This window comes from Bacteroides salyersiae WAL 10018 = DSM 18765 = JCM 12988 (genome assembly GCF_000381365.1).
Classification (GTDB): domain Bacteria; phylum Bacteroidota; class Bacteroidia; order Bacteroidales; family Bacteroidaceae; genus Bacteroides; species Bacteroides salyersiae.
Genome location: NZ_KB905467.1, coordinates 294,947 through 352,617 on the forward strand (window position 1 = coordinate 294,947; position 57,671 = coordinate 352,617).

A 57,671-nucleotide genomic window follows, 5' to 3' on the forward strand; every position below is an offset into this window, starting at 1 on the left:
TTCAGCAGGAACAGGTAAATACTAAATCTTCATTGAAGGAACTTAACAAAGAATATGATTCTGGGAAGATTTCTGAGAATGAATTCATAGAAAGGGCAGCAGCTCTGACTTCTGTTATGGATGGTCAAAAAGATGCTATAAAGAAAACTCAGACGCAAATTAAACTTCTTAATCAGTTGAATACAAGTACTGCGGGAAGTTATGAACATTTAAGTGCTCAGTACTCATTGAATAAGATACGTCTTAATGCAATGACTAAAGAAGAAAGGGAAAACACCAAAGAGGGTAGGGAATTGGTTAAAACGACTCGTGATATATACGAGGAAATGAAGAAACTACAGGAGGCTACAGGTAAGAATCAGCTTAATGTCGGTAATTACAAAGAAACTTCTGATGCTATATTGTCATATGCTGATCGATTGAAGGAAACTTTAGGATTGAATAATGCATTTGGGGAGTCTTTAGTAGCTTTAGGTCGTGGAGGTAAGGAAGGTAAGGAAGCATTAATGGCAATTGGTGATGGTGCAAAGGCATTAGGTCGCACCTTATTAGGCTTGTTATCCAATCCTGTTTTTCTTTCAATTGCGGGTTTGGCCGGTGCTGGTATGGCCTTCAAGTGGTGGTATGATTATAATACAGGCTTAATCGAAGCAACTCGGTTAACTCAACAGTTTACCGGGAAAGAAGGGAATGATTTAAAAGCATACAGAAATCAAGTACAAGCGGTTGCAGACACTTTCAATCAAGACTTTAAAGATGTACTTATATCAGCCAATGCATTGTCTAAACAATTTGGTGTTGATACAAATGAAGCCTTAAAACTGATACAGGATGGATTTATTTCCGGTGCAGACGTTACAGGCGGGTTCCTTGATAACGTAAAAGAGTATCCTACTTTTTTTAAAGAAGCTGGTGTTTCGGCTGATCAGTTTATCGCAATCGTTTCACAGACTAACAAAGCTGGTCTATTCTCAGACAAGGGCATAGATGCCATCAAAGAAGCCAATATACGGTTGCGGGAAATGACATCGGCAACTGCATCAGCACTGGAAGGGATTGGTATTTCTGCCGAACAGGTTCAAAAGGATTTGCAGAGTGGTACAATGACAACATTTCAAGTAATGCAGAAAATCTCTGCAAAACTTAATGAGTTACCGGATAGTGCTACGCAGGTGGGTACCGCAATAGCTGATATTTTCGGTGGTGCCGGTGAGGATGCGGGATTGCAGTATTTACGTACACTGAAAGATATTACCTTAAATCTTGATACTGTAAAGGAAGAAACAGGTGTACTCGGTGCATTACAAGAGGAACAATTGCGGAGTCAAGCGGAGTTAAATAATACCGTTGCTGCATTATTTGATGCTACCGGTGGTGCATTCGAAGAAATGATCACAAACGGGAAAATATTCGTGAATGATACCATTAATTCAATGATAAAGGGTATTATAAGTTTCACAAATCATGTCATTGAATTGTATAATGAAAGCATATCGATTCGTGGCTTGTGGGAATCTATCTTCTTTCTTCTGAAAACAGGATTCGACATTGTGGGTAATTCCATCCATCTGTTGACGGGGAATATCAAAGCAACGGGTAAAGTACTGAAAGCCGCTTTTACTTTGGACTGGGACGAATTCAAAGATGGGTTAAGTGAAGCTGGTAGAGCGTGGAAGGACTTTGCCGTTAACATGGGAAACGATGTTTGGGATAATTTGAAGCATGGGTACGAAAACATTAATAAGGGAATAAAACCTATTACGATACCTGTTAATGTTACTGAAGGTACTTCTACGCAGAGTGGTTCCCAAATAACAACGGATAATCCAAAACCAGATCCTAATGCCGAAAAAGAACGATTGAAACGTTTGGAAGCTGAAAAGAAACGTTTAGAAGAGGTTTATAAAACCAATCTGAACCTTAAAAGAAAGTATGAGGATGAAGAGTTGAAACTCGAAACGGATTCTTTCGCCCGTCAACGTCAACAGATCGTGTATAATTATACAAGGCAAAAGGAGGATTTAAAGCATAAATTAGCAACTGATAAGGCACTCAATGCGGAAGGTAGGAAAGCTATCAATGATACTATTGTCGTTTTGGATACACAATTAACGGCTGAATTAGTGAAGCTGGATCAGCAACGTAATCTTAGAGAATTAGAAGTTCAAAAAGAGGGTATACAGTTACGACTGGATGCTGTAAAGGAAGGGACAGAAGAAGAAATTGACTTACGTATTCAACTGATTGAGAAACAACGGAAAATTGAATTGGAAAAAAACAATCAGTTGGCTGATGATCTGCGTCAATCCGAGAAGGATATTAACGACAAGTATGACAATTTGATATTGAATCAAACTACTGCATTGACTAAACAACGGGAGTTGGAACTATTTGATCAGCAACAGAAATTGGAAGCATCAGAGTTTGATTTGCTAAAAACTTCTGAAGAACGTAAAACCCGTTTCCGGTTAGAACAGGAAAAGGAACGTTTACAGAAAATTCTTGAATTGAATGAAGCTTCTGGAATAAAGTTGTCTGATGTAGAAATGCAAACTATAAAGAACACTATAGAAAGAATTAATAAGGAAATAGGTGCCAGCGAAAAGGGAGAACGTACAAAGGATATATACAGTATGATAGGTTTAAATCTGGATGATGAACAGAAAGAGGCTATCAATACTTCCGTTCAATATGCCATTAGCTCTATAAATTCTATTATGGATGCAAAGGTTCAGGCGGCAGAAAGGGCAGTCGAAGCGGCAGACCGTGAGGTTGAAGCTGCTCAAAATGCTTTGGATGCGGAACGTGAAGCTCGTGCAAATGGGTATGCGTCAAATGTTGAGCAAGCTCAGAAAGAGTTGGATTTAGCGAAGAAGAATCAAGAAAAAGCATTGAAAGAGCAAGCCAAAGCACAGAAGCAACAGGAAGCGATCAATAGTTTAGAGCAGGCAAGCAATCTTGTTACTGCAAGTGCTGGCATATTCAAGTCCTTTTCCGGTGTTGGTATTTGGGGGATTCCTGCTGCAATCGCCATGATCGCTACCATGTGGGGTGCGTTTGCTGCTGCAAAGATAAAAGCGTCTCAACTAACAAAAGGCAGTGAAGAAAAGTATGGTGATGGTACAGTAGAATTGTTACAGGGTGGTTCTCATCAGTCGGGCAATGATGTTGATCTTGGAACAAAACCGGATGGTACCCGTAGACGTGCGGAAGGTGGTGAATTCTTTGCCGTTATCAATAAGAGAAATTCGCGTAGGTTTCGTAAGGTTATTCCTGATATTATAAAATCCTTGAACAACGGAACATTTACCGATAAGTATTTAGCTGCATATGACGGTGTAAATAACATCTCTGTCAACTTGAAAGAGAAAAATACCGATTTGAATGATATAAGAAACGATATAAGGGAGATAAAGAATAGAGAGCGTACATATCGTGATGCGAATGGTGATACTATTACTGCTTATAAGAACTTGAAAAGGAGAATTAAATCATGATGAATCCATTATACATTTTTTATTTGGTCAATCGGGATGTTTTTGATCCGGAAATGGAAGGGACTCAATACGGATACAGGTTATTCGCAACCTCCGGTTTTGTTATTAGGGATGCAAAGTACAATACAAGTCCTCTTGTTTCCGTGTCAGAATACACAAAAGTTGCATTCAATGAGAAAGAGGTTACTGTCTGCTTTTTCGACTCAAATCACAAATATATATCCGGCTATTCCGGTAGTAATCTTGATCTGGTTATACCAAATGGTGCGTCAGCAATGGTATTCTGTTATACGGTAGATGACTGGAACAGTGGTGATGTGAGTATTGATTTGCTTCATAAAGCGAAACCGATCTATAAAGACAGTCTTTCAAAGACATATACAAAAGAGTCCGAGCAGGAGTTTTTCCGTGAAGGCTTGAATGGTGAAATTACATTCATGTGTCGGGATTATTATTTTATCCTTAACCGTCCCTTTGATACGATTTACTATTTAGACGTTTATTGGAGCCAAGACGGTGGACGTACTTTCAATCTGTACGTTAAGACCAAATTCTTACGCACTGACTGTACCATTAACGTGGCTGACCTTTCTGTTCGTGTCAAACCGGATAGTAATGACGCTTATACGAAGTTATTGGACGGATGGGAACGGGAGTATGATTTGGTAAGATTGAATCCTGAACTTGAAAAAATATCCCTGTATAGACGTGGAATCTTACAAATCTATACGGCAGGAGATGATAAGGTCTCATGCGCTCTTTCTGGTGTGTTTTGGGAACAGGATTCAGATGTGGTTACAGATATTAGCGAACTTGAAAGTAAATATTATTTCAAAGAGTCAGGTACAGCTATTTTGATAAATGTTACAGGATCTGGTATTCCATCTCGCATGCAGGGATATTATACAGCTACTATACCGCCAAAAGGTTCTAATGCTGAGTACTTTAGAGCAACTTACAACAACTCTGATATGTCTGCATATATTCATGCTATTAATGGTGGAGTAGGTTATTATTATTTTGAATTAATAGATAGGACAACAGGTGAACGTGTTGGACTTTCACAACCGACTTATAACTTAGATCCAGCAGATCAAACTCTAACATTTAAAAATGCCGAAGGTTCAGAAATAGGAACAGGTATATCGAATAGAAAGGTATTTTATGCAAGATATGTTTCTGCGTCAAATTCTATAGATTCAGATATTGCAGAATGGCACAACAAACCGACTGATGATATGACATCAACACCTAATTCATACCCATATATAATATCATATGCCATTAACGGTTTCCGTGCATCCGCTATTATGAAAGCGGAACCTTCTGAATGGGGGCAAAACGGAAATGGGGAATATTATTATCCCCCTGTAGATATTGCACCTTACAAGGCATATCCTGTTAATCGTGATATGTGGACGGAAAACTATTCATATTGGTTTGTATTTGATTTTTCAAAGGATATAATAGAGCAACAATCAAGACTTGAATACACGATGTCTCATGCCATGCCTTTGCATTCTGTCTTATCCGTGCTTCTTGACAAGGTTACACCGGGTATTACTTTTGGGAATACAACAGAATACAGTCAATTCTTTTATGCATCATCCCGTCCTATCGGAGGAGGTCAACGAAAGGTGTACATGACTCCGAAAACCAATATCTTGATAAGTAACTATACCCAACCTGCACAAAAGGCTACTATCACTTTGAAAAGCGTATTAGACATGCTGAAATACGTGTATCAATGCTATTGGTATATTGAGGATAACAAGTTAAAGATTGAGCATATACAGTACTTCCGTAATGGTCGTTCATACACCAACCAGCCGGGAATTGCTATGGATTTGACAAAGTGGATATGTCCGAGCAATGGAAAATCATGGGAGACTGGTCGTAAAGAGTATAAATACGAAAAGTTGGATATGCCGGAACGCTATCAATTCTCATGGATGGATGAAGTCACAGAACCGTTTACCGGTTATCCGATCATCATGAGAAGCAACTATGTCAAGCAGGACAAGATTGAGGAGATATCGGTTAGTAATTTCTCTACTGATATCGACTATATGATATTGCGTTCTGATGAATTTTCCAAAGACGGATTTGCATTAATGGAAACGATTACGCAGGCCGGCAGAGAGCGTGTCCCTGTTTTATCTCAAACGGTAGACGGTGATATTTATCAGAATCAGAACGGGTATCTGTCCTATTTCTTTCTGCATCCTGTTTATTGGGGTTATAACCTCCCATCTAAAAAAGTGAATATCAATAATTCCGATATCACATTGAAATACATTTCCCGGTTAAAGAGCAGCGAAGCAAAATTCCCTTACGATCGTGAAATATCCCCTTTGAAATTGATACATACCTCCATCGGGGACGGTAAGATAGAGAGTATTTCAGTGAATTTGAGTAGTAGAATGCATTCAATAGATTTACGCTATGATACAGAATAACAATAACAATATTAGTGTACTTCCGTGGTACACTTCAATTAACGAACAGAATCACCGGAAAAGTTATTCATATGGGGATATATACCCTTTGTTTACTCCTTCAAGCTTTCTGTTGCCTTTTCAGTTAATGAGAGAGTATAGTGAGAATCCGATTCAAGAAGTGCTCCTATACACAAAGAATGGAGTGAAATATGCGGATATAACGTCTGACATGATTATGGCGGGATTGGAAATTGTGCATTTTAAGGATTTGGGGTATGATGTAATAGTATATCCGGGTAGGTTTCCATTGTCTTTAACAATGTATGACGGAATATATTATGCACGCATGTATGACGGTAAGCAGTATTTCTATTCAGAAATGTTTACCGTTGTTCCCGATATTTCCGCGTATTTGAAAATACAATGGTACGATGTCGAAAATCTTGTATTTGATGCCGGCCAGATAGTATATAACAATCCGGCATTTAAGAATGTACTTTATTTATGTACCGAGCTTGGGAAACCGGAATATCCGTTTGAGGAGGATGGAGAAACATTAGATGGGTATTTCTTCCCGGAAAAGCAGATCTCTGAAAAGACATATCGATGTACTTTTTTAGCACCTGAGTATTTATGTGATGTGATGAGATTAATTCGATTATCTGATTATGTCATTGTAACGGATAAATACGGTAGAGTATATAACTGTGATACATTCTTGGCAACTCCGACATGGCAAACACAAGGAAATCTTGCAAGCGTAGAAGTTGAATTCCAAACTGATACAGTTGTGAAGAAAATATGCCGGGGAACGATATACGAAAATAGGGGAGATTATAATTTCGATTTCAATTCCGATTTCAATAACGACTAATTTATTAACTATTAAATCTTAGAATAATGGCAGATTACATTAAACTAAAAGATGCGATTACTGAGGTCATAAAGACTAACGGTAATCAGGAGATAACCGGTCAGATCCTTCAAAATACATTGTTGTCTATCGTCAATGTGATTGGTGAGGATAGGACTTTTTCCGGTGTAGCAGAACCGGATACTAATCCGGGAAATCCGGATCAAAACGTTATTTGGGCGGCAACTCAAAAGGGTACATATACCGGATTCGGAAACTATGTACATGACGGTGTAGGTATTGCCTTTTTAGGTAATACAACTTCTGGATGGCAGGCTGTAAAGATGAATGTAGTGGGAGTTGATTCAGATGGGAATCCTGTAAATCCGGATAGTTATGTCACTAAAGAAGCATTTGAAAAGTTCAAAAAGGATTTGGTCGCAGAACTTACAGATACTTCTGACGCAAATAATATCCATGCCAGATTTGATAGTCATGGTAATGTTATATTTGATTATTACGCTACCAAGCAGTCTGTAGATGCTTTGATCAAAGAGATCGGTTCTGAATCTACTTCTGAATCAGAGGACGGTAGTGTATGGGGTAAATTGATTTCCTTAGTGCAAGATACCACTGTGCTTTCTAAAGAGATTTCCGATTTGAATGATGAATCTGATAATCTACAGGCGGATATGACGAAGGTAAAAAGCGATATATCTAAGTTAGATGAAGACATGGATAATGCTTATACTCAGAATGGATGTCTGTTTTGCCATCACGGTATGGTTAACATTAATTTCTATGATGATAATGTTAGTATTAATTTTCCGTCGCAGGTTGCCATTTCGTATTCTGATACTTTGAACGTAGTACATAATCAGGGAGACCTGTCAATGCCTTATGATTTTGAAGAATGGTTTTTAGTACTTGATTTAGAAGACAACAAGTTAAAACTCGTTTCTTCTATAAATCAAATGACTAAAAAAGTATTGGTAGGATGGATCAATGTGCTGTTAAAATCCGCATTATTAAGATGTAGTGATTATTCGATCAACGGTAAGCCAATGAATCCGACCAAATACCTTTCTGCATCCGAAATACTCAATGTGATAACATCTACTGCTACAGACCTACCTTTATCCGCGAATATGGGTCGGATACTTTCTACTCAGAATGCCATGATGCAATATACCGTAGCAGGGAAATATGTAGATGTCAATTTCAGCAGTACGGATACATCAGTTACCGTTACTTTACCGTCTGGTCTATTACTGTCGTATGGTAATACCCGCATCTCTGAATCTTCATCCACGGAAGGTACCGTGCTTACTGATAATATGAGTAGCGGACGTATTAAATATCTTGTGTATGATCTTGGAACCAGTGCATATAAGCTTGTGAATTTTGACGAGCAAATGAACAATTCGATACTCGTTGGATGGATTAACCAATATCTTAAGGAGGCTATATTGAAGTGTGACCGGTACAGGGTAGATGGTGTTTCTCAATCTCCCGATGATTATATCCAAAACTCCGACATCGTCCACAACTTGACAACAACTGATAAGAGTAAGGTTCTTGGTGCCGATCAGGCAGGGGTACTGGCAACTCAAAATGGATTTTTGTTTAACCGGTCTACCGATACGCTGTCTGTTGTATTTGATATTGAAAAGGTAACTATTAAAATCCCTCAGTTAGGATATGTTACATATGGCAATTCTGTTGTCGCAATAAACCTTGATGAATCATCAAGGGAAATATCTGCACAATTCAATGATTTTGCCTATAAATTCTTTGTATATGATATCAATAATAACCAGTTTGGTATTGTTGATTATCGTAATCAATTAATACCCGGTATTGTGTTGTTAGGATATATCAACAGCATTAAAAAAACGGCCGACATATTTACACAAGGGTATACCGTAGACGGTGTTTCTCGCAGTTTTGCAGACTATCTTTTAAAATCTGACGTTCTGGATTCCATTACATCAGACGATGCAAAAAAAGCTTTATCTGCGAGTAGGGGAAAACAACTTTCTACTCAGAACGGCTGGTTGTTTCCTCGTGAAAAAGGGATTATTCATTTTGAATCAACTTCTTTTAATAACATAACATTAAAAATAGATGGTCGATACTCAGTAAGCTGGGGGAATAGTGTTTTTCGTAATGAAGATACGTCCTTAAAAAACATTTCCGCTTCTGGTTTTCAATCTAACAGATTCCTTGTATATGATATCGAATCTGATTCCTTCTCTTGGGAGGAGTACGGCTTTCAAATGAAAGGAGTGTTGCTTGGATGGTACGACATCACTTCCGGAAACGTTTTTCTCAGATGTAGTGAGTATTCTGTAAACGGTATGCCGGCATCAAATGATGACCTTGCGGAAATTGCTTATAACAATATCCCTACTACGGTGATTCAGTTGAAGAAAAATTCAGATGAGGGCTTCATCAGTATGGTTATGACATCCCCGTTAATTGATTCCGAGATAAATATCACTGGGGGGTATGTATCCTTAAGTACAAATATCGGGACGGAAACCTCTGTGAAAATAAAGAAAGGAGTATCAAATAGTGTGTATTTTAAATGTATTGATCCCTTTGCAGTAATTGAAGCTAAAGGAGTATATAATATAACAAATAATACTCAAAATAATAATTGTTATGTAATAGGTAATGTACGGGATTTCGGTGAAGGGGCAACCCATATATCGTTATCTTCAAATAATAATGTTACCGGTGAAATAAAAGATTTTAATAGAAAAATGACATATATTCTTATCAATAGTGGCCCCCTTTCAAATCCTAAATTATCAGGTAAACTCGAAGACTTACCGAGACTTTTAACGTATTTACGACTTACGAGTGCTGGAATAAGTATTACCGGTAATGTTTCCGATCTTCCTCGTAAATTAACCTATATGTATCTTAATACAGGTTCCCCCATAGATATGTCCGGAGATGTGTCTGACTTACCTCGTAGTTTGGAACAAATTATATTATATGGTTTAACGGACATATTTACGGGAGACGTGTCGGATTTTCCTCGTGGATTAATAAATGTAATGTTAGTTGGTTCAAATTATATCATATCCGGAAATGTTTCAGACTTACCACCTAACTTGGATACCCTTCAAATTTCAGGAGCATCGACCGTATCGGGCAACATATTAGACTTACCGAGACGTCTGACAAATTTGTATTTAGTTGGTAAATGTAATTTGAAAGGCTCCTTGGCTGATTTACCTAAAAATATTAATTACTTGAGTTTTCAATCCACAGATTCTGCTAACCCGATAACGGGTGATATTAGTGATATACCTAATAAGAAAGTTGCATATTTGAGATTATATCAAAACTTAAATATTACGTTCAACGGGGAATTCCCTATGTCGGATCAAGTATATTATTTCCAGTTGCAACCATCCGAAGTATTCCCTATAGACTCTGCAACGGTTGATAATATACTTATAAAATTAGCGGCTATTGCGGGGGAGAGAACGGGAACGAGAACGATAAATCTAACTGGTGCATGTGCCGCACCTACGGAAGCTTCTCAATCGGCGATCGAGTCATTACAGCAGAAAGGATTTACAGTAACAACTAATAAATAATAATTATGATAGTATCAACAAAACCCTATGTCCTCATCTATAAAGACGGGACAGTACAGAATATCATTAAAGAGAATAGCGGCAAGGTATATCCTTCCGCTACCTCAGAGTATGCAGAATTCGACACCGAGTCGGAAATGAATGACTATATCGAAAAGAATTCTCTGGAAGTTCCGGAATGGGTGTTACATCCGGAAATGGCGGTACCGGAGGAATCAGACTTGCCGGAAGAAGATATATTTCCAGAGGTGGAAGAGGTTATCGATGCTTAGATGAATAAAAAAGTTGCCCTACTTTCACAAGCAGGGCAGCTAAAAAATAAATAAAAACAGATTATGCGTTATCTGTCTTTTGTAAATATAGTAATATAAGAGATATGGATCAGTTTAGTCAAGTTATAACAATGGTAGGTGGAATCGTGGCAACTATCTTGATTCCATTGATTGGAGCATTTCAGTTTTATGATTCAAAGAAACGGAAAGAAGCTGCTGTTGCAAAAAAAGCGGAAGCCGATAATATTACACAGTATGCAGCAGAATGGAAAAGGTGTTATGAAGAGGAACGTGCGGTTGAAGATGTGCTCAATAAGAAAATAGACCAACTTTACCAAGAAAAAGAAGAGGATCGTAAACGTATCCGTGAACTTTTGGATAAGAACACTCGATTGGAACTTAATAATCAAGCTTTGGAATTTCTCAAATGCAATAATGCTCTGAAATGTTTGGATCGTGATCCGCCAAATGAATTTATAAAAAAAGCAACAAGTAATCAAAAGGAGGAATAGGGATGAAGTATTTTACAATTGCAGAACTTTGTAAATCAGAAACAGCAGATCGGTTGGGTATTGATAACCGGTGCAAGAAAGAACATGTATACAATATGACCGCATTAGTGGATAATGTCCTTGATCCGCTCCGGGAGGCTTATGGAAAACCGATACAGGTAAATAGCGGATTCCGTTGTCTGGCTCTCAACAAGGCTGTGAAAGGTTCCGCCACCAGTGACCACATGACTGGAAGGGCAGCAGATATTACCGGTGGTAGCCCGAAAGAGAATAAACGGTTGTTTTATCTGATTCAGGAACTTGGCCTTCCTTTTGACCAATTGATTGATGAGAAGAATTTCTCGTGGGTACATGTATCTTACCGGAAAGAGGGGAACCGTAAGCAAATTTTAGCTTTATGAAATCATTGCCGTGGATATTAATAATTCTATTATTAATAGCTTGTGTGGCTGCTTGGTTTCGGCCACATAAGCCTTTGCCGGCAGAGATACGCACCGAGACAAAAATAAAGACCGTTGTAAGAGTTGATACGCTACTTATCCATGCGCCTATGGCTCCGCTATTGGTCGTCCGTTTGACAGATACAATACATGTAGGCGATACTGTAGTTCAGCGTGAACAGGCTTATTATGAGGATAGCCTTTACCGGGCATGGATATCCGGTTACCGGCCAAGATTGGATAGCTTACAGGTATTTCCGAGAACTACATATCAGACAGTGACGAATGATATTTACCACACCATTACCCCGAAGAAAAAGCGTTGGGGATTGGGCTTACAAGCCGGATATGGTTATCCGGGTGGATGGTATGTGGGTGTCGGGGTAAGTTGCAACTTATTTATGTGGTAATTGTTATAATAGTGTAGAAGCTTACTTGTAGCGACAAGATGCACTCCCCGGTTCTTAATGGATCGGGGATTTTTATTATATTTGCCGGAAAATTAAAATCATGGCACATAACTTCGACTACGAATCAGTACAGGAGCTACTCGCATGGGCAAAGGATATGCTTGAAAACAAAACGTATCCGGCTTCTCCGTATCAATTAAGTAAATGTATAAACATACTCGATTGTGAGTATTTTATTGAAAGCCATATCGCTACGATATCGAAGCATTGGGAGAATAACACCTTTCACCCATATATTGAGCATTTATGGGAATTTAGAGAAAAGATAGAAGGGGAAAAGGCATAAAAAGCCCCGCAACGACTCAATTGCGGGGCGGTGTCAAATAAACGCATTAGAGAATGCGAATTGAGCCTAATAACTTACTTACGTCTGAAAGAGCGTAATTTAATTTTTCTTTTTCTTCTTCGCTGAATTTACATGGCTTGCCGTTTACTATACAACCGTTAATCCGATTATTTAACCACTGGCGAGATTTACCGAAATATTTCTTTGCTATGTACGATAAAGAAATAACTTCCTTTACTTCTTCCAATTGCTGGCGTATGCTTATTTCTTTTTCTATTTCTTTTAATCCTTCGTCTATTTGTTTGTATCCATTTAAAATGAAGTCTGCTATAATATTAGCATCTTCTTTAGAAGAAAATTTGTTTTTTATTTCAATAAACTTTTTTTGATATAACATCTCATTTTCCGGAGTCGGATTATTGAGAAGTATTTGAAGTTCTTTTAATTCATCTTTTAACGTTTTCATAATTTTATGTTTTTAGAACCTCCCATTGCTGGGAGGCATTTTTTACTTTTGTTTTTCTAACTCTTTTAACGCTTTCTCAATGTTCCCGATGTTTTTTTCAACTCTTAGTTTCTCATCAAGGATTGCGTTCATTTTTTCTTCATCTGCATTGCTGTTGTTTTCGAAGATGAAATCAAGCATTTTTAGTTGTGCTTTGTTTTTCATTAGCAAGCTAATTAGATAATCTTTTTCATTACTCATTTTTATTTATGCGTTTAATTTGACAATGCAAATATAATATACATTTGTATATTATGCAAGCGTTTTATGATTTATTTTATAGGATGCTGCTTATTTTTTCAGATTATCAAGTATTTTTCTAATAGCTTGATCAGCGTGTTTTCGCATTATCTTTACATAATTAAAAATAGGACGATTCATTTTCATGCTTTGACCGATACAATATTCTAATGTTTCAAGATTTATTCCAAGCTCGAAACCGTGTTGTACAAAGCTCTTTCGTGCTGAATAGTATACTACGTGTGATTCGATACCTATTTTTTCGGCAAGGCGCCCTATTTCTTTTGTGACATACTTTCTGAAATTATCATATGTGTATTTATACCCAAAGTTAAGTTTCCCACTTTTACTGATCCATTCTTTGATAATCGGTTTTGCTTCGTCCGGTATAGTAAGACTTACTTTTTTATCACCTTTTTTAGTGTTCTTAGATTTTTCTCGTATGTATTCAATTGTATCCTTGTTTTTAAAATTAAATTGCATGAGGTCTATGAGATTAATACCTCCAAGATAATAGGATAGCATAAAGAGGTCACGAGCCATTCTTAGAGATTTTTCTTTTGGGGTTGAATCTCTAATCATTTTTACTTCTTCAACGGTGATATCAAGCTCTCGTACACTTCCTGCCGGTTTTTCGTAATATTCAAAAGGATGTGTTTCATAAGCCGCTTTTTTATCTCGTATTGCTTGATTGATTATTGCCTTTAAATGAGCCATATGTGTCCCTCTTGTGACAGGATTTAGATTTCTTTCCTTATTCATGTAGATGTCGAAATCTTTTATGGTACGTGGAGTAATACCATCTAACATAATATCATACTTTATAAACTCATTAAAATAATTACAGGTTCTACGATATAGTGCGGCTGTGCTTTTTCTGCCTTCATTTTCCATATTGATTATGAATTCGTTGGATGCAGTATTAAAACTTGTAGTACCTTGTTTAACGGTTGACAAGTATTCGATGAGTTGTTTACAAGTATATGATTGAGTATTTATTCGGTCGAGTGCTTCTTGATATGAATTAAGGATATTCCTTAATTTCATATTTATACTCGAAGCATTTGCTGTTCCTACAACTTGCCCGTCTTTGAAATAAGATAAATTGTCAATAGTGAATCGGGTAACAAGGTATCTTGTTTCTTGTTTGTGCCCAATTGCGATTCTGATTTTGTGTTTTCCGCTTTTCAGCATCTTAGCTGGAACAACGGCAATTTTGAGAGTTGTCATAATTGTTTTGGATAAGTTTTCGACAAGTTATTAATGCCAAAAGTGGCAGAATTTGTCTTTTTTTTATCCAAAACGAAATTTGGAAGAATTTAGAAAGTACGTTATAACATACTGTAGGAGCGATTTTTAATCTGTGGAGAGTATCGGACTCGAACCGATCACCTCGACACTGCCAGTGTCGCGCTCTAGCCAGATGAGCTAACCCCCCAAATGTATTATGCCAACGTTTGCAGGCTTTGTTCCATTTTCGTGGTGCAAATATAATGCATTATTCTGAAATAATTGCTATGTTTGCGGTAAATAATAACAAAAAAAAGAAATATGCTTATCTATAATACGACATTTCAAGTAGATGACGAGATTCATGATAACTTCCTGATATGGATTAAAGAGTGTTATATTCCTGAAATAAAAAAACATGGAGCGTTAAAATCACCGCGTATGTGCCGGGTGTTAAGCCATAGAGAAGATGGTACTTCTTATTCTTTGCAGTGGGAGGTGGAGAGTAGCGGGGTATTACACAGGTGGCATCTGGAACAAGGTGTGAAGTTGAATGGAGAATTATCGAAAATATTTAAAGATAAGGTAGTCGGGTTTCCGACATTGATGGAGGTTATGGAGTGATACAGCCGGTAAAAGAGAAGATAATTCTGGGGATCGATCCGGGGACTACCATTATGGGATATGGGGTGCTGCGGGTGACGGGAACAAAGCCTGAAATGATTGCCATGGGAATTATCGATTTGCGTAAATTCGGTGATCATTATTTGAAATTGAGACATATTCATGAACGGGTATTGGGTATAATCGAAAGTTATCTACCGGATGAATTGGCAATTGAGGCACCTTTTTTTGGCAAGAACGTTCAGTCCATGCTGAAATTGGGACGTGCACAGGGGGTAGCAATGGCGGTGGCGTTGAGCAGGGATATTCCGATAACCGAATATGCTCCTTTGAAAATTAAGATGGCGATTACGGGAAATGGGCAAGCATCGAAAGAGCAAGTGGCCGATATGTTGCAACGTATGTTACACTTGGCGAAAGAGGAAATGCCTGTTTTCATGGATGCTACAGATGGATTGGCGGCAGCCTATTGTCATTTTCTTCAAATGGGGCGTCCTACGATAGAGAAAGGATATCATGGTTGGAAAGATTTTATAGCCAAGAATCCGGATAAAGTGAGGTGAATAATAAAGTGAATTTGAAATAAAAAGAAATGCTATGAAGTTAAACTATCTGGCTATAATAGGAGTGACGACAGCAACAGTGATGAGTTGTACACCAGCAAGAAAAGAATATGCATCTTATGAATTATATCCCGTCCGTTCGGGAAGCCTGACAGAGATGGAGTATACGCCTGCGACTACAAAGTTTTCGCTTTGGGCACCTACGGCAGACGAAGTCCGATTAATGTTGTTCGAAACCGGAGAGGGCGGACATGCCTATGAAACGATACCGATGGTGTTGGGAGAGGAAGGTACGTGGGCAACAACGGTTGATAAGGATTTGGTAGGAAAATTCTATACTTTTAATGTAAAAGTAAACGATAAATGGCTTGGTGATACTCCGGGCATCAATGCAAAAGCAGTAGGTGTGAATGGCAAACGGGCAGCCGTTATTGACCTGAAGACTACTGATCCGGAAGGTTGGGAGACAGATGTACGTCCGGAGCTTAAATCTCCTGCTGACATTATTCTTTATGAAATGCATCATCGCGACTTTTCGATAGATTCTGCTTCGGGCATTAAAAACAAAGGAAAATTCTTGGCATTAACGGAGCACGGAACTTTAAATCCGGATAGATTATCGACAGGTATCGATCATTTGGTCGAACTGGGAGTGACACATGTACATTTGCTGCCCTCTTATGACTATGCTTCTGTGGATGAAACTAAGTTGAATGAAAATAAATACAACTGGGGATATGATCCTCAGAATTACAATGTGCCGGACGGATCTTACTCTACCGATCCCTATAATCCTGTGGCGCGTATCAAAGAGTTTAAACAGATGGTGCAAGCGTTACATAAGGCGGGTATACGGGTGGTGCTTGATGTAGTGTATAATCATACATTCAATACCACTGATAGTAATTTTGAGCGTACGGCGCCGGGATATTTCTATCGCCATAAGGAAGACGGAACATTGGCAAACGGCTCTGCTTGTGGTAATGAAACGGCGAGCGATCGTCCGATGATGCGTAAGTATATGATTGAGTCGGTGCTTTATTGGATGAATGAATATCATATTGACGGATTTCGTTTCGACTTGATGGGTATTCATGATATCGAGACAATGAATGAAATCCGTAAGGCGGTGGATAAGGTGGATCCTACTATTTATATCTACGGAGAAGGATGGGCTGCGGAAGCTCCGCAATATCCGGCTGATTCGTTGGCTATGAAAGCCAATACTCATGAGATGCCGGGGATTGCCGCATTTTCTGATGAACTGCGTGATGGTTTAAGAGGGCCTTTCAGCAACAATCATAAAGGAGCGTTTCTGGCAGGATTGCCCGGTAGTGAGGAGAGCCTTAAGTTTGGTATTGTGGGAGCGATTCAGCATCCGCAGGTTAATTACGATTCGGTGAATTATAGTAAAGCTCCTTGGGCATTGCAGCCTACACAGATGATAAGTTATGTGTCTTGTCACGATGATATGTGTCTGGTGGATCGTTTGAAGACAAGTATCCCTACACTTACACCGGAGCAATTGGTGAGATTGGATAAATTGGCTCAAACAGTGGTTTTTACTTCTCAGGGAGTGCCGTTTATTCAGGCAGGTGAAGAGGTGATGCGTGATAAAAAAGGAGTGCACAACAGTTACGAAAGCCCGGATTCTATCAATGCCATCGATTGGAAACGCAAAACCACGAACAATGATGTATTTATTTACTATAAGCGATTAATAGATTTGCGTAAATCGCATCCGGCTTTCCGTATGGGGGACGCGGAGAAAGTGCGTGAACACTTGGAATTCCTACCTGTGGAAGGTAACAACCTAATAGCATTCCGCTTGAAAGATAATGCGAACGGGGACACATGGAAAGATATAATCGTTGTATATAACTCGCGTGATGCTTTAGCTAAACTGGCAGTTCCAGAAGGTAAATACACGGTTGTTTGCAAAGATGGTGTGATCGACAGCCGTGGCTTGGGAACGGTTTATGGGCCGGAAGTTTCTATTCCTGCACAATCGGCATTGATAATGTATAAAAAATAAAATGAGACAAAATATCGTAAGTATAGCGGGGGGCGTAGCACGCAACCCGCTTGTGCGTTTGGCACAGCCTGTAACGGCAACTTTGGAGGCAGGTGAGCATATTGCTATCGTAGGGCCAAACGGTGGTGGAAAGAGTTTGTTTGTGGATACGCTTCTTGGAAAATACCCACTGAAAGAGGGGACGTTGACGTATGACTTTTCACCGTCTTCTACCAATACCGTATATGATAATGTGAAATATATCGCTTTTCGTGATACTTATGGGGCGGCAGATGCGAACTATTATTATCAGCAACGTTGGAATGCACATGATCAGGATGATGCGCCCGAAGTCCGTGAAATGTTGGGTGAGATAAAAGACCCGGCATTAAAAGAGGAACTCTTTGAATTGTTTCGAATAGAACCGATGCTGGATAAAAAGATCATTTTGCTTTCCAGCGGAGAGTTGCGGAAATTTCAATTGACGAAAACATTGCTTACTTCTCCGCGTGTGCTTATAATGGATAATCCTTTTATCGGTTTGGATGCTCCTACGCGTGAATTACTTTTCACATTACTCGAACGTCTTACGAAAATGTCTTCTGTACAAATCGTTTTGATACTTTCGATGATGGACGATGTACCCTCGTTTATAACTCATGTCATTCCAGTCGATCATCTGACGGTTTATGATAAAATACCTCGTGAAGAGTATTTGATAAAATATCGTGAAAATGTTGTAGAAGAATCATTTGCAGAACTGCAGCAGCGTATTGCCGATTTGCCGTATAGTGATACGAATTATAGTTCGGAGGAGGTCGTAAAACTCAATAAAGTCAGTATCCGTTATGGCGATCGTACTATTCTTAAAGAACTTGATTGGACAGTCCGTCGGGGCGAAAAATGGGCATTGAGCGGAGAGAATGGTGCCGGAAAATCCACCCTGCTTAGCTTGGTTTGTGCCGATAATCCTCAATCTTATGCTTGTGATATCAGTTTGTTCGGGCGTAAACGAGGAACGGGTGAAAGTATTTGGGAAATAAAGAAACATATCGGCTATGTCAGTCCGGAAATGCATCGCGCTTATTTGAAGAATCTGCCTGCTATCGAGATTGTTGCCAGTGGTCTGCACGACAGCATTGGACTGTACAAACGTCCGCATCAGGAACAGATGGCGGTATGTGAATGGTGGATGGACGTTTTTGGAATTGCTTCTTTGAAGGATAAACCGTTTCTTCAGTTATCCAGTGGGGAGCAGCGTTTGGCTCTGTTGGCCCGTGCATTTGTGAAAGATCCGGAACTGCTGATTCTTGATGAACCTCTTCATGGATTGGATACATTCAATCGCCGGAGAGTAAAGAAAGTGATTGAAGCCTTTTGCCGGCGGCAAGATAAAACGATGATTATGGTGACACACTACGAGTCGGAATTACCGGATGTCATTTCAGACCGTCTTTTTTTGCGGAGGAATAGATAAGGAGTAGGCAGTGGATCGGGAATTCAAAAAATCGCAGTATGCTTTGTGGCAGGTTTTTAGGTCCTCTTCTCCATATACGAAATGAGTGGATTCCGGCAACCGGATCAATTGAAGATATTTTGTGGATATCGTACGTTGGAATACTCTTACGCTGGAACTGCTGACCAGTTCGTCTTTATCTGCATGAATCACTAAAGTAGGTACGGCTACGCAGTGTAGCAGCTTTCTTGTCTGCTTCATCAATCGGAATAAATCTATTATTCTCGGTGCCCATGTGAGATAGGTGAAAAGCGAACAGGGAGCTACACTACTTGCGTGAAGCAATGCCTGAGCCGGATCATTTTCCGATATCTTTTTAGAAAATCCTATTTTAAGGTTGTTTTTAATGGCCAGCCACTTTACACTGACATGCAGTGGCGAATCTATGGCTACAATTCCTGTTATTTGCCCGGGATTTTCTGCATAGGCGATAAAAGAAAGTAATGTTCCCATAGAGTGGCCGACGAGGATAATCTTGTCATATTGTTGTTTATATAAATTTATTTGGGTACGTGTATAATCGATCCACTGGTCTCCGCTACTACGGGCAAAATCTTTACCGGTCCCGCCGTGTCCCGGTAATAACAAGGAAACAGCCGAATAGCCGTGCTGTATTGTCAGTTTCATTAGATCCTTGAACTGTGCCGGTCCTTCCATAATACCATGTATAAAGATAACAATCGTGTCGGTGTTCTTGACCGGACAAAATTCCGGCTTTTGGGATTCTGAGTATGGATTCATTCTATTTTACTAACTTAAAGGATGAGTAAACCAGAAATAAGACCCTTTACCGGGTTCTGATTCAAGACCGATCTGTCCGTTCAATTGTGTGACGATATTCTCACAGATGGAAAGTCCCAGTCCTGTGCCCGGGATGAAGCTATTGAGTTTGACAAAACGTTTAAAGACATCTTTTTGCATTTCCGGCTCTATCCCGGTTCCTGTGTCTTTTACATAAAATTTCACTTCTTTTTCCCTTACTTCATATCCGATGGTGATATTTCCTTGAAAAGTGAATTTTATGGCATTGGTTATGAAATTTATCAATACTTGGTTCAGTCTGTTTTTATCACTGACGAGATATAATTCCGGAAGGTCGGGTGCAAGAAGTATCTCCACACCCGTTTTTGCTTTTCCTTGAAATGAATTTACCAGATCGGTGCAAAGTTGTCGTGCTTCCATCTCTTTCGGGTTTATGTCGAAAGTTCCGGCTTCTATTTTAGACAGATCCAGAATATCCGAAATCAATTGTAGCAATAATCGGTTGTTTTCTTCTACAATATCGGCATATTGCTTTCTTTCTTCTGGATCGTTTGTCTCCTGCATCATACTTGAAAAACCGACAATGGCATTAAGAGGAGTCCGTATTTCATGACTCATATTAGCAAGAAAAGCTGATTTTAACCGATCGGATTCTTCTGCCCTTTCTTTGGCGTCGATCAGTTTCAATTCGGTATCTTTTAGTTCGGTAATGTCGAAATTAATACAAAGCATTTCTATGATATTGTCTTGCGGACGATAACTTCTGACAAGAACATTGATCCGTGTCCAGGTATAATGCCCGTCTTCCCTGCGGATACGGACGTCCCGGCATAGTTTGGAAGCAGTACCTTTTACCACTTTGTCGAGAAAATCAATCATTACCACACGGTCTTCCGGATGAAAATGAGAATGAATACCGATGATATCTGTAAGGGGAGTACCTTCTTTTTCTCCTACATTGCGGAACCAGCTTTTTAATGCATAGCCATCCCGGCTGAGACCGTCAAAATGGGCATAACCTACTTTGGCGTAGTCACCAACCAAGTCGAAGAAACTTTTAAATTCCTGTATTTTATTGTATGCAACTGTACTTTCTGTTTTGTCTACATTGATCAATAAATAATTAATCGGTTGTTCATTATTGTCGTATAGAGTGGTTACTTTTATCATTAAATCCATTATGCCTTGAAGCTGTTGCGACTTATAATATCCGTTTAGTTTGGAGAAGTCGTATCGAAGGGCTATGTCAGCATCTTCATGGTTTCTCAACTTTTCTTTTAGTTCATCAGAGAATACCGGGTTATCGAAGATATTGACTCCTAATATCTGATCTTTATTGGTAATATGAAACATATCCATATCTTTCTTGTTAAGGTCGATCAGATATCCGTCCTTATTATATAGTTCGATTCCTACCGGAAGATTCTTATAGATGTTGTGTAAAATACGTTCACTATGTTGAAGTGCCTGATAGGCTGTGGTCGTATTAGGACCATCCTGTGCTTCGGCGATACCGTATACTTTTATATTTCCTTCATTGTCTGTTTCCTGAAAACATATCTTGCTACGTATCCACACTCCGCCTTTGGGGGTGTCGAGTAAATATACTTCTTCAGTTGTTTGTTGTAATTCATTAAAAGAAGAGACAGTGGTATGATGTTGATCTTCTTTCAATATGCGTGCATTGAAATCTTTGAAGCTGATGGTTCCGTCCTCATCGAGCCCCAGTAAATCAGAGATGAATTCGGAACAAATATAGCGCTCGGTTTTTATATCTGCTTCCCACCATCCCATATTCGCTTTGTTCATTAACTTGAAAATAAACTTATCGTCTGATTGTCTGTTAGTATTCAAAGTCGTATTTTTTTGATTAAAGATTGTTTATGGTGTAAAAATAATGATTTAGATTGAAAAAAGAGCAATAAATCAGTATTTTTAGGTATTGATAACTCCCATCTTTCGTATGAACTTTGTTCTCGTCAAAAATGTTCTATATTAAAACGGAAAGGAGATTATAAGAAATGAAAAAGATTGTTTTGCTCCGCCACGGCGAGAGTGCATGGAATAAAGAAAATCGTTTTACGGGATGGACAGATGTTGATTTGACTGAAAAAGGGATTGCTGAAGCTAATAAGGCGGGTGAATTGTTGAAAGAAAATGGCTTTAATTTTGATAAAGCGTACACTTCTTATTTGAAACGAGCGGTGAAGACTTTGAATTGTGCTTTGGATAAATTGGATCAGGATTGGATTCCGGTTGAGAAAACTTGGCGTTTGAATGAAAAACATTATGGTGCGTTGCAGGGATTGAACAAAACTGAAACTGCTGCCCAATATGGAGATGAACGGGTGTTAGTGTGGCGTCGTAGTTATGATGTAGCGCCTCATGCATTGTCAGAAGATGATTCGCGCAATCCACGCTTTGAAGTTCGTTATAAAGAGGTGCCTGATGCAGAATTACCTCGTACAGAATCCCTGAAGGAGACAATCGACCGGATTATGCCTTATTGGAAATGTATTATTTTTCCGAATTTAAAGACTGCAGACCAATTACTTGTCGTAGCCCATGGAAATAGTTTACGGGGAATTATTAAACATTTAAAACATATTTCTGACGAGGATATCGTCAACCTTAATTTGCCTACGGCCGTTCCTTATGTCTTTGAATTCGATGACGATCTCAATCTGGTGAACGATTACTTTTTGGGAGACCCGGAAGAAATAAAGAAACTGATGGAAGCTGTGGCTAATCAGGGGAAGAGAGAAGTTGGGAGTTAGGAGTTAGAAGCTATGCAGCATGTTGGCGTTATTGATCAACAAACTTTTGACTACTTATTGTCAGCTCTTAACTTCCAGCTTCCAACTCCTAACTTCCAACTCCTAACTTCCAACTATTATTAATTATTAAAAACAATAACATTATGAGTAAAATAACAGATTTATTAGGTGATAAGGCAGCTTATTATCTTGACCATACTTGCAAAACCATTGATAAGTCACTTATTCACGTGCCTTCTTCGGATACGATAGACCGTATTTGGATTGATTCCGACCGTAACATACAGACTTTACGTAGTTTGCAGACGATTCTGGGACACGGTCGTTTGGCAAATACCGGTTATGTTTCCATTCTTCCTGTCGATCAGGATATCGAGCATACTGCCGGTGCTTCTTTTGCTCCGAATCCAATTTATTTCGATCCGGAAAACATTGTAAAATTGGCTATTGAAGGAGGGTGTAATGCTGTTGCATCTACTTTTGGTATTCTCGGTTCTGTGGCACGTAAATATGCTCACAAGATTCCTTTTGTGGTGAAACTGAATCACAATGAATTATTAAGCTATCCCAATTCGTATGATCAGGTGATGTTTGGTACGGTGAAAGAAGCATGGGAGATGGGAGCGGTTGCCGTAGGTGCTACCATTTATTTCGGTTCCGAGCAGAGCCGTAGGCAGTTGGTAGAGATAGCCGAGGCTTTTGATTATGCTCATGAGCTCGGTATGGCGACTATTTTATGGTGTTATCTACGTAATAACGATTTCAAGAAAGACGGTGTGGATTATCATGCAGCTGCCGACCTTACCGGGCAGGCCGACCGACTTGGGGTAACTATCAAGGCGGATATCGTAAAGCAGAAACTTCCTACGAATAATGGTGGCTTCAAGGCTATCGGTTTCGGTAAAACAGATGAGCGTATGTACACACAACTGACTTCGGAACATCCGATCGACCTTTGCCGTTATCAAGTGGCTAATGGCTATATGGGCCGTGTCGGATTGATAAATTCCGGCGGTGAGTCTCACGGTGCTTCCGATTTAAGAGATGCTGTGGTTACGGCCGTTGTCAATAAGCGTGCCGGTGGCATGGGATTGATTAGTGGGCGTAAAGCTTTCCAGAAGCCAATGAATAAAGGTGTGGAATTGCTGAATGCCATTCAGGATGTTTATTTGGATCCGGCTGTTACGATCGCCTGATTCCATTTGACACGTGTGATACAAAGGTCACAGAGCGTATTGTTTAATAGGGCTCTGTGACCTTTCTGTTTTTTTGCAATGGATATGATAAAATGGATAGTAATGAAAATAGATTCTTTTACATTCTTTGTACTAATATAAAATCATATTCTTATTTGAAAACTTTATCTTTGTGCCGTAATCTTATATAAAATGTTATGAAAAAGAGAATCTTGTATAGTGGTGCTTTGTTTATCGGTCTTGTCAGTGTTCAATCCGGTTTTGCCCAAAAGAAGAAATCAAAAACTCCTCAACGGCCTAATATTGTTTTTATTCTGGCCGATGACTTGGGCTACGGTGATTTGAGCTGTTACGGGCAAGAGAAGTTCGATACTCCCAACATCGATCAGTTGGCACAAAACGGAATGCGTTTTACGCAATGCTATTCGGGGACTACGGTTAGTGCCCCTTCACGTTCTTGCCTTCTGACCGGTACCCATAGTGGGCACACAGCTATTCGTGGAAATAAGGAGCTTGATCCCGAAGGACAATTTCCTCTGCCGGCCGATGCACGTACCATTTTCCACCTGTTTAAAGATGCCGGATATAAAACTGCTGCTTTTGGTAAATGGGGATTAGGTTTTATCGGCTCTACGGGTGATCCTAATAAGCAGGGAATCGATTATTTCTATGGTTATAATTGTCAATTGTTAGCGCATAGTTATTATCCCGATCATTTATGGGAAAATGATCAACGTATCGAGCTGAAAGATAATGTATTGGAGGTGGAGTATGGCAAGGGAACCTATTCTCAGGATTTGATTCATTCTAAAGCACTTTCTTTCTTGGATGCCAGGAAGCAGGAAGAACCGTTTTTCTTATTTTATCCGACCATTATTCCGCATGCTGAACTGATTGTTCCCGAAGATAGCATTATTAAAAAATTTCGCGGTAAATTTCCGGAGGTTCCATACAAAGGGTTTGAACCTGGAAGTCCTGCTTTCCGTAAAGGAGGATATTGCACTCAGTTGAATCCACGTGCTACATTCGCTGCGATGATTTATCGACTCGATGTATATGTAGGACAATTGGTCCAGAAATTGAAAGAAAAAGGAATGTACGAGAATACTCTTATTATTTTTGCAAGTGACAATGGCCCTCATCAGGAAGGAGGAGCCGATCCCGATTTTTTCAACAGCAACGGTATCTGGCGTGGCTATAAGCGCGATCTGTATGAGGGAGGAATCCGGGTTCCCATGATTGTGTCCTGGCCGGGACATGTACAATCCGGTACGGAAACCGATTTTATGTGTTCTTTCTGGGATCTGATGCCTACTTTTGAAGAAATGTTACGTCCTAAAGCCGACCTTCGAGAGATGGATGGTGTAAGTATGCTTCCTTTGCTTGAGAACCGGAAAGGTCAAAAAGAACATGAATACCTGTATTTCGAATTTCAGGAATTAAATGGTCGCCAAGCTGTTCGCAAGGGTTCATGGAAACTTGTTCATATGAATATACGCGGTGATAAACCTTATTATGAACTTTACAATCTGGCTGCTGATCCTTCGGAAAAGCACAATGTTTTAAGTCAGTATCCCGAAAAGGTGGAAGAGTTAAAAAATATCATGAAAGAAGCACATGTAGACGATCCGAACTGGCCTCTCTTTTAAGATTCTTTTTTTGGTAATAGAAAAAGAAAAAACTATTTTTGCTCCCGGTCACATACGAATCTTATTATGAAAATAGTCAATTGCCTCCGTCTTTTTTGTTGGATAGTAGGTCTGCTTTTATGTTGTAATCACTTAAAAGCCAGCCATTATTATTTTAAACAAATCTCCTTGAAAGAAGGGTTGCCTTCTACGGTCAGGTGTATTTATGCCGAAAAGAAAGGATTTGTGTGGATCGGGACGAGAAGCGGGTTAGGACGTTTCGACGGACATGAGCTGAAACGATATACGTATCAGTCTGATAATCCGAATTCACTGCCTCACAATCATATTCATCAGATTGTGGAAGACAGTTTGCATAATATCTGGATTATGACCGATAAAGGTATTGCCCGCTATCGGCGCAGAAGTGATGATTTTGATGTCATTAAAAACAATAACAATCAAAATATAATTGTAAATGCTTCCTGTCGCACCAGTCAGGGAATCTTGTTCGGTGCACGTAATAAAATTTATTTTTACAGTTATAAGGATGATTCTTTTGTCCTTGTCCGGGATTTTGCCTCTGACGCGCAATTCTCCATATCTTTTATTGGCATGTGGAATGCAGAAACAGTACTTTGTGCCAGCCGTTGGCAAGGGGTATTGTTACTTAATCTTCGTACCGGAGAAGTGTCGCCTCCTCCTTTTGATTGTGGAAAAGAAATCATGGAGATCATGATAGATTCCCGACAACGTGTGTGGGTTGCTCCATACAATAACGGCATCCGGTGTTTTGCAAAAGACGGTGCCTTGCTGGCTTCTTATACCACTCGGAATTCTCAGTTGAATAATGATGTCGTTTTATGTATGGCCGAAAGGGACGGGCATATATGGATCGGTACTGACGGTGGCGGGATTAATGTATTGGATCCCGAGACCCAAGAAATATCCGTTTTGGAGCATATCCCCGGAAACAATTATTCTTTGCCTGTAAATTCTATTTTATGCTTGCACAATGACGTTAATAATAATATGTGGGCAGGCAGCATCCGTGGCGGACTCATTAATATCCGTGAAATATCGATGAAGACTTATACGGATGCAGTACCGGGAAACGATGCCGGATTGAGTGATAACACAGTCCTGAGTTTATATCAGGATTCTGTATCCGGAGATATCTGGATTGGTACCGATGGAGGCGGCTTGAACAGATTAAATCCAGGGACGGAAAAATTCCGGCATTATCAGGCTACATGGAAAACCAAAGTAGCATCGATTACCGGTTTTACTTCTAATGAATTGTTATTATCGCTTTTTTCCAAAGGTCTGTTTATCTTTAATAAATCAACGGGAAATCTTACTCCGTTGGTTGTTGATAATGAAGAGATAAACAATCTCATCCGATATAGCGGGCGAACTGTGAATGTTTATCAGATGGTGCCTGGTTCTGTCTTATTGCTTGGTTCTCATATTTATAGGTATGATATTGCTTCCGGTAAGGTCGACGTGATAAAGGAAGAAGAGGGAGAGGATTTTGTCGGTACGATTCTTCCGGTTTCTTTGGGCTCGCGGACGAGTTATTTTTGCGATCTTCATCGGATTTATGCATTGGATCACTCTACGAATAAGTTGCATGCCGTATTTACTTGTGGCAGGGATACGCTTATCAATTCGGTTTCGCGTGATGAGCGTGGTGTTTTTTGGATTGGCAGCAATCGGGGGCTGAGTAGTTACAATCCTGTGAATCATGAATATCAGCATTTGCCTACGACGCTTTTTGATGAAATAATCTCTATTGTATGCGACCGGAAAGGAAAAGTGTGGATCGGAACGGATCAGATGCTGTTTGCATGGCTCATCAATGAAAAAAGATTTGTTCTTTTCGGAGAGTCGGACGGGGTTTTGATAAATGAATATCTATCTAAGCCTAAGTTGGTTTCTACTAAGGGTGATATCTATATGGGAGGTATTAAGGGGTTATTGCGCATTGATAGAAATTTGCCGATAGAAAGTTCGGAATACCCGCAGATGCAATTGACGGATGTACTTATCAATGGTGAATCGGTGAATGACGCTTTAAGTGCGGAACCTATCGGTATCTCTGTGCCTTGGAGTAGTAAGTCGATTGCTATTCGTGTTATGTCTTGTGAGAAAGACATTTTCCGCCAAAAAATTTATCGTTACCAGATTGCCGGTTTGAATGAGCAATATATTGATTCTTATAGCCCGGAACTGATTGTCCGTTCGTTACCTCCCGGAAATTACCGGATCATGGCTTCATGTAGTACGAAAGATGGTAACTGGACTCCCTTACAGCAGGTTTTGAGTCTTACTATTTTGCCGCCGTGGTATAAAACGTGGTGGTTTATAATGTGTTGTGTCTTGATTGTATCCGGAGCCATCATACAGACTTTTCTGGTCACTTTGCGTCGTAAAGAAAATAAACTGAAGTGGGCGATGAAAGAGCATGAGAAACAGATGTATGAAGAGAAAGTGCGTTTTTTGATTAACATCAGTCATGAACTTCGTACTCCGTTGACTTTGATACATGCGCCCCTCAATCGTATCTTGAAAACTTTATCTCCTACGGACTCCAATTTCGTACCTCTTAAAAGTATTTACAGACAATCACAGCGTATGAGAGATTTGCTCAATATGGTACTCGATCTACGTAAGATGGAAGTCGGAGTGAGTAAATTGCAGATTTATCCGCAGCGATTAAATGATTGGGTACTGGAGGTTTCGGCAGACTTTGTCGGTGAGGCTGAAGCGAAGAATGTGGAGATTAATTATCAGTTGGACGAACAGATCGAAGAGGTTAGTTTTGACAGGGATAAGTGTGAAATTATTCTGACTAACTTGTTGATTAATGCACTGAAGCACAGTCCGGAAGGAACAGGAATAACCATTATTACCAAACTATTGTCAGAAGAGCAACGCGTTCGCATATCGGTTTCCGATCAGGGTTGTGGATTGCAACAGGTAGATGTAAATAAACTCTTTACCCGTTTTTATCAGGGAAACGGTGAGCAGCGTAACGGCTCGGGTATCGGATTGTCTTATTCCAAGATTTTGGCCGAATTACATGGGGGAAATATTGGTGCCAGAGATAACGAAACGGTGGGTGCCACTTTCTTTTTTGAGCTTCCTTTACAAGCCATATCGGAAGAGGTACTTTGTGAGCCCAAAGCTTATCTGAATGAACTGATCACTGATAGTGGTGGAGAAAACATTCCGGATACAAATGCTTTTGTCATGAGTAACTATTCTCTATTGGTTGTTGATGATAATCAGGATTTGGTTGATTTTCTGCGGGATATGTTGAAAGATAAATTTAAGCAAATATATGCTGCCGCAGATGGGGTAGAGGCTTTGGAGCTTCTTCGGAAATATCAACCGGATATTATTGTCAGTGATGTAATGATGCCGCGTATGAACGGTTATGAACTTTGTAAGCAGATAAAAGAGGATATTGCCGTCAGTCATATTCCGGTTATCCTGCTTACCGCGCGTGACGATGAGCAAAGCCAGTTGCAGGGATATAAAATCGGTGCGGACGGGTATTTGACCAAACCGTTCGAAGAGGAAATGCTACTCGAACTTATTCGTAGCCGTTTGCGTAATCGCGAACAGACAAAGGCACGCTATCTGAATGCCGGATTGTTGCCGGCACCCGAAGACAGTACATTCAGTCAGGCAGACGAGACTTTTCTTCTGAAGCTGAACAAAATCATTACCGATCATCTGTCCGATTCCGAGTTGGATGTTGCTTTCCTTTGTAGAGAGATCGGTATGAGTCGTGCTACACTTTATAATAAGTTAAAAGCACTGACGGATGTGGGAGTCAATGATTATATCAATAAACTTAGAATAGAAAAGGCAATACTGCTTATTACCACTACCAATTTGAATTTTACCGAAATAGCAGAACGCTGTGGATTCACTACATCGCGTTACTTCAGCACTTTATTTAAGCAGTATACGGGAGAAACGCCGACGAAGTATAGGGAGAAGAGTAGTCAAGTGGCTAAGTAGTAAGTAATTGAGTAGTTAAGTAGTAAGTAGTTCAGTAGTAAGTAGTTCAGTAGTCAAGTAGGATAGACTTATTTCTGATTTTTTCATGTTACTTGTTATTTAGTCATTTATTATTAATGGACTACTTGTTATTTGATAGCTTGTTATTAGGCTATTTACTACCTGCTACTTACTACTTGACTACTTACTACTTGACTACTTGATTACTTGCTACCTGCTACTTACTACTTGACTACTTAACTACTTGACTACTAATTTCATTTCAGTCTGAATACTGATATACTTTCAAATCAAATTTGGGTACCATGGCAAATAGATGGTCGAAGATATCGGACTGAATACGTTCGTATTCCTTCCATATTTTGTTTCGGGAGAAGAAATAAACTTGGATAGGTACGCCATATTCGGTAGCTTCTTTTTGGCTGATTATCAAGTCAAGATCTTGGTTTACTACAGGCAGACTGCATAAGTAACGTTCTATGTAGACACGATACACTTGCGAGTTGGTCGGTATCACTCCTTCTTCCGGTTGGTAATCGGCCAGTAAAGGGATTTCTTTCCGAAAAGTATCCAGCATTTCGGGGGTACAGAATTTTAGTGTGGTAAGGTCGAGAGTGATATTCTTCATGACTCTCCGTCCACCCGATTCCACCATTCCGCGCCAATTCTGGAAAGAGTTGTTTACGAGACTGTAAGGAGGAATAGTAGAAATCGTGTTATCGAAGTTTTGAATTTTGACCGTATTCAATGTAATTTCCTGTACTATACCATTAGCGTTGCTCGAAGGGATTGTAACCCAGTCTCCTAACCGTACCATGTCATTGGCTGATAATTGTATACCTGCCACAAATCCTAAAATGGAATCTTTGAATACTAACATCAGAACGGCTGCCGAAGCCCCCAAACCGGCAAACAGACTTGCCGGCGATTTGTTCACGAGAATGGCAATCATGATGATGCCTCCTACAAAGAAAAGAAGAACTTGCAGAACCTGTATAAATCCTTTCATCGGATGGTTCTTTGCCTTGGCTTTTTCCGAATATACGTCCAATATCATCAGCAGTACTCCGTTGATGGCAAGCAGCAAGGACAGGATGATGTAAACGGCACATATCTTCTGAGAAATAAGCAACAGTTCTTTTCCGCGTACAAAAGCGATTGGTAATAGTATATATACCAATATGCCGGGAATCGTATGTATCAGATTATGGAATACGCGTCGTTTCATTAATAATGTATTCCATACGTGTGGGGAGTGTTTGGTATATTTTCTCATTCCACCTACCAGAATGGCCTGGCAAAGGTAATCGAGCCCTACCGCGATGCAGATCATTAAGATAGCAATAATGGCCTCATCAAACGTGTTGGCTATTTTCGGGTCTATTCCCCATCCGATGAGGATCTTGTTCATCCAATTTCCTAAGTCCATAATTATATCTTGTTTTTTATAAGTATAACGGCAGACTTAGGAAATTGTTTCATCCGGATTTTCATCCGTTTACTTTTTTGTAGTCTTCCAGGAATTTTTTCAATCCGGATTCTGTAAGCGGGTGGTTTAGTAGTCCCTTAATGGCGCTTAACGGACAAGTAGCTACATCGGCTCCGGCTTCTACGCATTCCATGATGTGCTTGGTGTTGCGGATAGAGGCTGCCAATACTTGTGTCTTGTAATTATAATAACGGTACATGCGTACGATATCGGCAACGAGCCCTACACCGTCTTCACAAATATCATCCAGACGACCTACGAAAGGAGACACATAGGTAGCTCCCGCTTTAGCAGCCAGTAAAGCCTGCCCGGCAGAAAATACCAAGGTACAGTTGGTACGGATACCTTTTTCCGTGAAATATTTAATAGCTTTGATGCCATCGGCAATGCATGGTACCTTTACTACGATATGCGGATTTAATGCGGCAAGTTCTTCACCTTCCCGAATCATGCCTTCATAATCGGTAGCTATCACCTCGGCACTTACGTCACCTCCCACGATATTACATATTTCTACATAATGTTTACGTTGGTTTTCGGTTCCTTTGATGCCTTCTTTGGCCATAAGTGAAGGATTGGTAGTAACTCCGTCGAGCACACCGAGTGCATATGCCTCGCGTATCTGCTCCAAATTAGCTGTGTCGATAAAAAATTTCATAACTTCTAAATTTTAGTGGTTAACTATCTAACGTCCAAAGGTAAGTATTTGTTTATCCATTTGCAAGATTATCAGATATTCTCCATTTTTTGTTTCCAATATTGTCTACCGGATGTTCGTAAATGTCTATTTTTTGCTTGTGCGGTAAAAATATTGACTGATGCAGGGTGTGTATGTTCTCATAAATGACGATATTTGTTCCGGAATCTAATATTAACTTATCATGAAAAAAAATTATTTTGTACTTCCCTTAGTTATTACTCCCTGTCTCGTTCAAAATGCCGTTGCGCAAGAGAAAGGAGAACAGCGTCCGAACGTGGTTTTTATCTATGCCGATGACATCGGTTTCGGTGATTTCAGTTGCAATGGTGCGAATACGATTCATACTCCCAATGTAGACCGTGCGGCAGCACAAGGCGTGCGATTTACTAATGCACACAGTGCGGCTGCAACAAGTACTCCTTCCCGTTATGCCATGCTTACGGGAGAATACGCTTGGCGTAAAGCCGGTACGGGTATTGCCGACGGTGATGCCGGTTCTATTATTCGTCCGGATCGCTATACTATGCCGGATATGTTCAAGCAAGCCGGTTATACTACTGCTGTAGTAGGTAAATGGCACTTAGGGTTGGGAGATAAAGGTGGTGAACAAGATTGGAATAAACCGTTGAAACCGGGTACCAACGATATTGGTTTTGACTATTCCTTTATTATGGCTGCCACCGGCGACCGTGTTCCTTGTGTATTTGTAGAAAATGACCAAGTGATCAACCTTGATCCGGCCGATCCTATTCAGGTCAGCTATAAAAAGAATTTTCCCGGGGAGCCTACCGGAAAGGACAATCCCGAATTGTTGGTTATGCATCCTTCTCACGGACATGATATGAGTATTGTCAATGGAATTTCCCGTATCGGTTTTATGAAAGGCGGTAAGTCGGCACTTTGGAAAGATGATAAGATAGCCGAAACCTTGACCGATAAGGCTGTATCTTTTATCGAAACACATAAAGATCGCCCGTTCTTCCTTTATTTTGCTACGCAAGATGCGCATGTTCCCCGTGTTCCCGGAGCACAGTTTGTTGGTAAGAGTGGTATGGGGCCTCGTGGTGATTGTTTGTTGGAGTTTGACTGGAGCGTAGGAGAGGTGTTGAATGCGCTTGAACGACTGGGATTAGACAAAAATACGTTGGTCATTATCTCCAGCGACAATGGTCCGGTTGTAGATGATGGTTATAAAGATCAGGCAGTCGAACTGTTGGGTGATCATAAACCCGGTGGTAAGTATCGCGGTGGTAAATATAGTATCTATGAAGCCGGCACTCGTGTTCCTTGCATTTGGAGATGGCCGGGACAAATTAAGCCCGGAGTGTCCGATGCATTACTTTGTCAGATTGACTGGTTTGCTACTTTTGCACAAATGTTGAATCAGTCTCTTCCCGAGGGTGCGGCACCGGATAGCCGCCCGATGAAAATGGCTTGGATGGGGAAAGAGAAGAAAGGGCGTGATTATCTGGTTCTGCAAAATGCACAAAATAATCTTTCCATTACAGATGGTCGTTGGAAGTATGTTCGTCCCGGTCGGGGGCCGGCTTATAATAAGCAGGTGAATATTGAGTTGGGAAACAGTATGGAACCACAATTGTATGATTTGAAAAAAGATGCCGGTGAAAAGAATAATTTGGCGAAAGAACAGCCCAAACGTGTGCAACAGTTGAGTGCCGAATTGGAAAAGGTAGTTGACGGACGGTACGGATTGCCGTTGTATTGATATTACCTTTGTTGCTGATAATACGTGTTTATAAAACGGATTTTTGTTAACCTTGTTTCTAAAATGTAAGAGTGTATATTCTTATTATATAAGAGTATATACTCTTACATATCAAATGTCTATACTTTTTATACACAAATGTCTATACTCTTATAAGTGTTGATTATCAGTTTGTTATATTCTATTAGACTTTCTGATATGGAATATAAATATTGGATGAGAATATTACTAAAGTTGATTAATAGACAATTATGGGTAGAATGTTGTTTCTATCAATAAAATTCTGTTTCACAAAAAAAGAACCTATTTTTTATATTAAACTATTGCAATCCAGTTGACTGACTATACTATTTATCCGATTCAAAATTTTGAAAAGCGTAGATTATTATTATATCATACTTCTTGTTGTTATTTCTCTAATGATGCTGTGGCAGGTGTATGGGGTGGAGTTTATATTTCTTAAAACTAAATAGTTGTTAATTTCACTTTCAAACTCTGAACTAAAATTTGATATATTATGTTGTTTAAAATGAAAGCGAGTTCTACTTCGGTTTTAAAAATCGAATAAAACGGAGAGTAAGATTTATAAAATGAAATAAATTATTCGTTTTCTAAAGTTTTGAATGCTAAATTTATTAATTCATGTAGCTTTATGAAAATATAGAATTAAAATCTATTAATAGATTCAGTCATTGAATATATGCTGTGTAAGCATTTGACCTTTACTCTCAAAATAAAAATCCCATTTAGGGAATGTATGATATATTTATTGTATAACCAACTTAACACATTTTAATTATGAAAAAATTTATTATTGTATCTGCTTTTGTATTGGGAGCATTTACTGCAAGTGCCCAAAACGACCAGACTGCTCTTCAAGGAACTAAATTTGGTGATAACTGGTCTATAGGAATCAATGCCGGTGCAACGACTCCTTTGACTCATAGCGCATTCTTTAAGAACGCCCGTCCGGCTTTTGGATTTGGAGTAGCGAAACAATTAACTCCTGTTTTCGGTTTCGGCCTTCAGGGTATGGGATATGTGAATACTACTCAGAGTAAAACGGCTTTTGACGCTTCTGATGTCAGTCTGTTAGGTAAAGTCAACTTGATGAACTTGTTTGCAGGCTATCAGGGAACTCCCCGGCTGTTTGAGATTGAAGCGGTTGCCGGTATCGGTTGGCTTCATTACTATATGAATGGTCCTGGAGATGAAAATTCGTGGTCTACTCGTCTCGGATTGAATTTGAATTTCAACCTTGGCGAATCTAAAGCATGGACTTTGGGAGTGAAACCTGCTATAGTATATGATATGCAAGGCGATTTTAATACGGCAAAAAGCCGCTTTAATGCCAATAATGCCGCTTTTGAACTGACAGCCGGATTGGCATACCATTTTAAAACCAGTAACGGAACCCATCATTTTACTACAGTCAAACCTTATAATGCTGCGGAAATAGCCGAATTGAACTCTTCTATCAATAATCTTCGCTCACAGGTAGGTAGTAAGGATAGTCAATTGGCAACTACCACGCGTCAGGTGAACGAACTGCAAAGCGAGCTGGATGCTTGCCGCAATAAGGTTGTTCCTGTTGAAACAGTAATTAAGACGGATCGGATTCCGGAGTCTGTGATCACATTCAGGCAGGGAAAATCGGTTGTTGATGCTTCTCAATTGCCTAATGTGGAACGAATTGCTTCTTATCTGAAGAAACATCCGGATGCTAATGTGATCATTAAAGGATATGCTTCACCGGAAGGAAATCTTGAATTCAATAAGAAACTGGCAAAAGCACGTGCTGAAGCTGTCGAATCTATTTTGGTGAAAAAGTACAAGATTGATTCTACACGGGTTAGTGCCGAAGGACAAGGTATCGGAGACATGTTTACAGATCCGGATTGGAACCGTGTGAGCATCTGTACGATTGACGAATCCAAGTAAGCGTTTTACTCCTTTTCATATATGATTTCCCCCTCTTGCTCTACTTCTATTGAAGCAGAATAAGAGGGGGAAATTTATTGTATTATCTTCTTGAAATTTTTATTTGCGTTGTTCTACCATGCGGATGGTACCGTCTTCGTTATAATACAGTTTATCGACACATATTGAGCGCAACCAATCGTGATGTGACAAAGCACTGTTGTGATAAAAAGCATACCATTGCCCTTTATATTCTACGATAGAACCGTGATTGGTAGCACTGTCTGTAGGATCCATATAAACACCCATATGCTTCCAAGGACCTAAAGGGCTGTCACTAATGGCGTAATGCATGCGGTTGTCTCCTTCTACGCCATCGTTCCAGTCGTCGTTATGGTTGTCAGAATAGGAAAGGTAGTATTTTCCTTTATATTTATGTATCCATGTGGCTTCATGAAAGTCTACCAGACCTTCCATGACTTTCATTTCTCCATCCAGTTCCATCATATTATCTTTCAGTTTGCCTCCCTTACAAATACCGCCACCGCCATTGTAGATATATGCCTGGCCGTCATCATCCATAAAGACACAAGGATCTATCAGCGAATCCATTCCTTTGATATATCCTTGTACGGTGAAGTTTGCGGCAGGTTCTTTGCTGGTGGCTACTCCGATTTTCCAACTTCCGTTCCAGTCCGTATCGCTGGGGTGGGGGAAATAAAAGTAATACGTGCCGTCTTTGTAGGCACAATCCGGTGCCCACATGAATCCGCCTTCTTTACGTCCCCAAGGTACCTGAGAAGAATTCAGAATTTCACCATGATCCGTCCAATGCACCATGTCGTCGGTAGAAAACACATGATATCTGTCCATTAGGTTACAACCCCGTGGCGGAGCTATATCATGCGAAGCGTAGACATACAGACGACCGTCGTTCCAAACGTGGGCAGAAGGGTCGGCTGTGTACATGTGTGTGATAAAGGGATTTTGAGGAGTAGAACCCATGCATCCCGCTAATAATAGAGCACATGCGGCATAAAGATACTTTTTCATAAATATAGATGTAATAGTTTTGTTTTGGCAGATATAAAAATATGTATTTGCCGGATTATCATTAATTTCATTTACGTTGTTTTACCATCCGGATAGTACCGTCTTCGTTGTGATACAATCTGTCTACACAAATAGAACGCAATGCCGGATTTTTAGATAAGGAGGTTGTATGATAAAAAGCGAACCATTCTCCCTTATATTCCACGATAGAGCCTTGATTGGTAAAACAGTCGGAAGGTTCCATGTAAATGCCCATGTATTTCCACGGTCCTAAAGGGTGGTCGCTGATAGCATAACGCATACAGTTGTAGCCATCCATGCCGTCATTTCTGTTCGGATCATGATTATCGGCATAAGAAAGATAATATTTTCCTTTATACTTATGTATCCATGTACCCTCGTGGAAATCGTCCAGACCTTCCATTGTTTTCATTTCGCCGTCCAGTTCCATCATATTGTCTTTCAGCTTTCCCCCTTTGCAGATACCTCCTCCGCCATTGTAGATATAAGGTTGTCCGTCGTCGTCGATGAAGACAAAAGGGTCTATCATCGGATCCATTCCTTTGATATATCCTTGAACCGTAAAGTTGGCAGCAGGTTCTTTACTGGTAGCTACCCCGATTTTCCAGCTGTTATTGGTATACGTATCACTGGGATGCGGAAAGTAGAAGTAATACGTTCCGTCTTTATATGCACAGTCCGGTGCCCACATAAATCCGCCCTCTTTGCGTCCCCACGGCACTTGTGAAGAGTTTAATATTTCACCATGATCTTTCCAGTGTACCATGTCGTTGGTAGAAAATACGTGATACCTGTCCATCAGGTCACATCCTTGCGGCGGGTCTATGTCATGCGATGCATAGACATACAGACGGCCGTCATCCCATACACGGGCAGAAGGGTCGGCCGTGTACATGTGTCTGATAAAAGGATTGGGGGCCAAGCTGTCGATAGTAGTCTTTTCTTTTTTTCTGTTTTTATTTTCAGATGACTGGTGAGAGACTTTGCACCCAACTGATAATAAAGTGCATAGAGCATAAAAGCATATCTTTTTCATAATATAAATTGTTGTTGTACTCTTTTGAATGTACAAATTTGTCTTCTTTGGATTGAAATAAAAAGGAACATACAGATTACTTTATCGGCCAAAAATAGCCAATTTGTATGCTCCAATATTGTAAAAAACAAGCAAAAAGTAGAAAATCCGTCCTATGATAGGGACGTTAGTCGAAGTATAGAACGTCTACGTTATTTTGTGAGACAGGTATGTTGATTATTGTAGACAATGTGAGTTGCTTGTGGATAGATTTGGAATAATCAGTTCTGGAATGCTCGTATAAGAAAAGCTATATTCTTTTTATTGAAGATTTATGTTGAAATTTATGAGTGTATTTCTATCTTGTTTCTCTATTAGGATAAAATTCTGTGTTATAGAAAAATGAATACAAAATAAGGGGTTGCTAATTGTTTGATAATCTGCCGATTATACATATTTGCTTTTTCTCTATGAGAAACAGGTTGAAAGTCGTAGAGAAACGTCTCGTTCCTCTACGACCAACGGGACGTTCCTCTACGACCAATGAAATGAAAATTTATAATACTTTACGCGGTACGTGGCTTTTTAGAAAGACTATTTATGTATCTCTGTTCGTAATTTTGACTGTGTGATTTTAGAGCGTGATTCTGTGTATAAGTTTCTCTGCCCAAATTTGTTCTGTTACCAACCATCGGGTTTCTTCAGTTTCATGAGATTGTTGAATGACGTTTTCTAATAAATCTTGATATTCTTGCAAAAGTTTTATAGTTACGGTCTGTTTGTTTTCTCTGAGCGACAGTAGAATTTTCAGCTTATGGATATTCAGATTGGGGGTATTGGATAATTCTTCGGCTTTGTTTAAATAAGCTATACATTTTTTGTTGTTTTCCGGAGTATTCGAAAGTTTCATAATACTGTTCGTTATCACGATATAGTCATTCGGACAAGCCATTTTATTATCTATGTTTTTCATGGCAAGACGGGCGGACGCGATATATTTACGATTATAATCCATCATTCCGGATTCAAAACTGACTACGGTGGAGGTCATTTTCAGATAATTTCTGTCTTCTGATAGTGGAGTGAATGCGCCCATTTTTTCGAGTCTTTTTTCTAAAGTACCATAAATATCTCCTTTAGATAGCGCTTTCGCATTATGCTCGTCTTTATAATATGAATAGATTTTAGTGAGAGCGGAAATTAGAGCTTCTTTGTTTTTTCCGGTGAATTCCATGAACTTCATGGCATATTCATCGGCTTCAACTTCCTGTTTTTCTGAATAGTCCAACCCCATGCGATTGATTATTTTTTCATTGACTAATGTTTGTATGAGATCATTAGTCGCAAAAACTAATCCCGGTTCATAGTTGTAGTAACGTTGATAGAGATATTCTTCTGTAGCAGCCACTACTCCGTTAGCCACATCGCCCCAAAATTCGGCACGTTTGGCATGGGCTATATTTTTATTGGTAGTGATAATGGCATGATCCAGAACGTTGTGAGCGACTTCGCGAGCCAGAATAGCGCACAATTCCTCTTCCGTATCCAAGGTCGTAAGTAATCCTGTCGATATAAGCAGACATTGGTTACTTAACATAAGTGCGTCCGGCGAAGGAGATTTTAAAATTCGTATTTGAGGAACGGGGTCTTTATGTGTATTGATGAATTGATTAGGTGCAATGGATAACAACAAACATTGTAGATAATCTTCAGTTGCAGCATCTTCATAAAGCAGTTGCGATTGAGCCAATTCCTTTAAATATTCATCGGCTTCTTCTGCCTGTTCTTGCCGGAATATTTCCTGATATCCTTTTTTATCATAATAGGATATTAATCCGTTGGATAATTGTGCAATCTGCCAGAAAGCATTGTTACTATCCGGATGCAGATCGATAATGTCGAGCCGGCTTATGGGAATACCTAACTGCACTCCGTTGGCTACTATCACTGCTTGTGTTTCGTAATTACCATTGTAAGGAGTAGCTTTTAATTTAGCGATTCTTTGCAATACTACAGGGGTTCCTTTTGTTGCATTTTGGTAGTCTTTTTTGAGAACGCCTTCGATGTTTAGCGTAGGATTAAAAAAAATATCCTGAGCAAATATTGTTCCATGGCTTAACAGAACGATTATTAGTGTAAGAAGTATACGTTTCATAAGTGCGATGATTTTGTTATTGTTACAAATGTAGAGAGAAAAAAACATATCTGAAAAAGAAAAGTACTATTTGCCGATAGGGATTTCCCTCTATGTTTATTGGCCTTTCCATAATTTCTTGTCCTCCTTCCAGAAATATCTAAAACTCATTGCTAATGGTAGATTTAGACGTTTTTGGAAGCTTAAAAGTGATTTTTGAACATCGATTTATACATGATGTGCTATGTTTGCAATGAAAAAAGTCGTTTAACTAATTTGAAAAAGAGTTGATTAAACGTATAGGTAATTTAATTATTAACTTTATTAATTTATTATTATGAAAAGAAATGTACTTCTCTCAGCAGTTACATTGATGATGACTGCTAATGTTTTTGCACAAGCAGAAGATGTAACTCCCGCCGCGTTTAAATTTCAAGAACGCTCGGTAGGTCCGGTTGAAATGTTTTGGGGTACTGGTGCCAATCCTAGTATAGCAGAGTTAAATGTCAGTGGTTCTATTGTGACTGCAGTGGCACCGGCAAATCAAACAGAGGAAGAAGCTTTATCTTCCGGACTTTCCATTGTGAATAGTGAATTTGGAAATCTTTTGTTGCTGAAAGGTAAAAATGCGCCTGCATCAGCAGAAGGACCTGCATCGACAGGTGATTTAGGCAAAGGTTGGTTCTCTTTAAATTTTATAGGACCGGCAAGTGCTGAAGGTGGGAATGATTATCGGGTTACATATCAAATGAAAATGGTTTCGGATCTTGAAATCGGTGCTAAGAAATTAGGTTTGTCTTGTGTCTCTGGAGGTGGAAATAATACTTCATTAGGTTCTAAGAGTGAAGTACTTTTTACCGGAGACTCTGGTTGGTGGCAATTCCAAATAAATGCGAAAACCGGAACAAAAGATCCTTTCCGTGCCCGTATTGAATTTGATGGCCAAATGATGGATAAAACTGCTTTATATGTTTATGAAGTAAGTTTTGTGAGGAATCCGGAAGGAGAGTTGGTAAATACGGAAGGTACAGAAAATGCAGACGGTTCTTATACAGGTATGAGTAAACCGAATGGAGCTGTTAGTGTTGGTGTTGCATCTACTATGTCGGATTTGAATGCTCCGTTTGTGACTTGGGATCATCAGTATATTTATGTGAACAATGCCAATAATCGCGAGATGGTTTATATTTATAATATGATCGGACAATTGGTTCATAGTGCAGAAGCCACAGCAGGATTTATGGAAATTCCGATGAATCCGGGAGCTTATATTGTAAAAGTGGGTGCAAAATCAACGAAAGTGATATTATAATTGGATATATTCAATCAGATAAAAGGAGTACCGGTTCTGTACCGGTCTCTTTTTAATTTTTTACTCTTTAAATTTGATAACTATGAAGCAAATAGGAAAGATTTTTTCTTTGTTTGTAGTCTGCTGTTTCTGTTTCTCTTCTTTGCAGGCACAAGTCGTTAATTATGCTTTAAAACTTTCGGGGGATAATTCTGTTATTTGCGGACAAGTACCTGAAATTAATGGGAAAAGTGAATATGCTGTTCAATTTTTAATGGCTCCACAAGAATGGACTGCCGGTGCTTATATTTTTAAACGTGGCTCTGATATAGAGGAGTTTTCAGCGAGACTATCTTCCGTAGCAGGGAATGTCGTTTTTAAGATTGGAACCGAGGAAATCGTTTTGACAGGGGTTTCGGTAACAGGTTGGACACAGATATCATTAGGGGTATTTAAAAATGGAGCCGATACATGGATTAATGGTGTGAAAACCTGGAATGCCAACAGTAATTTGCAGATGCCGTCTTCTAATGAGGATTTGGTTTTAGGTAAAGGGTTTAAAGGACGTTTGGATGAATTCCGTGTATGGAATACCAGCCTACCGAGCGCTGCTGAAGAAGAACTGATGTTCCAGAATACGGTAAATAAATTTCATCCGAAATGGGAATCTCTCGTTTTATACTATAAATTTGATCAAGAGCAATGTGCAGATCATATTGTTGACTATAAATTCGCTCATCACGGTACGTCAAATACTGTAATCCAGAGGGAAGAAGTGACTGATAATAATTTTTTCCGATACCGTGTCGTAACAGGATATTCTTCTTTTAATCGCCATTGTGATCGTCTGCAAATAGATAAAGATATGCATTTACTGACGAACGATTTGATTTTTCTGAATGCTTCAGTAAACGGACGTACAGGTGAGGTTACCATGACGGCTTTGGATGACGCTTCGGTAACGGGAGGGGTTACTTACATGGCTACAGATGGAGAGCGCTCCGGTATTGCGGTTCTGGATGGTACAGGTACATTAAACTTAGGTAAAGCTATTCAGGAGGGAGAACCGTCAAGTTTGTCGGCGACTGTTGAAGGTTGGTTTTATGTAGAAAAATGGGTTGAGGGTGCTGTTCTTTTTGAACAGAAAGAGAATGATTCCAACTTATTTGGTATCTATTTAGGAAATTTGGAAAAGAAACAACTGATTGTTAAAGCAGATGGTTGGCAGATGGAGTGTGATAATGTTCTCAGTCCGGAGCAATGGCAGCATTTAGCTGTAACAATGGATCCCACTTCTTCACGTAATCCCATGCGTATTTATGTTAATAATCAGAATCTGAAAGGAACAATAGACAAACCTGCTGACGGAGTGATGTATACCCTTAAAGATATTGATGCCGATGCGGTGGTGGGTACTGGTTTCATAGGTAAGATGGATGAATTGATGGTTTGGAGAAATGCCCGTACTACTTTTACTTCAGATATGGACGGTACATTGACTTCTGCAGTGTTTCCAGGTGGAGGATATGATGCTATCTTCTTCGATGGTTATTGGAAGTTTGACAGGGAAGATAATATCGGATATAATTCAAAAGGCTGGAAAGCAATGATTGAACAAACCAGAGAGTTGTATAAAGGATATAGAGGATATAAAATAAGAATAGGCCTGATCAGTTCGGATAGTGATGACAGCGGAAATAAGTTGTGGCCTAATTATATTGGAAATGAATCTTGGCGTGCGAATATTGCTAAAGGAGTTGAGGCGTTGATTCCTTATTGTGACGGTGTAGATATCGATTTGGAATGGTTGGATAATAATCCTAATAATCCTAAATGGGCTTCTTATGGAGAAATGGTAAAAGCAATACGTGCAGTAGTGCCGAACGATAAAATATTTAGTGTAAGTTTACATCCGGTTTCTTATACGATGCCTTTGGATGCGATTGATGCTGTTGATTATGTAACTTTTCAAAATTACGGGCCACGGAAAAGTAGCTTAGTATGGAGTGCTTACTCTTCTTTTTATACTACGGCTGTAAATTATGGCTATCCTGCGGAGAAGATTCGTCTTTCTATGGCGACAACCGCAGTTATGAGTGATAATTCCGGGAAGAATGTGAAAGGATATAAGGATCTGGATTTTTCAACTGTGACTGCCGAATCGAATACAGGTACTATTGGAGGTGTTGACTATACCTTTAATGGAGTAAAAGAGGTACAAAAGAAAATGCAATTGCTTGTTGATAACAACACCGGTGGATGTATGTATTTTGATATGGGGAATGACGTAAGTGTACAAGATGAGTTAAGTTTGATCAGAGCTTTGAGTATGACCATTCATTCTAATGTGGATACATTGGTGACAAAAGTAAGTACAGACCCTGTAGGAATAGAGGAGAAAAAACTTTATCCGGAATTAAATTCGGCTAAGGTTAGTGTTTATCCTAATCCTTCCGATGGTAATTTTCAGGTAGACTTACCTTTTAGCGGAGAAGCTGTATGCGATTTGTTTTCCATGACCGGTAATAAAGTATACAGCACAATAGGAGAAAAACAAATTCGTTTTTCATTAAGTGGTATTCTTTCGACAGGATTATATATATTGAAAATAGATTCTTCTGAGGGACAGGCCACCACAAAAGTGCAGATAAAATAAATGTGAAACTTAATATAATATGGTATGAGAAACAAATGGCAATTTAGTTTATTAGCTTTCGCCTTGCTGATGATTTGTCCTTTCTTGTCATTGCATGCTGAGATTGAATCCGTGCAGCAGTCTAAGGTGATTAAAGGACGGATTACAGATGAGACGAATGAGGGAGTTGTAGGAGCGAATGTTCTTGTGAAGGGGACGACTAATGGAGTTATAACAGATATAGATGGTAACTATTCTATTTCTGTGTCTGGGAATAATGCGATTTTAGTAATTTCATTTATCGGATATAAAACACAGGAAATAAAGGTTGGTAATCAAACGACGGTCAATGTCAAGTTGTCGGAAGATTCCGAGATGTTGGATGAGGTTGTGGTTGTTGGATATGGGACAGTACGTAAAGGAGATGTGACAGGAGCTATTTCTTCGTTAAAACCCGATCAGAATGAAGCGGCAAAGGTTGTATCTATAGATAATCTGTTGCAAGGTAAAATCGCAGGTGTGAATGTTGGAGCAACGGTGGCTACTCCAGGAGCTGCTTCTTCTGTAACCATTCGTGGTGCCAACTCATTGCGTGGTGATAATCAACCTTTATATGTCATTGATAATATCCCGCAAGCTTCTACCGGTGAGTTTGCAGCCAGTGCTTTTGGCGACAGTGATTTTCAAACCGCTCAAAATCCGTTGACGAGTTTGAATCCGCAAGATATTGAGGATATTCAGATCTTGAAGGATGCATCAGCCACAGCTATTTATGGTTCACGCGGTGCTAATGGAGTTATTCTTATTACAACTAAAAAGGGTAAAAGCGGAAAACCTAAAGTCAGCTTAAGTGCGAATTTTACAATTGCAAATGCAACGAAGTTAAAAGATATGTTGAATTTGGAGGAGTATGCGCGCTTTCGTAATGAACAGTTGGGTGAAAAGTCTGCACAGTTCTTTTTTGCCGGTGATGAAGTGCGTTATATTTATTCCGGTGGTGAATACGATCCGGAAAACCCTGAGTCTTATCATGTATTGACCTATCATAACTGGCAAAAAGAGATTTATCAAAGTGCTTTTTCTCAAAATTATTCGGCTACTATCAATGGCGGTAACGACAAAACAACTTATTTTGTTTCAGCTTCCTTTAAAGATATCAATGGTATTGTTTACAATACGGGATTGAAACAGGGGGATTTACGTGCAAATTTATCAATGGATTTATCTAAAAAAGTAAAACTGGATATGACATTGAATGGTTCTATCAAGCAGAATGATATGATGTCTGGAGGTGATACGAAGGGAGGTGCGACTGGCTCTGTAACCCGTACTGCTCTTGATTCGGCACCTTACGTGACACCATCTGGTGAACAAAATTTGTCGGCAGAGGAAAAAACAACCGTATGGAGTTGGATCAATGATTATGATGATATTACTAATGAGAAAACGTTCAGAGCTTCTGCTGATCTGACTTGGAATATTGGTGCGGGATTTTCTTATAATGCCCGTGTGGGTGGAGATATTTTTATGCAATCTCGTGGGCGTTGGTTCGGACTCCAATTGTTTAAGGGGGAGAATGATAATGGTTCTCTTGGATTGACGAATTTGGAGAAAAACCATTATACAGTTGAAAACATTGTAAATTACAATACTAAAATTAAGGATATTGTTGATATTGCAGCTACTGTGGGTATTACTTATGATGATTATGGGTATTTAAATAAGGTTACTTCTGCCCGTAATTTTGAAAACCACTCTTTCCGTACTAAAGGATTGCATATGGCAGGAACTATCAATGAAGAACAACCGATTCAGAAAGATTATCAATTACTTTCATATTTGGGACGTCTGAATTTGGCTTTTATTGAAGGACGTTATTTATTGACTGCAACATTTCGTGCTGATGGTACAAGTAAATTTGTAAAGTCTAACCGTTGGGCATATTTCCCATCCGTAGCTTTGGCATGGCGCATGGAACAAGAGAATTTTATTAAGGAAAATGCTTCATGGATTGATCAGTTAAAGCTTCGTTTAGGATATGGTCAGACAGGAAATCAGTCTATAGATCCCTATAATAGTTTTTATAATTATAAAAAGACAATTGACTATGCGGATGCCAGTGGAAATAAAGAACTGGGTTTGGCTGTTAGTAATTTGCAAAATCCGGAACTTAAGTGGGAGACAACTACTTCTTATAATATAGGTCTTGATTTTGGCATATTCAATAGCCGTTTATCCGGTACATTGGATTGGTATTACAAACGTACGAATGATTTGTTGATTGATCGTGCTGTTTCCTATACAACAGGGTTTGCAAATGTTCTGATGAACCAAGGAGCATTGTCAAACAAGGGGGTTGAAATCTCTTTGGATGCAGACATTATTCGTACCAAAGACTTTACTTGGAATGTGTCCGGTAATATAGGCTTTAACAGTTCGAAAATTGAAAAATTGGGCTTGCCGCTTTCTTATTATGGAAATAACCAGTATTCAGCTTATTTAGGTAATTCAATCGGTGATCATTTTGGTGTAGCCAATATTTTCATAGAAGGAAAGGCTCCCGGATTGTTTTGGGGATATAAAACAGATGGTATTATTCAGGAGGGGGATGATGTGCCTCAGAAAAGTGACAATAAGAATACCGTTGCAGGAAGTACGGATCCGGGTAATATCAAATTTGTGGATAGCAACGGTGATGGCATGATCACTGAAGATGATAAAGTCATTTTAGGAGATCCTAACCCGGATTTTACTTACGGTTTCCAGACCCGATTGGCTTACAAGGACATTTCTTTGTCTGTATCTTTTAATGGAGTTTATGGAAATGATTTGTTGAATAGCAATTTGCGCTATGAAGCGATGCCGTCTAAGAATTCGTCTAATATTCGTAAAGATGCTTTTGCGAATGCATGGCGGGCGGATAATCCGACAAACCGTTATCCGAGTGTAAATAGTACCAACCCCTCTACCGCCGTACTCGACCGCTATATTGAGGATGGTAGCTTTTTAAGATGTTCGGATATTACTTTGGGATATACTATACCGAAGAGTCTCGTGGGTAAAATTGGTTTTCAAGCAATAAATGTGTTTGCTTCTGTAAAAAATGCATTCGTCATTACCGACTATTCAGGATATGATCCGGAAGTGAATACATTTGCATTTGATGGGTTAAGAAGAGGTATTGATATGAACTCGTTTCCTCAATCACGTTCTTATATCTTTGGTTTAAGTGTAACATTTTAATTGGGTATCATGAAAAAACTAAAATTAATATATTTCTTATTAGCTATTTGTGCATTTTCTTCTTGTTTGGACGAAGATCCTCAATATGCTTTAAATAGTGAATCTGTTTTTTTGGATAAAAATACAGCACAGTTGGCATTACTTTCCTGTTATGGACAATTGACAACATATGATGGTTTTGGCCAGGCTGCTCAGGAGTTGTTGGTAGGTGCTTCCGGATTGGGATGGGCACAAACGAACGCCGGTGATCAGGATCGCTATGTTTCTTTAAATGCGTCTTCCGGTTGCACGATAACGAAGATGTATTGGAGAAGTTTATATAAAACAGTGTCGGAAACAACCTTTTTTGTAGAGAATATGAAAGCGAGCCCGTTGGATGAGGATTTTAAAACGGGCTTGGTAGCACAAGCTAAATTCTTGAGAGGATTTGCATATTATCATTTGTTGACAACTTTTGGAGGAGTTCCTTTGCGCAATACAATTCCATCTTTAGAAACGCTTTCTATTCCAAGAGCGTCAGAAGAAGAAATAGTGGCGCAGATCGAGGAAGACTGGAAAGCGGCTATTAGTGGATTGCCGGAAACTTCCGATGCCGGTAAAGCTTCTGGTTTGGCAGCACACGCTTATTTGGCTAAATTATACTGGTATCTGGGCTGTCAGGGGAAAGAGTCTGCTTCTGATAAGACATATTGGGATTTAGCCTTGGAGCAATGTGAACTGGTATATGGAAAATTTGAATTAGAATATAATTTTTCGGATTTATTTGTGCAACATTCGAATTCTAAAGAGGCTATTTTTCAGTTAAATTTCTCAACCGAATCTTCTACAACAGGAAATCGTGGAAGTTGGATATTTGCTCCTCAGAATTCTACGACTGGAATATCGTGGGGACGTATTCGTATGTCGAAAGCTTTTCATGACTATTTGAAAGGAACCTATCCGGATGATCCGAGATATAATGAAACTGTTTTCTTGGAATGGACCAATACGAGTACAGGTGATAAACAGGTTGCCTATCCTAAATTGATCTATAAAGAGGGTCGCGTTACTCATAATGTGGAGATTGATTATAGTATATGTGCTGAATCCACTAATCCTACAGTGGAAGAGTTGGAATCTATGGACCAAATGTTGGTGAAACGTTTCGTGGAGCCTACCGGAGAGCACAATGGATGGGCTTATTATAAGAAAGCGATTGATCTGAACTCTACTGCACAAAACTCTCGTAAGAATCTTATTTTATATCGCTACGCTGACTTTTTACTTATGATGGCAGATGTTCTGAACGAATCTGGTGATACGGAAAGAGCTATTGAGATAGCAAATGAGGTATTGCGGAGAGCGCGCCAGTCAGGAGGGGCTAATGCGGTTTATCCGAAAGATTGGGAGAAAAATTTAACTCAGGATGAGGTGAGGAATAAAATTTTCTGGGAACGTTTGGTCGAATTAGCCGGTGAACAGACAATGTATTGTGATGTACGTAGACGAGGAACAGAATATCTGAAGAAAGTATTAGAAATTCAGAACAATCATCATATAACAAGAGCCATTGTAGAGAATGCTGAATTGGGTGGACATAAATTTAAAGAACGTCTTTTTAATAATGGTAATTTGACTGAAGACTTTTTAAAGAAAAATCTTAGATTACCTATTCCACAAGAAGAATTGAATACGAATGAGGCAATATCTGCCAGTGATCAGAACTATGGATATTAATTTGTTTTTTCGTTACTAACTTCTCATAGGAGAACGATAGGTATATAAGGAAAAGTTTTACGTTTTACTATAAGTAGTGGTGAGTCATGAGCTCACTGCTACTTGCTGGAAAAAGTATAATAGAAATTGTGACGAATAATAATCATTTGGTCATATTTATTGTTGCAAATTATATTATATGAAATTTCTAATCTGAATAAATACTATTAAAGAGTAATTGTATGTTCTGTTAGTAATAACTATAAGATAACCAGACTTTATAAGATTGAGATGAGATCGTTTTCCCATTTTCAATTTTAGTGTCATTATTAGTTATTATTTTGTCTTTCTTTTCAAATAATATTCAGAAACAGATGTATTTTGAACATTTTTGGAATATATAAAATTATTTCCGAACATTGGTTAGTAACTATTGTCGTACATTTGTATTCTAATTAAGTATAGAATTACTGAAAGATAAAAGATAGAAATTATTGTATTTAAATTAATCTTGTTTTACAATGAACCGACCAGACTTAAAATTAGTTTATCCCTTTGCCGGATTAGCAACATTGGCAGCAGCTTCTTCTTGTCAGCATCAAAAGAAAGAAGAAGCAAAACCATATAATATTGTTTATATCATGACAGACGACCATACAGCTCAGATGATGAGTTGCTATGATACACGTTATATGGAAACTCCCAATTTGGATCGTATCGCTAATGACGGAGTACGCTTTACCAATAGTTTTGTGGCTAATTCACTGAGTGGACCGAGCCGTGCCTGCATGATAACCGGTAAGCATAGTTGTGCCAATAAATTTTATGATAACACTACCTGTATTTTTGATAGTGCACAGCAGACTTTTCCTAAGCTGCTTCAAAAGGTGGGTTACCAAACAGCTTTGGTAGGTAAATGGCACTTGGAAAGTTTGCCTTCCGGTTTTAATTATTGGGAAATCGTGCCTGGTCAGGGAGATTATTATAATCCGGATTTTATTACTCAGGATAATGATACCATTCAGAAACAGGGATATTTGACGAATATCATTACGGATGACGCTATCGACTGGATGGAGAATAAACGGGACAAAGAGAAGCCGTTCTGCCTTTTGATTCATCATAAGGCTATTCATCGTAATTGGATGGCAGATACATGTAATCTGGCACTCTATGAGGATAAGACTTTTTCTCTTCCGGAAAATTTCTTTGATGATTATGAAGGACGTCCGGCTGCTGCTGCGCAGGAGATGAGTATCGTGAAAGATATGGATATGATTTACGACTTGAAGATGCTTCGTCCGGATAAGAATTCACGTTTGAAATCTTTGTATGAGAGTTTTCTCGGACGTATGAATACTGATCAAAGGGCTGCATGGGATAGGTTTTACGGTCCGGTTATCGATGATTTTTACAAGCAGAACCTGAAAGGGAAAGAATTGGCCAATTGGAAATTCCAGCGTTATATGCGTGATTATATGAAGACGGTGAAATCATTGGATGACAATGTGGGTCGCGTACTCGATTATCTGGAAGAAAAAGGGATGCTGGACAATACTTTGGTGGTTTATACTTCAGATCAGGGATTTTATATGGGTGAACATGGCTGGTTCGATAAACGCTTTATGTATGAAGAATCGATGCGTACCCCTTTGATTATGCGTCTGCCGAAAGGTTTCGATCGTAAAGGCGACATCACCGAGATGGTTCAGAATATCGATTATGCGCCGACTTTCCTTGAACTGGCAGGTGCGCCGGTACCTGATGATATTCAGGGAGTATCGTTGTTGCCTCTGTTGAAAGGAGAACATCCGAAAGATTGGAGGAAAGCGTTGTATTATCACTTCTATGAATATCCTGCCGAGCATATGGTAAAACGTCATTATGGAATTCGTACGGAACGATATAAATTGATACATTTCTATAATGATATCGACTGGTGGGAATTGTATGATATCCAGAGCGATCCTACTGAAATGCATAATTTATATGGAAATATACAATATGATTCTGTAATAAACGAACTTAAAACGGAGATGCTTAAGCTACAGGAGCAATATGATGATCCGGTACGCTTTTCTCCGGAAAGAGATAAAGAATAAAAATGTAAATTGTTGATTTATCATGAAACACACCTTATCAATTATAATAGCATTACTGTTTGCCCCTATTATAGCAGTACAGGCTGACGACTTGACACGAAGTATTTCGATTGTTCCCACCCCGGTGCAGATGGTACCGGGAGAGGGGAGCTACCGATTTTCGGATCAGACGGTGTTTGCTGTAGAAAATTCGGGACAGGCGGAAGTTGTCAGGAATTTTATTAAACTGTTTACCCGTGCTGCCGGATTTACACCCCAACTGAAAGAGGGAAGCGCAGCCGGTGGTGACGTTTGTTGTGTAACAGATCGTAATTTAAAAAGTGAAGCTTACCGGTTGGAAGTTACTCCGAACCGTATCGTGATGAAAGCTTCGGATACGAAAGGCTTTTTTTATGCGTTGCAGACTATTCGTCTATTATTGCCGTCCTCTATCGAGAATGCTCGGAATGTAGGGGGGAATCCGGACTGGACAGTACCTTCGGTGAAAATCAGTGATGAACCGCGGTTTGGTTATCGTGGGCTGTTGTTGGATGCCGCCCGTTTTTTTATTCCTAAAGAGAACGTGTTGCGGATTATGGATTGCATGGCTATGCTGAAGCTGAATAAATTGCATTTTCATTTATGCGATGATAATGGCTGGCGCTTGGAAATAAAAAAACATCCTCGTCTTACGGAAGTGGGGGCCTGGCGCGTGGATCGTAGGGATGTACCTTTTCATTCGCGAAGGAATCCGAAGTTGGGAGAAGCGACTCCTGTCGGTGGATTTTATACGCAGGAAGACATGAAAGAGATGATTGCTTATGCAGCCGAACGGCAGATCGAGGTGATTCCGGAAATAGAAATGCCTGCACACAGCAATGCTGCGTTGGCATCTTACCCGGGGTTGGCTTGTCCGGTAGTGAAGAATTTTATAGGAGTGTTGCCCGGTTTGGGTGGAACGCACGCCAATATTATTTATTGTGCAGGCAATGACAGTGTATTTGCCTTCTTGCAGGATGTAATTGATGAAGTGGTGGAGTTGTTTCCTTCCCGGTATATTCATCTGGGAGGTGATGAGGCTAATAAGACGAATTGGGAAAAATGCCCTCTTTGTCAGGCACGGATGAAAAAAGAACATCTGACTCACGAAGAGGATTTGCAGGGATATTTTATGAAGCGGATGTGTGAATATGTGCAAAGTAAAGGACGTGAGGTAATCGGATGGGATGAATTGACCAATAGTACGATTCCTGATGGGACTATTATTTTGGGCTGGCAAGGAATGGGGACGGCCGCTTTGAAAGCTGCTGAATTGGGGCATCCGTTTATCATGACCCCGGCACGCATCATGTATCTGATTCGTTATCAGGGGCCACAATGGTTTGAACCTGTTACTTATTTCGGAAATAATACTTTGCGGAATGTGTTTGACTATGAACCGGTGCAGGAAGACTGGAAACCGGAGTATACATCTCTTCTGATGGGAGTACAAGGGTCTATGTGGACGGAGTTCTGCAATAAACCCGAAGATGTGGATTATTTGCTTTTCCCTCGTTTGGCGGCAGTGGCCGAGAGGGCTTGGACAAAACCGGAGTTGAAAGATTGGAACGGTTTTTTGAAAGGACTGGATGTTTATAACAGCCATATTGCGATTAAAGGGGTGGGCTATTCCCGTTCGATGTATAACATTCAGCACACCGTGACACCGGTAGATGGAGCGTTGCAGGTTAATCTGGAATGTATTCGTCCGGATGTAGAAATACACTATACATTGGATAATAGGGAACCTTCGGTAAAATCACCTCGTTACACTCAATGTCTGACTGTCAAAAATGCACAAGTATTGAGATGTGCTACTTTTAAAGATGGGAAACAGATGGGAAAGACGCTGATTTTACCTGTTATTTGGAATAAGGCTACCGGTAAGCCTGTACTTGGAGATAACAAGAATGAGATAGTGATGACGAACGGGATACGTGGAAGTCTGAAACAGACCGATTATGAATGGTCTTCTTGGGAAAAGAGCGATCACATTTCCTTTACAATTGATTTACAGAAAAAAGAGATATTGAATACATTAACTTTAGGCTGTATTACCAATTATGGAATGGCTATTCATAAGCCTGCTGTTGTCAAAGTGGAAGTCTCTGATGATAACCGTAAGTTCCGTGAAATAGGAATATTGAACTTTACTTCCGAAGAAATTTTCCGGGAGGGTAATTTTATCGAAGACTTATCATTGGATATGGGCGGTATACAGGCTCGCTATATCCGTATTACGGCTGAGGGCCCCGGAGCATGTCCGGAGGATCATGTACGACCGGGGCAGGAATCCCGGGTGATGTTCGACGAGGTGATGGTGGAGTGAGAATTAGATTTTAGAATTTAGTAGCTGGTAGTTAGAATCCTTGCGGCGTGACAGTCACAAACGGCATATCTTCTACCTTCTACCTTCCAACTCCTAACTTCTAACTCCTAACTACCAGTTTCTAATTTTAAAAACATAAAAACGATGAATAACTCATTGAAATCATTTTTATTGATGATACTGGCAATGCCGGTTATCATTCCTGTTACGGCACAGCAACAGCCTGAATGGCAGAGCCAGTATGCCGTGGGGTTGAATAAATTGGCTCCTCACACTTATGTGTGGCCTTATGGCAGTGCTTCGGAAGTACAAAAAGGTGCTTATGAGCAATCTCCTTATTATATGAGCCTGAATGGTAAATGGAAGTTTAATTGGGTAAAGAATCCAGATAATCGTCCGAAAGATTTTTATAAACCTGCTTTCTATACCGGCGGATGGGCAGATATTGATGTTCCCGGTAACTGGGAACGCCAAGGGTATGGTACGGCTATTTATGTTAATGAGGCCTATGAATTTGATGATAAGATGTTCAATTTCAAAAAGAATCCTCCTCTGGTTCCTTATAAAGAGAATGAGGTAGGCTCTTACAGGCGAACCTTTACCGTTCCCGCCGGATGGGAAGGGCGTCGTGTCGTTCTTTGTTGTGAAGGAGTTATTTCCTTCTATTATATATGGGTAAACGGTGAGTTTTTGGGATATAATCAAGGATCTAAGACAGCTGCGGAATGGGACATCACAGATAAACTGGTAAATGGGGAAAATACGATCGCACTTGAAGTATATCGTTGGAGCTCAGGATCTTATCTGGAATGCCAGGATATGTGGCGTTTGAGTGGAATTGAGCGGGATGTGTATCTTTACAGTACTCCGAAACAGTACATTGCCGATTATAAGGTGACTTCTGTTCTTGAAAAGGAATATTATAAAGAGGGGATATTTAATTTGGATGTGACGGTTGCCGGTCCTGCATCGGGGATAGCTTCCATTGGTTATACACTGAAAGATGCTTCGAATAAAACGGTCCTGCAAGGAAGTCAGGATATAAAGTCGCGCGGATTGAGTAACTATATTACATTCGATGAACAGCGTATTCCCGATGTGAAAAAATGGAGTGCCGAATATCCGAATTTGTACACGTTAATATTGGAATTGAAAGACGCGAGTGGAAAGACTACCGAAATAACAGGTTGTGAGGTTGGTTTCCGTACTTCCGAAATAAAAGACGGACGTTTCTGCATCAACGGTGTACCTGTATTGGTAAAGGGGGTCAACCGTCATGAGCATTCCCAGTTGGGCCGTACAGTCAGCAGAGAATTGATGGAAGAAGACATTAAATTGATGAAGCAACACAATATCAATACCGTCCGCAACTCTCATTACCCGACCCATCCTTATTGGTATCAGCTTTGCGACCGTTATGGCCTTTATATGATCGACGAAGCCAATATCGAATCGCATGGTATGGGTTACGGTTCTGCTTCTCTTGCCAAGGACAGCACATGGCTTACGGCACATATGGATCGTACGCACCGCATGTACGAGCGTTCAAAGAATCATCCGGCTATTGTTATCTGGTCTTTAGGCAACGAATCCGGAAATGGAATTAATTTCGAACGTACGTATGACTGGTTGAAATCGGTAGAAAAGAATCGTCCTGTACAGTACGAACGTGCGGAGGAAAATTATAATACGGATATCTATTGCCGCATGTATCGGAGCGTGGATGTGATTAAAGATTACGTGTCCCGTAAGGACATCTACCGTCCTTTCATCCTTTGCGAATATCTGCATGCCATGGGCAACAGTTGTGGCGGCATGAAGGAATACTGGGATGTGTTCGAAAGTGAACCGATGGCCCAGGGTGGTTGTATTTGGGATTGGGTCGATCAGTCGTTCCGTGAAATCGACAAGGATGGTAAGTGGTATTGGACTTATGGTGGTGATTACGGTCCGAAAGATATTCCCAGTTTTGGTAATTTCTGCTGTAACGGACTTGTAAATGCCATTCGCGAACCTCATCCCCATCTGTTGGAAGTGAAGAAAATCTATCAGAATATCAAGAGCACATTGATTGGCAAGAAGGATTTGACGGTTCGTGTGAAAAACTGGTTCGATTTCTCCGATTTGAATGAATATGTATTGAATTGGAATGTAACCGGTGATGACGGAACGATAATTGCCGAAGGTACGAAAGAGGTTGCTTGTGCTCCTCATGCGACGGTAGATGTTACTTTGGGAGATGTCAAACTTCCGAAAACGCTCCGCGAGGCTTATCTTAATTTGAGTTGGAAACGGCAGGAAGCCACCCCGTTGGTAAATACCGATTGGGAGGTAGCTTATGACCAGTTTGTACTTCCGGTATCTAAAAATGCTCGTGGATACAGACCGGATAAAGTCGGAAATACGACTTTTACGGTTGATAAGGCAACAGGTGCTTTGAATTCTCTTTGTCTGGATGGAGAAGAGTTATTAGGGAGTCCGATGACACTGAGCTTGTTCCGTCCGGCCACAGATAATGACAATCGCGATCAGATGGGAGCTAAATTATGGAGGGCTGCCGGATTGGATGCGTTGACTCAAAAAGTGGTTTCCTTGAAAGAAAGCAAAACATCGACTACTGCACAGGTCGATATCCTGAATGCAAAAGGGGAGAAGGTGGGCGATGCTACTTTTGCCTATACGTTGAATCGTGACGGCTCTGTGAAAGTACGGACCACGTTCCAGCCCGACACGACATTGGTAAAATCAATGGCCCGCCTGGGGCTGACATTCGAAGTGGAGGATGCATACGACCATATAACTTATTTGGGAAGAGGTGAACACGAAACCTATATCGACCGGAATCAGTCGGGTAAAATCGGCATTTATGAAACGACTCCGGAGCGTATGTTCCATTATTATGTGGTACCTCAATCTACGGGAAACCGTACGGATGTCCGTTGGATGAAACTGACGGATGATGCCGGTAAGGGTTGTTGGGTAGAGTCGGATTCTCCGTTTCAGTTTAGCACCATTGCTTTCCCGGATGTAATGGTGGAGAAAGCGCGCCATATCAATGAACTGGAACGTAATGGAAAGATAACCGTACATCTGGATGCCAAACAGGCAGGTGTAGGTACCGCAACTTGCGGGCCGGGAGTGCAGTCACAGTATCTGGTTCCATTGACAAAACAAACTTTTGATTTCATTATTTATCCGGTGAAGAATAGAGAATAATAGAAGGTAATTATATATTGCCTTACAGTGTGAATCCTTGTTAAGCAGTAGGATATATGAAAATATAAACCCTCTATAAATTGTATAATCGTTTATAGAGGGTTTTGCTGTAAGATAGTATAAGTCGCCTTGCTTAAATAAACTGGTAAATACTTTTAAGAAGAAAGTTTAAATATGCTCTAAGATGAGGGTATATCCAAATGGATGGGTATACCCTATGCGTTATAATTAAAAAATACCATTTGTTATTATTTTCACTTTTTAATGTTTTCGATCTTTTGCATGATTTTGATATTTTAATTTATGTAAAATTTGGTTTCATACCATAAAAGCAATATATTTGTTGACTAAACTATTCTAAATCTATAAAATACAATGAAAAAGATACTTGTATTTTTCATGTTGGCGGTCACTTTGATTACTTATGTACAAGGGGTGACCATATCTTCTTCGTACATCAGTGATATCACGTTAGATGGAGTTCCGGCTGTTATTGAGAACACTCATGGGGAGGAACGTTTATTCTTCGCCATAGACCCTGACAAAGGATCTGCATTTACAGCAATCCTTAGTTGTCCGGGAGCGACACAAATCCTGTTCGATGGACAGAATATCTCCACCGACAATCCTGTAATAACCGTTGCTGACTATGCGACGGGTAACCATACCCTTTCTGTGACTCGTGAAGGAATACAGCGTACATGGCGATTGATGTTCACCACGCTGCCGATTATCTGTTTCGATTCAGACTTGGAAGCAATGCTTGCCGTGCGTAACAGTGAAGATTTGTATTATCAAAATCCCCGTAAAAAAACAGATGGGCATATCGTGATTGTCGATCCTCTGAAACGTACGGATGGTGAATATGTATTTAGCCAAAACACAAAATCCCGCATTCGTGGTGCGACATCGGGTGGATATAGTAAAAAATCATTCACTGTTAGCCTGTATGATGATGCTTACGAAGATAAGGTAGATGCCACCGTTCTCGGTATGCGCGATGATGACGGATGGATTCTCGATGCAATGTATGCCGACCATGCACGGATGCGTAACCGCTTGTTGTTTGATATTTGGAACGATATGGACGATCTGCCTTACGACAAAGACTCTGATAAACCTTTTCAGGCCAATGGCACCCACGGCATGCATGTCGAGATACTGTTCAACGGTTCATACTTCGGGCTTTACTGCCTTACCGATAAAATCGACCGTAAACAGCTTAATTTGAAGAAATCGCGTACCGATTTCGACGGTAATTACGCGGGTTCCCGTGGCATATTGTGGAAGGGGAGATTCATGCAAGATATCTGTACTTTTAACTCATACCCCAAAGAATATCCTGCTGACACATTGTATTGGGGATATGTTTCTCAGGAATATCCCGACGACAATAATTCTCAGGCTAATTGGGAACTGCTCAAGCAATTCATCGACCTGATTTCTCCGGCCAATAATGGGAAATACGATGAAGGAGCCAAAGGACGTCTCACGGCAGCATTGCCCCAATGGATTTATATTGACAATGTGGTCAATTATCAGATATTCGGCGAAGTATTTTGCCTTCAGGATAACTGGGGTAAAAATCTGCTTTACAGTATCCGTA

General features: G+C 39.7%; 37 protein-coding genes and 1 tRNA gene (2 of these 38 running past the window's edge). 27 read left to right on the forward strand and 11 right to left on the reverse strand.

The genetic code is table 11. The features are described 5' to 3' along the window. The 9 genes from HMPREF1532_RS20565 to HMPREF1532_RS12635 all read left to right on the forward strand — a co-directional run. Positions 1-3,497, forward strand: the 3' portion of a protein-coding gene (locus HMPREF1532_RS20565; protein WP_005930041.1) for a phage tail tape measure protein. It extends 766 nt beyond the left edge of the window; 3,497 of the gene's 4,263 nt are visible here — the last part of the coding sequence; its start codon lies off the left edge, out of view; the stop codon is at positions 3,495-3,497. Continuing rightward, positions 3,494-5,956 (forward strand): hypothetical protein, encoded by a 2,463-nt coding sequence (locus HMPREF1532_RS12600; protein ID WP_005930043.1) that lies wholly within the window; start codon positions 3,494-3,496, stop codon positions 5,954-5,956. The genes HMPREF1532_RS20565 and HMPREF1532_RS12600 overlap by 4 nt, the downstream gene beginning before the upstream one ends. Then, the gene (locus HMPREF1532_RS12605; protein ID WP_005930046.1) at positions 5,943-6,812 is read left to right on the forward strand and encodes a hypothetical protein; all 870 of its coding nucleotides are present in this window, start codon (positions 5,943-5,945) and stop codon (positions 6,810-6,812) included. Before HMPREF1532_RS12600 ends, HMPREF1532_RS12605 begins: the two co-directional genes overlap by 14 nt. 26 nt (positions 6,813-6,838) lie before the next feature. After that, on the forward strand, positions 6,839-10,408 hold the full coding sequence (locus HMPREF1532_RS12610; RefSeq protein WP_005930049.1) for a hypothetical protein: 3,570 nt from the start codon (positions 6,839-6,841) through the stop codon (positions 10,406-10,408). 5 nt (positions 10,409-10,413) lie between these two features. Beyond that, entirely contained in the window at positions 10,414-10,680 is a 267-nt protein-coding gene (locus tag HMPREF1532_RS12615; RefSeq protein ID WP_005930051.1) for a hypothetical protein, read from the forward strand. Between the two features lie 104 nt (positions 10,681-10,784). Next, positions 10,785-11,192, forward strand: coding sequence for a hypothetical protein (locus HMPREF1532_RS12620; RefSeq protein WP_005930053.1), 408 nt, complete (start codon positions 10,785-10,787; stop codon positions 11,190-11,192). Between the two features lie 2 nt (positions 11,193-11,194). Continuing rightward, positions 11,195-11,593 (forward strand): D-Ala-D-Ala carboxypeptidase family metallohydrolase, encoded by a 399-nt coding sequence (locus HMPREF1532_RS12625; protein WP_005930055.1) that lies wholly within the window; start codon positions 11,195-11,197, stop codon positions 11,591-11,593. Then, positions 11,590-12,042, forward strand: coding sequence for a DUF6808 domain-containing protein (locus HMPREF1532_RS12630; RefSeq protein ID WP_005930057.1), 453 nt, complete (start codon positions 11,590-11,592; stop codon positions 12,040-12,042). Before HMPREF1532_RS12625 ends, HMPREF1532_RS12630 begins: the two co-directional genes overlap by 4 nt. A 100-nt stretch (positions 12,043-12,142) precedes the next feature. Further along, positions 12,143-12,388: a DUF6965 family protein gene (locus HMPREF1532_RS12635; RefSeq protein ID WP_005930059.1), complete on the forward strand. Its 246-nt coding sequence runs from the start codon at positions 12,143-12,145 to the stop codon at positions 12,386-12,388. 46 nt (positions 12,389-12,434) lie between these two features. Here the strand turns inward: HMPREF1532_RS12635 and HMPREF1532_RS12640 are convergent, their stop codons facing one another. The 4 genes from HMPREF1532_RS12640 to HMPREF1532_RS12655 form a co-directional block, all read right to left on the reverse strand. Next, the gene (locus HMPREF1532_RS12640) at positions 12,435-12,854 is read right to left on the reverse strand and encodes a DUF5053 domain-containing protein (protein ID WP_005930061.1); all 420 of its coding nucleotides are present in this window, start codon (positions 12,852-12,854) and stop codon (positions 12,435-12,437) included. 42 nt (positions 12,855-12,896) lie between these two features. Beyond that, complete coding sequence (locus HMPREF1532_RS20570) at positions 12,897-13,094, reverse strand: hypothetical protein (protein WP_005930063.1); 198 nt, start codon at positions 13,092-13,094, stop codon at positions 12,897-12,899. Between the two features lie 90 nt (positions 13,095-13,184). Next, a complete protein-coding gene (locus tag HMPREF1532_RS12650) occupies positions 13,185-14,363 on the reverse strand; it encodes a tyrosine-type recombinase/integrase (protein WP_005930065.1) in 1,179 nt (392 codons plus the stop codon). Positions 14,364-14,497: 134 nt separating this feature from the next. Next, a tRNA-Ala gene (locus HMPREF1532_RS12655) sits at positions 14,498-14,571 on the reverse strand. A 113-nt stretch (positions 14,572-14,684) separates the two neighbouring features. Between HMPREF1532_RS12655 and HMPREF1532_RS12660 the strand changes: the two genes are divergently transcribed. The 4 genes from HMPREF1532_RS12660 to HMPREF1532_RS12675 are packed head-to-tail and all read left to right on the forward strand — an operon-like array spanning position 14,685 to position 19,041. Continuing rightward, positions 14,685-14,987, forward strand: a complete 303-nt coding sequence (locus tag HMPREF1532_RS12660; RefSeq protein WP_005930067.1) for a DUF4286 family protein — start codon at positions 14,685-14,687, stop codon at positions 14,985-14,987. Further along, positions 14,984-15,550 carry a crossover junction endodeoxyribonuclease RuvC gene (gene ruvC / locus HMPREF1532_RS12665; RefSeq protein WP_005930070.1) on the forward strand — a complete coding sequence of 189 codons (567 nt, stop codon included), beginning with the start codon at positions 14,984-14,986 and terminating at the stop codon, positions 15,548-15,550. The genes HMPREF1532_RS12660 and ruvC overlap by 4 nt, the downstream gene beginning before the upstream one ends. Before the next feature lie 34 nt (positions 15,551-15,584). Next, positions 15,585-17,585: a type I pullulanase gene (gene pulA, locus HMPREF1532_RS12670; RefSeq protein ID WP_005930073.1), complete on the forward strand. Its 2,001-nt coding sequence runs from the start codon at positions 15,585-15,587 to the stop codon at positions 17,583-17,585. Between the two features lies 1 nt (position 17,586). Continuing rightward, on the forward strand, positions 17,587-19,041 hold the full coding sequence (locus HMPREF1532_RS12675) for an ATP-binding cassette domain-containing protein (RefSeq protein WP_005930076.1): 1,455 nt from the start codon (positions 17,587-17,589) through the stop codon (positions 19,039-19,041). On the opposite strand, the gene HMPREF1532_RS12680 is transcribed toward HMPREF1532_RS12675, so the two are convergent. Both HMPREF1532_RS12680 and HMPREF1532_RS12685 read right to left on the reverse strand, forming a co-directional pair. Beyond that, positions 19,009-19,821 (reverse strand): alpha/beta hydrolase, encoded by an 813-nt coding sequence (locus HMPREF1532_RS12680; RefSeq protein ID WP_005930079.1) that lies wholly within the window; start codon positions 19,819-19,821, stop codon positions 19,009-19,011. The genes HMPREF1532_RS12675 and HMPREF1532_RS12680 overlap by 33 nt on opposite strands. Positions 19,822-19,830: 9 nt before the next feature. Continuing rightward, a complete protein-coding gene (locus HMPREF1532_RS12685; protein WP_187373836.1) occupies positions 19,831-21,651 on the reverse strand; it encodes a PAS domain-containing sensor histidine kinase in 1,821 nt (606 codons plus the stop codon). A 212-nt stretch (positions 21,652-21,863) separates the two neighbouring features. Here HMPREF1532_RS12685 and gpmA point away from each other — a divergent pair, with 212 nt between their 5' ends. The 4 genes from gpmA to HMPREF1532_RS12705 all read left to right on the forward strand — a co-directional run bounded on the left by gpmA (position 21,864) and on the right by HMPREF1532_RS12705 (position 29,478). After that, complete coding sequence (gpmA, locus tag HMPREF1532_RS12690) at positions 21,864-22,619, forward strand: 2,3-diphosphoglycerate-dependent phosphoglycerate mutase (protein ID WP_005930085.1); 756 nt, start codon at positions 21,864-21,866, stop codon at positions 22,617-22,619. 143 nt (positions 22,620-22,762) lie between these two features. After that, positions 22,763-23,815, forward strand: a complete 1,053-nt coding sequence (locus HMPREF1532_RS12695) for a class I fructose-bisphosphate aldolase (protein ID WP_005930088.1) — start codon at positions 22,763-22,765, stop codon at positions 23,813-23,815. 197 nt (positions 23,816-24,012) lie between these two features. Further along, positions 24,013-25,464 carry an arylsulfatase gene (locus tag HMPREF1532_RS12700; RefSeq protein ID WP_005930091.1) on the forward strand — a complete coding sequence of 484 codons (1,452 nt, stop codon included), beginning with the start codon at positions 24,013-24,015 and terminating at the stop codon, positions 25,462-25,464. 66 nt (positions 25,465-25,530) lie between these two features. Next, complete coding sequence (locus tag HMPREF1532_RS12705) at positions 25,531-29,478, forward strand: hybrid sensor histidine kinase/response regulator transcription factor (protein ID WP_005930093.1); 3,948 nt, start codon at positions 25,531-25,533, stop codon at positions 29,476-29,478. Positions 29,479-29,740: 262 nt separating this feature from the next. On the opposite strand, the gene HMPREF1532_RS12710 is transcribed toward HMPREF1532_RS12705, so the two are convergent. Beyond that, positions 29,741-30,907 (reverse strand): mechanosensitive ion channel family protein, encoded by a 1,167-nt coding sequence (locus tag HMPREF1532_RS12710; RefSeq protein WP_005930095.1) that lies wholly within the window; start codon positions 30,905-30,907, stop codon positions 29,741-29,743. 61 nt (positions 30,908-30,968) lie between these two features. Beyond that, positions 30,969-31,625: a fructose-6-phosphate aldolase gene (fsa, locus tag HMPREF1532_RS12715; protein WP_005930098.1), complete on the reverse strand. Its 657-nt coding sequence runs from the start codon at positions 31,623-31,625 to the stop codon at positions 30,969-30,971. A gap of 223 nt (positions 31,626-31,848) precedes the next feature. Between fsa and HMPREF1532_RS12720 the strand changes: the two genes are divergently transcribed. Beyond that, a complete protein-coding gene (locus HMPREF1532_RS12720) occupies positions 31,849-33,393 on the forward strand; it encodes a sulfatase family protein (protein WP_005930100.1) in 1,545 nt (514 codons plus the stop codon). A gap of 798 nt (positions 33,394-34,191) precedes the next feature. Continuing rightward, entirely contained in the window at positions 34,192-35,334 is a 1,143-nt protein-coding gene (locus HMPREF1532_RS12725; protein WP_005930102.1) for an OmpA family protein, read from the forward strand. Between the two features lie 99 nt (positions 35,335-35,433). Here HMPREF1532_RS12725 and HMPREF1532_RS12730 read toward each other — a convergent pair whose 3' ends face one another. The 3 genes from HMPREF1532_RS12730 to HMPREF1532_RS12740 form a co-directional block, all read right to left on the reverse strand. After that, the gene (locus HMPREF1532_RS12730) at positions 35,434-36,366 is read right to left on the reverse strand and encodes a family 43 glycosylhydrolase (protein WP_005930105.1); all 933 of its coding nucleotides are present in this window, start codon (positions 36,364-36,366) and stop codon (positions 35,434-35,436) included. A 67-nt stretch (positions 36,367-36,433) separates the two neighbouring features. Continuing rightward, positions 36,434-37,423, reverse strand: coding sequence for a family 43 glycosylhydrolase (locus tag HMPREF1532_RS12735; RefSeq protein WP_005930107.1), 990 nt, complete (start codon positions 37,421-37,423; stop codon positions 36,434-36,436). A gap of 613 nt (positions 37,424-38,036) precedes the next feature. Then, positions 38,037-39,557, reverse strand: a complete 1,521-nt coding sequence (locus HMPREF1532_RS12740; protein WP_005930109.1) for a M48 family metalloprotease — start codon at positions 39,555-39,557, stop codon at positions 38,037-38,039. 316 nt (positions 39,558-39,873) lie between these two features. Between HMPREF1532_RS12740 and HMPREF1532_RS12745 the strand changes: the two genes are divergently transcribed. From HMPREF1532_RS12745 to HMPREF1532_RS12780, 8 genes are all read left to right on the forward strand, one after another. Continuing rightward, positions 39,874-40,848, forward strand: a complete 975-nt coding sequence (locus HMPREF1532_RS12745) for a T9SS type A sorting domain-containing protein (protein ID WP_005930112.1) — start codon at positions 39,874-39,876, stop codon at positions 40,846-40,848. An 82-nt stretch (positions 40,849-40,930) separates the two neighbouring features. Beyond that, positions 40,931-43,483 carry a LamG-like jellyroll fold domain-containing protein gene (locus HMPREF1532_RS12750; protein WP_005930115.1) on the forward strand — a complete coding sequence of 851 codons (2,553 nt, stop codon included), beginning with the start codon at positions 40,931-40,933 and terminating at the stop codon, positions 43,481-43,483. A gap of 24 nt (positions 43,484-43,507) precedes the next feature. Further along, the gene (locus HMPREF1532_RS12755; protein WP_005930120.1) at positions 43,508-46,705 is read left to right on the forward strand and encodes a SusC/RagA family TonB-linked outer membrane protein; all 3,198 of its coding nucleotides are present in this window, start codon (positions 43,508-43,510) and stop codon (positions 46,703-46,705) included. Between the two features lie 9 nt (positions 46,706-46,714). Continuing rightward, complete coding sequence (locus HMPREF1532_RS12760; RefSeq protein ID WP_005930123.1) at positions 46,715-48,421, forward strand: RagB/SusD family nutrient uptake outer membrane protein; 1,707 nt, start codon at positions 46,715-46,717, stop codon at positions 48,419-48,421. A gap of 500 nt (positions 48,422-48,921) precedes the next feature. Next, entirely contained in the window at positions 48,922-50,502 is a 1,581-nt protein-coding gene (locus tag HMPREF1532_RS12765; protein ID WP_005930124.1) for a sulfatase family protein, read from the forward strand. 22 nt (positions 50,503-50,524) lie between these two features. Beyond that, positions 50,525-52,849 (forward strand): glycoside hydrolase family 20 protein, encoded by a 2,325-nt coding sequence (locus HMPREF1532_RS12770; protein WP_005930127.1) that lies wholly within the window; start codon positions 50,525-50,527, stop codon positions 52,847-52,849. 144 nt (positions 52,850-52,993) lie between these two features. After that, positions 52,994-56,065 (forward strand): glycoside hydrolase family 2 TIM barrel-domain containing protein, encoded by a 3,072-nt coding sequence (locus tag HMPREF1532_RS12775; protein WP_005930129.1) that lies wholly within the window; start codon positions 52,994-52,996, stop codon positions 56,063-56,065. Between the two features lie 375 nt (positions 56,066-56,440). After that, positions 56,441-57,671 carry the 5' portion of a CotH kinase family protein gene (locus tag HMPREF1532_RS12780; protein ID WP_005930132.1) on the forward strand. The gene runs 668 nt beyond the window's last position, so the window shows 1,231 of its 1,899 coding nt (coding positions 1-1,231); the start codon lies at positions 56,441-56,443; its stop codon lies off the right edge, out of view.

Bases quoted from the DNA above. Each gene is read 5' to 3' on its own strand.
- HMPREF1532_RS12600 (WP_005930043.1), top strand. From the start codon at position 3,494: ATGATGAATCCATTATACATTTTTTATTTGGTCAATCGGGATGTTTTT.
- HMPREF1532_RS12605 (WP_005930046.1), top strand. From the start codon at position 5,943: ATGATACAGAATAACAATAACAATATTAGTGTACTTCCGTGGTACACT.
- HMPREF1532_RS12610 (WP_005930049.1), top strand. From the start codon at position 6,839: ATGGCAGATTACATTAAACTAAAAGATGCGATTACTGAGGTCATAAAG.
- HMPREF1532_RS12615 (WP_005930051.1), top strand. From the start codon at position 10,414: ATGATAGTATCAACAAAACCCTATGTCCTCATCTATAAAGACGGGACA.
- HMPREF1532_RS12620 (WP_005930053.1), top strand. From the start codon at position 10,785: ATGGATCAGTTTAGTCAAGTTATAACAATGGTAGGTGGAATCGTGGCA.
- HMPREF1532_RS12625 (WP_005930055.1), top strand. From the start codon at position 11,195: ATGAAGTATTTTACAATTGCAGAACTTTGTAAATCAGAAACAGCAGAT.
- HMPREF1532_RS12630 (WP_005930057.1), top strand. From the start codon at position 11,590: ATGAAATCATTGCCGTGGATATTAATAATTCTATTATTAATAGCTTGT.
- HMPREF1532_RS12635 (WP_005930059.1), top strand. From the start codon at position 12,143: ATGGCACATAACTTCGACTACGAATCAGTACAGGAGCTACTCGCATGG.
- HMPREF1532_RS12640 (WP_005930061.1), bottom strand. From the start codon at position 12,854: ATGAAAACGTTAAAAGATGAATTAAAAGAACTTCAAATACTTCTCAAT.
- HMPREF1532_RS20570 (WP_005930063.1), bottom strand. From the start codon at position 13,094: ATGAGTAATGAAAAAGATTATCTAATTAGCTTGCTAATGAAAAACAAA.
- HMPREF1532_RS12650 (WP_005930065.1), bottom strand. From the start codon at position 14,363: ATGACAACTCTCAAAATTGCCGTTGTTCCAGCTAAGATGCTGAAAAGC.
- HMPREF1532_RS12660 (WP_005930067.1), top strand. From the start codon at position 14,685: ATGCTTATCTATAATACGACATTTCAAGTAGATGACGAGATTCATGAT.
- pulA (WP_005930073.1), top strand. From the start codon at position 15,585: ATGAAGTTAAACTATCTGGCTATAATAGGAGTGACGACAGCAACAGTG.
- HMPREF1532_RS12675 (WP_005930076.1), top strand. From the start codon at position 17,587: ATGAGACAAAATATCGTAAGTATAGCGGGGGGCGTAGCACGCAACCCG.
- HMPREF1532_RS12680 (WP_005930079.1), bottom strand. From the start codon at position 19,821: ATGAATCCATACTCAGAATCCCAAAAGCCGGAATTTTGTCCGGTCAAG.
- HMPREF1532_RS12685 (WP_187373836.1), bottom strand. From the start codon at position 21,651: ATGAACAAAGCGAATATGGGATGGTGGGAAGCAGATATAAAAACCGAG.
- gpmA (WP_005930085.1), top strand. From the start codon at position 21,864: ATGAAAAAGATTGTTTTGCTCCGCCACGGCGAGAGTGCATGGAATAAA.
- HMPREF1532_RS12695 (WP_005930088.1), top strand. From the start codon at position 22,763: ATGAGTAAAATAACAGATTTATTAGGTGATAAGGCAGCTTATTATCTT.
- HMPREF1532_RS12700 (WP_005930091.1), top strand. From the start codon at position 24,013: ATGAAAAAGAGAATCTTGTATAGTGGTGCTTTGTTTATCGGTCTTGTC.
- HMPREF1532_RS12705 (WP_005930093.1), top strand. From the start codon at position 25,531: ATGAAAATAGTCAATTGCCTCCGTCTTTTTTGTTGGATAGTAGGTCTG.
- HMPREF1532_RS12710 (WP_005930095.1), bottom strand. From the start codon at position 30,907: ATGGACTTAGGAAATTGGATGAACAAGATCCTCATCGGATGGGGAATA.
- fsa (WP_005930098.1), bottom strand. From the start codon at position 31,625: ATGAAATTTTTTATCGACACAGCTAATTTGGAGCAGATACGCGAGGCA.
- HMPREF1532_RS12720 (WP_005930100.1), top strand. From the start codon at position 31,849: ATGAAAAAAAATTATTTTGTACTTCCCTTAGTTATTACTCCCTGTCTC.
- HMPREF1532_RS12725 (WP_005930102.1), top strand. From the start codon at position 34,192: ATGAAAAAATTTATTATTGTATCTGCTTTTGTATTGGGAGCATTTACT.
- HMPREF1532_RS12730 (WP_005930105.1), bottom strand. From the start codon at position 36,366: ATGAAAAAGTATCTTTATGCCGCATGTGCTCTATTATTAGCGGGATGC.
- HMPREF1532_RS12735 (WP_005930107.1), bottom strand. From the start codon at position 37,423: ATGAAAAAGATATGCTTTTATGCTCTATGCACTTTATTATCAGTTGGG.
- HMPREF1532_RS12740 (WP_005930109.1), bottom strand. From the start codon at position 39,557: ATGAAACGTATACTTCTTACACTAATAATCGTTCTGTTAAGCCATGGA.
- HMPREF1532_RS12745 (WP_005930112.1), top strand. From the start codon at position 39,874: ATGAAAAGAAATGTACTTCTCTCAGCAGTTACATTGATGATGACTGCT.
- HMPREF1532_RS12750 (WP_005930115.1), top strand. From the start codon at position 40,931: ATGAAGCAAATAGGAAAGATTTTTTCTTTGTTTGTAGTCTGCTGTTTC.
- HMPREF1532_RS12755 (WP_005930120.1), top strand. From the start codon at position 43,508: ATGAGAAACAAATGGCAATTTAGTTTATTAGCTTTCGCCTTGCTGATG.
- HMPREF1532_RS12760 (WP_005930123.1), top strand. From the start codon at position 46,715: ATGAAAAAACTAAAATTAATATATTTCTTATTAGCTATTTGTGCATTT.
- HMPREF1532_RS12765 (WP_005930124.1), top strand. From the start codon at position 48,922: ATGAACCGACCAGACTTAAAATTAGTTTATCCCTTTGCCGGATTAGCA.
- HMPREF1532_RS12770 (WP_005930127.1), top strand. From the start codon at position 50,525: ATGAAACACACCTTATCAATTATAATAGCATTACTGTTTGCCCCTATT.
- HMPREF1532_RS12775 (WP_005930129.1), top strand. From the start codon at position 52,994: ATGAATAACTCATTGAAATCATTTTTATTGATGATACTGGCAATGCCG.